This window comes from Streptomyces sp. NPDC101165 (assembly GCF_044768135.1).
Taxonomy (GTDB): Bacteria; Actinomycetota; Actinomycetes; order Streptomycetales; family Streptomycetaceae; genus Streptomyces.
Genome location: NZ_JBIWPG010000034.1, coordinates 1 through 55,524 on the forward strand (window position 1 = coordinate 1; position 55,524 = coordinate 55,524).

The 55,524-nt window shown below is 69.2% G+C and carries 54 protein-coding genes, 1 tRNA gene and 7 pseudogenes (1 of these 62 only partly in view); 28 read left to right on the top strand and 34 right to left on the bottom strand.

The window, feature by feature from the left end; translation table 11 throughout:
- Window positions 1-182: 182 nt before the first annotated feature.
- Window positions 183-509, top strand: coding sequence for a hypothetical protein (locus ACIRVH_RS43565; RefSeq protein WP_403965721.1), 327 nt, complete (start codon window positions 183-185; stop codon window positions 507-509).
- Here ACIRVH_RS43565 and ACIRVH_RS43570 read toward each other — a convergent pair.
- Window positions 504-941: a hypothetical protein gene (locus tag ACIRVH_RS43570; protein ID WP_403965722.1), complete on the bottom strand. Its 438-nt coding sequence runs from the start codon at window positions 939-941 to the stop codon at window positions 504-506. The two genes, ACIRVH_RS43565 and ACIRVH_RS43570, sit on opposite strands and share 6 nt — an antisense overlap.
- Window positions 942-1,228: 287 nt before the next feature.
- Between ACIRVH_RS43570 and ACIRVH_RS43575 the strand changes: the two genes are divergently transcribed.
- From ACIRVH_RS43575 to ACIRVH_RS43610, 8 genes are all read left to right on the top strand, one after another.
- Window positions 1,229-1,885, top strand: a complete 657-nt coding sequence (locus tag ACIRVH_RS43575) for a response regulator transcription factor (protein WP_403965724.1) — start codon at window positions 1,229-1,231, stop codon at window positions 1,883-1,885.
- Window positions 1,882-3,051 (top strand): ATP-binding protein, encoded by a 1,170-nt coding sequence (locus ACIRVH_RS43580; protein WP_403965726.1) that lies wholly within the window; start codon window positions 1,882-1,884, stop codon window positions 3,049-3,051. The genes ACIRVH_RS43575 and ACIRVH_RS43580 overlap by 4 nt, the downstream gene beginning before the upstream one ends.
- Before the next feature lie 81 nt (window positions 3,052-3,132).
- On the top strand, window positions 3,133-3,876 hold the full coding sequence (locus tag ACIRVH_RS43585; protein ID WP_403965728.1) for a DUF3152 domain-containing protein: 744 nt from the start codon (window positions 3,133-3,135) through the stop codon (window positions 3,874-3,876).
- Window positions 3,877-3,922: 46 nt separating this feature from the next.
- Complete coding sequence (locus tag ACIRVH_RS43590; protein WP_403965730.1) at window positions 3,923-4,630, top strand: VanZ family protein; 708 nt, start codon at window positions 3,923-3,925, stop codon at window positions 4,628-4,630.
- A gap of 378 nt (window positions 4,631-5,008) precedes the next feature.
- Complete coding sequence (locus tag ACIRVH_RS43595) at window positions 5,009-5,401, top strand: helix-turn-helix domain-containing protein (RefSeq protein WP_403965732.1); 393 nt, start codon at window positions 5,009-5,011, stop codon at window positions 5,399-5,401.
- A 96-nt stretch (window positions 5,402-5,497) separates the two neighbouring features.
- The gene (locus ACIRVH_RS43600) at window positions 5,498-5,623 is read left to right on the top strand and encodes a hypothetical protein (RefSeq protein WP_403965734.1); all 126 of its coding nucleotides are present in this window, start codon (window positions 5,498-5,500) and stop codon (window positions 5,621-5,623) included.
- 288 nt (window positions 5,624-5,911) lie between these two features.
- On the top strand, window positions 5,912-6,340 hold the full coding sequence (locus tag ACIRVH_RS43605) for a hypothetical protein (RefSeq protein ID WP_403965735.1): 429 nt from the start codon (window positions 5,912-5,914) through the stop codon (window positions 6,338-6,340).
- A gap of 669 nt (window positions 6,341-7,009) precedes the next feature.
- Window positions 7,010-9,955: an ATP-binding protein gene (locus tag ACIRVH_RS43610; RefSeq protein WP_403965737.1), complete on the top strand. Its 2,946-nt coding sequence runs from the start codon at window positions 7,010-7,012 to the stop codon at window positions 9,953-9,955.
- A gap of 18 nt (window positions 9,956-9,973) precedes the next feature.
- Here ACIRVH_RS43610 and ACIRVH_RS43615 read toward each other — a convergent pair.
- A pseudogene (locus tag ACIRVH_RS43615) lies at window positions 9,974-10,501 on the bottom strand (GDSL-type esterase/lipase family protein); the annotation flags it as partial.
- 539 nt (window positions 10,502-11,040) lie between these two features.
- Between ACIRVH_RS43615 and ACIRVH_RS43620 the strand changes: the two are divergent.
- Window positions 11,041-11,844 carry an SMP-30/gluconolactonase/LRE family protein gene (locus ACIRVH_RS43620; protein ID WP_403965739.1) on the top strand — a complete coding sequence of 268 codons (804 nt, stop codon included), beginning with the start codon at window positions 11,041-11,043 and terminating at the stop codon, window positions 11,842-11,844.
- A 108-nt stretch (window positions 11,845-11,952) separates the two neighbouring features.
- Complete coding sequence (locus tag ACIRVH_RS43625; RefSeq protein WP_403965924.1) at window positions 11,953-13,608, top strand: IS1182 family transposase; 1,656 nt, start codon at window positions 11,953-11,955, stop codon at window positions 13,606-13,608.
- Window positions 13,609-14,021: 413 nt separating this feature from the next.
- Here the strand turns inward: ACIRVH_RS43625 and ACIRVH_RS43630 are convergent, their stop codons facing one another.
- From ACIRVH_RS43630 to ACIRVH_RS43640, 3 genes are all read right to left on the bottom strand, one after another.
- Window positions 14,022-14,408, bottom strand: coding sequence for a VOC family protein (locus ACIRVH_RS43630; RefSeq protein WP_403965741.1), 387 nt, complete (start codon window positions 14,406-14,408; stop codon window positions 14,022-14,024).
- Window positions 14,409-14,548: 140 nt separating this feature from the next.
- Entirely contained in the window at window positions 14,549-14,899 is a 351-nt protein-coding gene (locus tag ACIRVH_RS43635; protein ID WP_403965743.1) for an antibiotic biosynthesis monooxygenase family protein, read from the bottom strand.
- A gap of 960 nt (window positions 14,900-15,859) precedes the next feature.
- A complete protein-coding gene (locus tag ACIRVH_RS43640; RefSeq protein ID WP_403965745.1) occupies window positions 15,860-16,318 on the bottom strand; it encodes a hypothetical protein in 459 nt (152 codons plus the stop codon).
- A 529-nt stretch (window positions 16,319-16,847) separates the two neighbouring features.
- Here ACIRVH_RS43640 and ACIRVH_RS43645 point away from each other — a divergent pair.
- Window positions 16,848-17,564, top strand: coding sequence for a hypothetical protein (locus ACIRVH_RS43645; RefSeq protein WP_403965747.1), 717 nt, complete (start codon window positions 16,848-16,850; stop codon window positions 17,562-17,564).
- A gap of 1,085 nt (window positions 17,565-18,649) precedes the next feature.
- Here the strand turns inward: ACIRVH_RS43645 and ACIRVH_RS43650 are convergent.
- Together ACIRVH_RS43650 and ACIRVH_RS43655 are read right to left on the bottom strand one after the other, a co-directional pair.
- Window positions 18,650-18,844 carry a hypothetical protein gene (locus ACIRVH_RS43650; protein WP_403965749.1) on the bottom strand — a complete coding sequence of 65 codons (195 nt, stop codon included), beginning with the start codon at window positions 18,842-18,844 and terminating at the stop codon, window positions 18,650-18,652.
- A 95-nt stretch (window positions 18,845-18,939) separates the two neighbouring features.
- Window positions 18,940-19,578, bottom strand: a complete 639-nt coding sequence (locus tag ACIRVH_RS43655) for a hypothetical protein (RefSeq protein ID WP_403965751.1) — start codon at window positions 19,576-19,578, stop codon at window positions 18,940-18,942.
- Window positions 19,579-19,979: 401 nt separating this feature from the next.
- Between ACIRVH_RS43655 and ACIRVH_RS43660 the strand changes: the two genes are divergently transcribed.
- From ACIRVH_RS43660 to ACIRVH_RS43670, 3 genes are all read left to right on the top strand, one after another.
- Entirely contained in the window at window positions 19,980-20,282 is a 303-nt protein-coding gene (locus ACIRVH_RS43660; RefSeq protein ID WP_403965752.1) for a hypothetical protein, read from the top strand.
- Window positions 20,283-20,526: 244 nt separating this feature from the next.
- Window positions 20,527-20,649, top strand: coding sequence for a hypothetical protein (locus ACIRVH_RS43665; protein ID WP_403965754.1), 123 nt, complete (start codon window positions 20,527-20,529; stop codon window positions 20,647-20,649).
- Window positions 20,650-20,663: 14 nt separating this feature from the next.
- Window positions 20,664-20,737, top strand: a tRNA-Met gene (locus ACIRVH_RS43670).
- A gap of 63 nt (window positions 20,738-20,800) precedes the next feature.
- On the opposite strand, the gene ACIRVH_RS43675 is transcribed toward ACIRVH_RS43670, so the two are convergent.
- From ACIRVH_RS43675 to ACIRVH_RS43685, 3 genes are all read right to left on the bottom strand, one after another.
- Window positions 20,801-21,067 (bottom strand): hypothetical protein, encoded by a 267-nt coding sequence (locus tag ACIRVH_RS43675; RefSeq protein WP_403965756.1) that lies wholly within the window; start codon window positions 21,065-21,067, stop codon window positions 20,801-20,803.
- Window positions 21,068-21,385: 318 nt separating this feature from the next.
- Window positions 21,386-22,048: a response regulator gene (locus ACIRVH_RS43680; protein WP_403965758.1), complete on the bottom strand. Its 663-nt coding sequence runs from the start codon at window positions 22,046-22,048 to the stop codon at window positions 21,386-21,388.
- Window positions 22,023-23,195 (bottom strand): sensor histidine kinase, encoded by a 1,173-nt coding sequence (locus tag ACIRVH_RS43685; protein ID WP_403965760.1) that lies wholly within the window; start codon window positions 23,193-23,195, stop codon window positions 22,023-22,025. Before ACIRVH_RS43685 ends, ACIRVH_RS43680 begins: the two co-directional genes overlap by 26 nt.
- 175 nt (window positions 23,196-23,370) lie before the next feature.
- Here ACIRVH_RS43685 and ACIRVH_RS43690 point away from each other — a divergent pair, with 175 nt between their 5' ends.
- Window positions 23,371-25,632, top strand: coding sequence for an MMPL family transporter (locus ACIRVH_RS43690; RefSeq protein ID WP_403965762.1), 2,262 nt, complete (start codon window positions 23,371-23,373; stop codon window positions 25,630-25,632).
- A gap of 67 nt (window positions 25,633-25,699) precedes the next feature.
- Here the strand turns inward: ACIRVH_RS43690 and ACIRVH_RS43695 are convergent.
- The 3 genes and pseudogenes from ACIRVH_RS43695 to ACIRVH_RS43705 all read right to left on the bottom strand — a co-directional run.
- Window positions 25,700-26,152, bottom strand: a pseudogene (locus ACIRVH_RS43695) (IS5 family transposase); the annotation flags it as partial.
- 543 nt (window positions 26,153-26,695) lie between these two features.
- On the bottom strand, window positions 26,696-27,160 hold the full coding sequence (locus ACIRVH_RS43700; protein ID WP_403965764.1) for a DinB family protein: 465 nt from the start codon (window positions 27,158-27,160) through the stop codon (window positions 26,696-26,698).
- A gap of 710 nt (window positions 27,161-27,870) precedes the next feature.
- Window positions 27,871-28,587, bottom strand: coding sequence for a hypothetical protein (locus ACIRVH_RS43705; RefSeq protein WP_403965767.1), 717 nt, complete (start codon window positions 28,585-28,587; stop codon window positions 27,871-27,873).
- A 270-nt stretch (window positions 28,588-28,857) separates the two neighbouring features.
- On the opposite strand from ACIRVH_RS43705, the gene ACIRVH_RS43710 reads away from it, so the two are divergent.
- Window positions 28,858-29,346, top strand: a complete 489-nt coding sequence (locus tag ACIRVH_RS43710) for a hypothetical protein (RefSeq protein WP_403965770.1) — start codon at window positions 28,858-28,860, stop codon at window positions 29,344-29,346.
- Between the two features lie 96 nt (window positions 29,347-29,442).
- A complete protein-coding gene (locus ACIRVH_RS43715; RefSeq protein ID WP_403965775.1) occupies window positions 29,443-30,210 on the top strand; it encodes a hypothetical protein in 768 nt (255 codons plus the stop codon).
- A gap of 64 nt (window positions 30,211-30,274) precedes the next feature.
- On the opposite strand, the pseudogene ACIRVH_RS43720 reads toward ACIRVH_RS43715, so the two are convergent.
- A pseudogene (locus ACIRVH_RS43720) lies at window positions 30,275-30,484 on the bottom strand (transposase family protein); the annotation flags it as partial.
- Window positions 30,485-31,000: 516 nt separating this feature from the next.
- On the opposite strand from ACIRVH_RS43720, the gene ACIRVH_RS43725 reads away from it, so the two are divergent.
- Window positions 31,001-31,636 (top strand): hypothetical protein, encoded by a 636-nt coding sequence (locus ACIRVH_RS43725; RefSeq protein ID WP_403965778.1) that lies wholly within the window; start codon window positions 31,001-31,003, stop codon window positions 31,634-31,636.
- A 396-nt stretch (window positions 31,637-32,032) separates the two neighbouring features.
- Here ACIRVH_RS43725 and ACIRVH_RS43730 read toward each other — a convergent pair whose 3' ends face one another.
- From ACIRVH_RS43730 to ACIRVH_RS43740, 3 genes and pseudogenes are all read right to left on the bottom strand, one after another.
- Window positions 32,033-32,887 carry a hypothetical protein gene (locus tag ACIRVH_RS43730; protein WP_403965781.1) on the bottom strand — a complete coding sequence of 285 codons (855 nt, stop codon included), beginning with the start codon at window positions 32,885-32,887 and terminating at the stop codon, window positions 32,033-32,035.
- Entirely contained in the window at window positions 32,874-33,227 is a 354-nt protein-coding gene (locus ACIRVH_RS43735) for a hypothetical protein (protein WP_403965783.1), read from the bottom strand. The genes ACIRVH_RS43730 and ACIRVH_RS43735 overlap by 14 nt, the downstream gene beginning before the upstream one ends.
- A 65-nt stretch (window positions 33,228-33,292) precedes the next feature.
- Window positions 33,293-33,928, bottom strand: a pseudogene (locus ACIRVH_RS43740) (NAD(P)H-dependent glycerol-3-phosphate dehydrogenase); the annotation flags it as partial.
- Between the two features lie 128 nt (window positions 33,929-34,056).
- On the opposite strand from ACIRVH_RS43740, the pseudogene ACIRVH_RS43745 reads away from it, so the two are divergent.
- A pseudogene (locus ACIRVH_RS43745) lies at window positions 34,057-34,317 on the top strand (IS630 family transposase); the annotation flags it as partial.
- 36 nt (window positions 34,318-34,353) lie between these two features.
- Here ACIRVH_RS43745 and ACIRVH_RS43750 read toward each other — a convergent pair.
- The 4 genes from ACIRVH_RS43750 to ACIRVH_RS43765 form a co-directional block, all read right to left on the bottom strand.
- On the bottom strand, window positions 34,354-34,851 hold the full coding sequence (locus ACIRVH_RS43750; RefSeq protein WP_403965785.1) for a GNAT family N-acetyltransferase: 498 nt from the start codon (window positions 34,849-34,851) through the stop codon (window positions 34,354-34,356).
- Between the two features lie 159 nt (window positions 34,852-35,010).
- Window positions 35,011-36,102, bottom strand: coding sequence for a hypothetical protein (locus tag ACIRVH_RS43755; protein ID WP_403965788.1), 1,092 nt, complete (start codon window positions 36,100-36,102; stop codon window positions 35,011-35,013).
- Between the two features lie 620 nt (window positions 36,103-36,722).
- Window positions 36,723-36,911, bottom strand: a complete 189-nt coding sequence (locus ACIRVH_RS43760; protein ID WP_403965791.1) for a hypothetical protein — start codon at window positions 36,909-36,911, stop codon at window positions 36,723-36,725.
- Between the two features lie 56 nt (window positions 36,912-36,967).
- Window positions 36,968-37,138, bottom strand: a complete 171-nt coding sequence (locus tag ACIRVH_RS43765; protein WP_403965794.1) for a hypothetical protein — start codon at window positions 37,136-37,138, stop codon at window positions 36,968-36,970.
- Between the two features lie 179 nt (window positions 37,139-37,317).
- Here ACIRVH_RS43765 and tcmP point away from each other — a divergent pair, with 179 nt between their 5' ends.
- On the top strand, window positions 37,318-38,184 hold the full coding sequence (tcmP, locus tag ACIRVH_RS43770; protein ID WP_403965797.1) for a three-Cys-motif partner protein TcmP: 867 nt from the start codon (window positions 37,318-37,320) through the stop codon (window positions 38,182-38,184).
- Window positions 38,185-38,203: 19 nt separating this feature from the next.
- Window positions 38,204-38,434, top strand: coding sequence for a hypothetical protein (locus ACIRVH_RS43775; RefSeq protein WP_403965800.1), 231 nt, complete (start codon window positions 38,204-38,206; stop codon window positions 38,432-38,434).
- Here the strand turns inward: ACIRVH_RS43775 and ACIRVH_RS43780 are convergent.
- The 7 genes and pseudogenes from ACIRVH_RS43780 to ACIRVH_RS43810 form a co-directional block, all read right to left on the bottom strand.
- Window positions 38,431-39,186, bottom strand: coding sequence for a DUF5131 family protein (locus ACIRVH_RS43780; protein ID WP_403965803.1), 756 nt, complete (start codon window positions 39,184-39,186; stop codon window positions 38,431-38,433). The two genes, ACIRVH_RS43775 and ACIRVH_RS43780, sit on opposite strands and share 4 nt — an antisense overlap.
- A 313-nt stretch (window positions 39,187-39,499) precedes the next feature.
- Window positions 39,500-39,718, bottom strand: a pseudogene (locus ACIRVH_RS43785) (lamin tail domain-containing protein); the annotation flags it as partial.
- Window positions 39,719-39,792: 74 nt separating this feature from the next.
- Window positions 39,793-40,500 carry a class I SAM-dependent methyltransferase gene (locus ACIRVH_RS43790; protein ID WP_403965807.1) on the bottom strand — a complete coding sequence of 236 codons (708 nt, stop codon included), beginning with the start codon at window positions 40,498-40,500 and terminating at the stop codon, window positions 39,793-39,795.
- 29 nt (window positions 40,501-40,529) lie between these two features.
- Window positions 40,530-41,102, bottom strand: a complete 573-nt coding sequence (locus ACIRVH_RS43795; protein WP_403965810.1) for a class I SAM-dependent methyltransferase — start codon at window positions 41,100-41,102, stop codon at window positions 40,530-40,532.
- The gene (locus tag ACIRVH_RS43800; RefSeq protein ID WP_403965813.1) at window positions 41,099-43,039 is read right to left on the bottom strand and encodes an ABC transporter ATP-binding protein; all 1,941 of its coding nucleotides are present in this window, start codon (window positions 43,037-43,039) and stop codon (window positions 41,099-41,101) included. The genes ACIRVH_RS43795 and ACIRVH_RS43800 overlap by 4 nt, the downstream gene beginning before the upstream one ends.
- Window positions 43,036-43,848 carry a phosphotransferase gene (locus tag ACIRVH_RS43805; protein WP_403965816.1) on the bottom strand — a complete coding sequence of 271 codons (813 nt, stop codon included), beginning with the start codon at window positions 43,846-43,848 and terminating at the stop codon, window positions 43,036-43,038. The genes ACIRVH_RS43800 and ACIRVH_RS43805 overlap by 4 nt, the downstream gene beginning before the upstream one ends.
- A gap of 1,018 nt (window positions 43,849-44,866) precedes the next feature.
- Window positions 44,867-45,622, bottom strand: a complete 756-nt coding sequence (locus tag ACIRVH_RS43810; RefSeq protein WP_403965819.1) for a hypothetical protein — start codon at window positions 45,620-45,622, stop codon at window positions 44,867-44,869.
- Window positions 45,623-45,851: 229 nt separating this feature from the next.
- On the opposite strand from ACIRVH_RS43810, the pseudogene ACIRVH_RS43815 reads away from it, so the two are divergent.
- Window positions 45,852-46,394: pseudogene (locus ACIRVH_RS43815) on the top strand (IS5 family transposase); the annotation flags it as partial.
- 90 nt (window positions 46,395-46,484) lie between these two features.
- On the opposite strand, the gene ACIRVH_RS43820 reads toward ACIRVH_RS43815, so the two are convergent.
- Window positions 46,485-47,420: a LysR family transcriptional regulator gene (locus tag ACIRVH_RS43820; RefSeq protein ID WP_403965822.1), complete on the bottom strand. Its 936-nt coding sequence runs from the start codon at window positions 47,418-47,420 to the stop codon at window positions 46,485-46,487.
- A gap of 71 nt (window positions 47,421-47,491) precedes the next feature.
- Between ACIRVH_RS43820 and ACIRVH_RS43825 the strand changes: the two genes are divergently transcribed.
- The 3 genes from ACIRVH_RS43825 to ACIRVH_RS43835 all read left to right on the top strand — a co-directional run bounded on the left by ACIRVH_RS43825 (window position 47,492) and on the right by ACIRVH_RS43835 (window position 49,903).
- Entirely contained in the window at window positions 47,492-48,418 is a 927-nt protein-coding gene (locus ACIRVH_RS43825) for a dihydrodipicolinate synthase family protein (RefSeq protein WP_403965825.1), read from the top strand.
- A gap of 164 nt (window positions 48,419-48,582) precedes the next feature.
- Window positions 48,583-49,224, top strand: coding sequence for a maleylpyruvate isomerase N-terminal domain-containing protein (locus tag ACIRVH_RS43830; RefSeq protein WP_403965828.1), 642 nt, complete (start codon window positions 48,583-48,585; stop codon window positions 49,222-49,224).
- A 247-nt stretch (window positions 49,225-49,471) separates the two neighbouring features.
- The gene (locus ACIRVH_RS43835; protein ID WP_403965831.1) at window positions 49,472-49,903 is read left to right on the top strand and encodes a hypothetical protein; all 432 of its coding nucleotides are present in this window, start codon (window positions 49,472-49,474) and stop codon (window positions 49,901-49,903) included.
- A 13-nt stretch (window positions 49,904-49,916) separates the two neighbouring features.
- Here the strand turns inward: ACIRVH_RS43835 and ACIRVH_RS43840 are convergent, their stop codons facing one another.
- Complete coding sequence (locus ACIRVH_RS43840) at window positions 49,917-50,792, bottom strand: IS5 family transposase (protein WP_403965834.1); 876 nt, start codon at window positions 50,790-50,792, stop codon at window positions 49,917-49,919.
- Between the two features lie 65 nt (window positions 50,793-50,857).
- On the opposite strand from ACIRVH_RS43840, the gene ACIRVH_RS43845 reads away from it, so the two are divergent.
- Window positions 50,858-51,100: a hypothetical protein gene (locus ACIRVH_RS43845; protein WP_403965837.1), complete on the top strand. Its 243-nt coding sequence runs from the start codon at window positions 50,858-50,860 to the stop codon at window positions 51,098-51,100.
- The gene (locus ACIRVH_RS43850; RefSeq protein WP_403965840.1) at window positions 51,100-51,477 is read left to right on the top strand and encodes a toxin Doc; all 378 of its coding nucleotides are present in this window, start codon (window positions 51,100-51,102) and stop codon (window positions 51,475-51,477) included. The genes ACIRVH_RS43845 and ACIRVH_RS43850 overlap by 1 nt, the downstream gene beginning before the upstream one ends.
- 83 nt (window positions 51,478-51,560) lie before the next feature.
- On the opposite strand, the gene ACIRVH_RS43855 is transcribed toward ACIRVH_RS43850, so the two are convergent.
- The 4 genes from ACIRVH_RS43855 to ACIRVH_RS43870 all read right to left on the bottom strand — a co-directional run.
- Window positions 51,561-52,478 (bottom strand): NADP-dependent oxidoreductase, encoded by a 918-nt coding sequence (locus ACIRVH_RS43855; RefSeq protein WP_403965843.1) that lies wholly within the window; start codon window positions 52,476-52,478, stop codon window positions 51,561-51,563.
- Window positions 52,479-53,040: 562 nt separating this feature from the next.
- Complete coding sequence (locus ACIRVH_RS43860) at window positions 53,041-53,274, bottom strand: hypothetical protein (RefSeq protein WP_403965846.1); 234 nt, start codon at window positions 53,272-53,274, stop codon at window positions 53,041-53,043.
- A gap of 75 nt (window positions 53,275-53,349) precedes the next feature.
- Entirely contained in the window at window positions 53,350-55,074 is a 1,725-nt protein-coding gene (locus ACIRVH_RS43865; RefSeq protein ID WP_403965849.1) for an acyl-CoA dehydrogenase family protein, read from the bottom strand.
- A gap of 98 nt (window positions 55,075-55,172) precedes the next feature.
- Window positions 55,173-55,524, bottom strand: partial view of a PadR family transcriptional regulator gene (locus ACIRVH_RS43870; protein ID WP_403965852.1) — the 3' portion only. It continues 206 nt past the right edge of the window; the window shows 352 of its 558 coding nt (coding positions 207-558); the start codon falls outside the window, past its right edge; it ends in the stop codon at window positions 55,173-55,175.

Genomic DNA, 55,524 nt, shown 5'->3' on the forward strand with positions numbered 1-55,524 from the left:
TCCACACCTACAACCACCACCGCTGCCACACCGCACTGGGCGGCCGGCCACCCATCAGCCGTGTGAACAACCCTGCGGGTCAATACACCTAGGGCGCCAGGGATGCGCGGACCAAGGACAACGCGGAGAAGGTCGAGCTGGCCGCCAACCAGAGCGACAAGGAGCTGCACCGCAAGTTCGGTGTGGCACCGGGCAGTGATCTGCCGCCCGGTGCCTACTTCCGCAACACGGTGATCGGCTTCAAGGTCATCAAAGCCTCGGACGACGAGGTCAGTTTGTGGCTGCTGTCTCGGGTGACGCGGAAGGCCGGCGAGACGGCCAAGGAGGAGGTCGCTTACACCCAGGACCTGGTAGGGGCCCATTGCGAGGACGGCGACTGGAAACTGTCGATGAGCGTGACTTCCCGCGCCATTCAGGAGGCCCAGGGGAAGGCGAAGCCGCAGATGGTGGCACCGGGCGACGAGGCGTTCAACAAGGCCGGATGGACTGCGATCCGGGAGGCGTCATGACACGTCTGGCGGTCCTGTCGCTTGCCGGCTCACCACGTCCAGCAGCACGCTCTTGCCGATCCCGGCCTCGCCCTGGAGCACCAGCGCTCCGCCGTCCCGCGCAATCAGGAACGCCGTGAGGGAAGTCAGCTCCCGCTCCCGTCCGATGACCACGCCGTGGGTTCCCATGCGCTCCTCGTCTCCCCTCGGCAGACCGGCCGACACAGTCTGGCGGCCGACGGCGAGGTCCCGCCATGCCAACGCATGAGGAGCACGCAAAACTCCCAGGACCTGCTGGCTGATGCCCTCGGTGACGCGTTGCATGACGTGGATGTCGATGCCCGGGCGGGCGCCGCGGTCGATGGCCTTGGCCTGTTGGCCGGCGTCCCCCGGCCCCGCGGACGCGCGGTCGGCCGGCGGCGAGGCGGCCGAGCAGGCGGATATCAGCCGCACTGTCGGAGGCCACCGTTCATGATCGGAGCTGATCCCTGAACGCGGGCCGCGGTACAGACGGCTCGGACGAGAATCCCCACGATGCCGGAGTTCGGTTGGGCGACCACCGCGAATTGGCGATGCGACCGATGGCCCGGGGGCAGCGCATCGGGTGAACGGTGCATCACTCGATGAGCCAGGAGCGTGAACGCGTGCTCCGCCGGACCCGTCTTCTCCAGCACGAGCGGTGTGCCCGCGAGCACCACGAACACAGCACCGCATCAGGACGAGCGAGAACGGGGAACGGCATGCGCCTTCTGGTTGTGGAGGACGAGAAAATGCTCGCCGACGCGATGGCGGAGGGACTGCGGCAGGAGGCGTTCGCCGTGGACATCGCGCACGACGGGGAAGCCGCCCTGGAGCGCCTCGCGGTCAACACCTACGACGTGATGGTGCTCGACCGCGACCTGCCGAGGCTGCACGGCGACGAGGTGTGCCGGCGCACGGTGGACTCGGGGGCCGACGTCCGCATCCTGATGCTGACCGTGTCGACGACGCTGGCCGAGAAGGTTGCCGGGCTGAGCATCGGCGCCGACGACTACCTCACCAAGCCGTTCGCCTTCGCCGAACTCGTCGCCCGCATCCGCGCGCTCGGCCGTCGGGCCCGGCCCGCGACACCACCGGTGCTGGAGCGCTCCGGCATCCGTCTCGACCCCCACCTGCGGGAAACGTACCGCGACGGCCGCTATGTGGCCCTGTCCCGGAAGGAATTCGCGGTGCTGGAGGAACTGCTGCGGGCAGAAGGGGCGCCGGTGTCGGCGGAGGCACTGCTGGAGCGCGTCTGGGACGAGAACATGGACCCCTTCACCACGATCGTCCGGGTCACCGTCCGCGGGCTGCGCCGCAAGCTCGGTGAGCCCCAGATCCTGGAGACCGTCACCGGCGTGGGATACCGCGTCCGATGAGCGCACGCACGCACCGTCCCGCGCCCGGCACGTCATCATGGCGCGGGAGCCTCAGGCTGCGCCTGACCGTGGTGTTCGGTCTGCTCTTCTTCGGCGCGGCCGCCGCCGTGCTGGCCGGTGCCGTCATCCTGGTGCGCAACAGCATCCAGTACAGCCTGGGCATCGTCTTTTCTCCCGACCATGCCACCGACAGTGACGAGGCGACCAAGAGCGTCATCGTCGACTCGATGCGCAGCAACCTGCTGACCAAGGGCGGTCTGACCGTTCTTGCGGTCGGCCTGCTCGCCACCACGGCCGGATGGCTGGTCGCCGGACGCCTGCTGCGCCCGCTCAACCAGATCACCGCCACCGCCGAACGCATCGCCGGGCGGACGCTGCACCGCCGCATCGCCCTCGACCTCCCTCCGGGCGAGGTCAAACGGCTGGCCGACGCCTTCGACCAGATGCTCGACCGGCTCGACAGCGCCTTCGCGGGCCAGGAGCGCTTCATCGCGAATGCCGCGCACGAACTGAAAACGCCGTTGGTGATCAACCGGACCCTCGTGGAGGTGGCACTGAACCGGCCCGACGCCCCGCCGGAGACCCGGCAGCTCGGTGCCAATCTTCTCGCCGTCAACGCCCGTCACGAGCGCCTCATCGACGCCCTGCTCACGCTCGCCCGCGCCGAGGACACCCTGACCGACCGCGTGCCTCTGGACCTGGCGGACCTGTGCGCCACGGCCGTCACGGCGGCCGAGCCCGAGGCGGAACGCGAAGAGATGTCGATCGAGCAGCGGCTGGAACCGGCGCCCGCCAGCGGCGACCCGATCCTCCTGGAACAGTTGATCCGGAATCTGGTGGACAACGCGGTGCGTCACAACAAGCCCGGCGGCCGACTCGAGATCGTCACCAGGTCCGGCCCGCAGGGCTCGCAGGTCGAGGTGCACAACACCGGCGCGGTGATCTCCGCGCACGAGATACCGGTGCTCTTCGAGCCCTTCCGCCGGCTCACCGACCGGGTCGGATCGGCACGCGGCAGCGGGCTCGGGCTGTCCATCGTGCGGGCCGTGGCACACGCACACCAGGGTGATGTGACGGCCGTACCGCGCCGGGGCGGCGGTCTGTCCGTGTGCGTCACCCTGCCGCCCGCACCCCATCGCAAGAACCGGCCGACGACGGCGATGTGAGCGACGACGACGGCGGATGTGAGCGGAGCGTGAGCGCGCACGCTCACCACCGGTTCACAACGAGGTCTGTGCAATGGCCTCATGAGGCACCATCGCAAACCCGACAAGCGCCCGTGGCCCGTCCTGGCTGTGTCCATCGCCCTGCTGGGAGCGCTCGTCGCCGGCCTGTGCGCGGCGGCCTGGCGCCAAGACAGCGGTGAGGCGGCAGCGGCATCGCCCGCCGGCCGGGATGCCGGTGCGCCACCCGGTGGACGGGGGGCCGTGCCGCGCCAGGGCACGGGCAGGTTCACGCCGGCGACCGGCGACTCCGCCGTGTCCGGCCACGGCCGGCCCCTGCGCTACGGAGTGGACGTCGAGGACGGCATCGGCCAGGATCCGCAGGCTTTCGCCGCCGAAGTCGACCGCATCCTGGCCGACCGGCGGAGCTGGACCGCCGGCGGTGCTGCGTTCCAACGCGTCGGCCGTGCGCCGTACGACTTCGTGGTGCACCTTGCCTCCCCCGGCACCACGGACCGGCTCTGCGCCCGGTTCGGACTGGACACCGGAGGCGAGGTCAACTGCCAAGGCGGCAGCGACGTCGTGGTCAACCTCAAGCGATGGTTGCTGCTGAGCCCCTTTTACCGTGGCCGGCCGGCCGTCTATCACGCGCTGATCATCAACCACGAAGTGGGCCACCGGCTCGGCCGGGGCCATCAGCGCTGCCCTGGGCCGGGCAGGCCCGCTCCCGTGATGATGCAGCAGATCAAGGGGCTCCACGGCTGCAGGCCCAACGCCTGGCCGTTCGACACCGCGGGCCGCCCCGTCGAAGGCCCCGCCGCCCCGTGAGCCGTACGGACCCGGACAGCCCTCCGTCCACCCTCAAGGACCCTTCATGATCGACGCAGTTCTCCAGGCCACGCCTCTGTTCTGGCCCGGAACGCTGGTTTCCGTCATCGCCGGACTGCTCTGCCGCCGCAGCCTCGGCCGACGGCTGGGCAGCACTCCTCTCACCGCCTTCTTCCTGGTGCTCTCGCTGGGCGGAATCATCACGCTCACCCTGCTTCCGGATCTCCGCGACCAGTACCTGGACAGCGTCCGTTACGCGGAGCCGGACTGGGCGACGAACTGGCACATTCCGCGCCCGGCCGAACTGGCCACCGCCAATCAGGAAAGCCTGAATGTCGCGCTGTTCGTCCCCCTGGGCGCTGTCATCACCCGGATCCGCCCCTGGACACGCGCCCTCGTGCTCGCCGCAGGCGCGGCCGTGCTCCCCTTCGGCATCGAGACCGTTCAACACGCCGCACCGTGGTTGCTGCGCGCCCCCGACGCCCAGGACATCGCGAGCAACCTCCTCGGCCTCGTCCTCGGGCTGACCGCGTTCTCCGTACTGTCCGTACTGTCCGTGCTGGTCAGGCTCCTCCTGCCGTCGGCCGGTGGCGGTCGCAAGAGCCGGACGGTGTCGGCTCCCCGGGCAAAGCGTCTGGTTCCCGCCCTCCCCGAGCACCACCGGCTACCAGTGCCGACACCGCCGACCGGAGCCGGATCAGCCCGGCCCGAGCTGCTGACACCACGGAGGGGGCCCTGGCCGGAAGACGTCTGAGTGGGCGTTCTACGGGGCACGCGGGTTCACCGGCGTCACATCAGGTTCTCAGCCCGTGTTGCGGCCAGCCCATGGCTGCCGAAGTCGCCCTTGGTGCGGCCTCTCGGCTTGGGGTCGGTGGTGATGAGAGTCGGTGTTGGTCGTCGGGTGGTTGGTTTATTGGTGCTGGTCAGTGGGGTGTTGAAGGGAGGGCTGGCACTGTCATAAGGCGAGAGCCTGATGGCTGGGATCGCTGTCGTGGGGCATTATCTGATGGTCGGTGATGCTGTCTCAGGTTCGTGAGTTCCGATGCGGTGGGGTGGGCCGGGTCGGTGTGTTGGTGGGGTGGATCAGGGTGTAGGAGCCGTCCGGGGGGCTGTGCTGCCGAGGGCGTTGGTGGTGCGTCGCCTGCTGGAGCGGCAGCAGGCGGGGGAGCTGTCGGCGCGGCATGTGCGTGCGGTCGCTGAGACGGTGGGTGTTTCGGAGCATACGGTCTGGCGCTGGCTGGAGCAGGCGAAGGCGAAGGCGACCGCGCGGGCGGAGGCGCCGGTCCGGCAGGGATACGCGGTGTCGGATGAGGTGTGGGAGCTGCTGGGTGAGGTGGGGGGCAATGTCTCGGAGCTGAGGCGTCGGCTGGTGGCTGTCGGCGGTGAGTGGCTTCCTCGATGTGCCTCAAGTGCGCGGCGCGGCTCGGATCAACGCGGTGTGGCGCCGGGTGGCCGTCCTCCATGGGCGCAGTCCGTTGCGGTGTCTGCCGTCGGCGAGGAGCAGGGACGCCCGCTGGACGGCTGAGGCCGCCGAGGCGGAGATCCGCCAACTCCTCGCCTATGGACGCGAGTTCCACGGGATCGCCCCTACAAGCTCGAACCCCTCGCTGAGGCCAGCGGCATGTCCGTATCCGGCGTCCGCACCGCCTACAAGGAGAGCGAGGTCGACGCCGTCGCCCACCTGGTCGGCCGGAAGCCCGATGGTCGCCGCACCCGGCCCCCGGCCGCCTGCGCCGCACGGGCATGACCGTCGACCTGCGGAAACGTGGCCCGCGTCGGGTGGACTTCCCGGGCTGGGGCGTGAGGTGCCCGGGTGGACTTCCGTACGTCGCCGTCGTCGTGTGGGTGGTTCCGCAGGTTCCCAGGTTGGGAACCTGCGGGATGGGCCCCGGACTCCTGCCTCGGACACCAGCTGTAAACCCGATCATCCGACCGTCAGCCTCGGTGGCCCGTCCGGGCGGCAAACTGCCCCGGACGGTAGAGTCACCGATGGCGCAGAATTGCGATCATGAAGTCATCATGAACCACTCATTACATGATCAGACACGCGATGCGTATGCTCTGCGCCGCCACTCTGGTGGCCGCTCCCCTCGCCCTGACCGCGACGCCTGCACAAGCCCTGACTTCATGTACGGTCAACGGCCTTCCTGTGTCCGGTACGACCGTCACTGGTACTGCTGGCCCCGACTACATCAGCTGCGGCGCCCTTGCCGTGGGCGATAGCGTCGACGGCTTGGGCGGGAGCGACTACATTGCCATCAACGGCATCGTTGCCGGCACCGTCGACGGCGGCGCCGACGGCGACTCCATCACGGCCAACGCCGGTACCACGGCGACCGGCAGGATCCTCGGCGGCGCCGACGGCGACTTCATCTTCGTCGGCCCGAACGTCGGCACCGTTGACGGCGGACTCGGGTCGGACTTCTGCCGAGTCGCTTCCGGTAACCCCCCAATCAACTGCTGACCAGCAACGGGTTCGTTGGGCCAGCCAACTGGGACGCTCAGAGGCCAGCTACTGAACTTGAACTCGTGATGTCGCGGGCCTGATGTGCCCGGGCACCGGCTTGTGCACCACGCTTGAGGTGTCGGGCTGGCGTTGGCCAGCGGGGGGCTCGTCCGAGGATCCGTTGAGCCTCGAAGAAGTAGGTCCCGGAGGTGACCTCCGGGACTCTGTGCCGCAACTCAACGCCCTAGTGAGCTGGGCAGGAAGCGAGCTTCGATCGAGTCCCGCCTCTTCATCGATGCCGATGGTCGTGGGGGCAATGGCCCTCATCCTCCTCGCCCTTTGGAGCACCTGACCTCAACGATCTGAACGCCAGAAGATTTCTTGCGTTGCAGCCATGTCGCGAGAACCGGAGCCATTGCCTGAGCCAGCGAGTCCCATGGGACCGACTGCAGGACGTGACAAAGGTCGTTGATCATCTATTCATCCGCTCACTCAGCCCCTCCCATCTCTGGGAGTGAGCAAGTTGGCGTTCATGGCAGAAGGCCACCGCCCGGGGCTGGCGGGAGGGGCACAATCACTGGCTGTGACAGCACAATGTCCCCACTACGACATGTCCGACGCACAGTCCACGCCCGCCCGCAGGTCAGGCACGCGGACGTTGTCGGTGCCGCGTGTCAGGATGGGGCCGTGTCACAGACCGCCTTCATCACACCACCGTTGATCGGCCGGGACGGGGAACTGGCCCGGCTCACGGGCGTACTGGAGCATGCCCGGAGCGGTGCGGCGCGGGCGGTGCTGATCGCCGGGGACGCGGGCGTCGGCAAGACCCGGCTGCTGGACGAGGTCGCCGGGCGGGCGGCGCGGGCCGGCACAACCGTGGTCACCGGGCACTGTGTGGACCTCGGTGACGTCGGTCTGCCGTATCTGCCGTTCACCGAGATCCTCGGTGTGCTCGCCGCCGACGAGCGGTACGCGGCCGTGCTGGCCGCGCACCCCGCGGCGGACCGGCTGCTGGGCGCGGGAGCGGACCCGGCACGGGACCCGGGCGGTCGACTCAGGCTGTTCGAGGACGTCGCCGGACTGCTTGCCGAGCTGGCCGCCGCCGCACCGCTGCTGCTCGTCCTGGAGGACCTGCACTGGGCCGACCAGTCCTCCCGCGACCTGCTGCGCTTCCTGCTAAGCCGAGGCGTGTTGCACCGGCCCGGGCCCGGCCGGCGGCTCGCGGTGCTCGCCTCCTACCGCGCCGACGATCTGCACCGGCGCCATCCCCTGCGCCCCCTGCTCGCCGAGCTGGTGCGACTTCCAGCCGTGGAGCGCCTGGAACTGCGGCCGCTGCCCGACGCGGAGGTCGCCCGGCTGGTGCGGGCGCTACCCGAGCGCCCGCTGCCCGAGGCCACCGTGCGCGGCATCGTCACGCGTGCCGAGGGCAACGCCTTCTACGCGGAGGAGCTGGTCGCGGCGGCCGGTGCGGACGCCGACGGCGTGCCCAGCGCGCTGGCCGACCTCCTGCTGATCCGGGTCGAGCAGGTGTCGGAGACGGCCCAGCAGGTGCTGCGGACGGCCGCGGTGGCCGGCCGCCGGGTCGGGCACGATCTGCTGCGGGAGGCCGCCGGGCTGCCCGAGGACGAGCTGGAGTCGGCGTTGCGCGAGGCCGTCGGACGGCAGCTGCTCGTCCCCGGGGACGGCGACACATACGCCTTCCGGCACGCCCTCACACGCGAGGCGGTCTACGCCGACCTGCTGCCCGGCGAGCGGTCCCGGCTGCACGGCGCCTACGCCCGCCTGCTCGCCGCGCGCGGACACATCGCGGAGACCGCCGCCGAGCGCGCCCACCATTACCGCGAGAGCCACGCCCTGCCCGAGGCGCTGACCGCCTCCCTGGAGGCGGCCGACCACGCCCAGCGGCTGGGCGCCCCGGCCGAGGAACTGCGGCACCTGGAGACCGCCCTGGACCTGTGGTCCTCGGTGCCGGCCGAGGCACGGCCCGGCGCCGACGGGGTCGACCCGGTCACGCTGACGCTGCGCGCCTCTGCCGCGGCCGCGCACGCCGGGAAATCCCACCGTGCGGTCTCCCTCACCCGGGCCGCGCTCGCCGAGGTCGGCCAGGACGCCGACTCCGCGCTCGCCGCCCGGATCCGCTACACCCTCGCCGGGAACCTGCTCACCGTGGACCAGCTGCAGGCCGCCTTCCGGTACAGCAGCGAGGCGCTGGCGCTGATCCCGGCCGAGCCGCCGTCGCGGACCTGGGTGTGGGCGGCGGCCACGCATGTCATGGCGGCCCGTCACCTCGGTGAGGACGAGACGGCCCTGACCATCGCCCGGCGCGCCCTGGGGGTCGCGGAGGAGCTGGGCATGGCCGACGCCCAGGCCGATCTGCTGATCTCCCTGGCCAACATCGAAGGAGGCGGCCGACGCTCGGCGCAGGGCCAGGAGAGGCTGCGGCGGGCCCAGGAGCTGGCACGCTGGGCCGGGCACGGCGGCCCCGTGGAGATGCGCGCGCTGTACAGCCAGGCCATGAGCCGCTTCGAGGCAGGCGATCTCGAGGCCTGTCTGCCGCTGCTGGCCGAGGCGCTGGAGCGAGCCCGCCGGGCCGGCCTGCTCTCCTCGCCCCATCCGCTGGCGATGCGGTATCTGCAGCTGCTGGCGATGTACACGCTCGGCCGCTGGGACGACTGCCTGCGGGCGGCGGTCGACGCCGAGGCGCTGCTGCCCGCCACGGGCGCCTTCGCGGCGGGGCCCGCGCTGTACGTGGCCGTGGCACGCGGGGATCTCGGAGCAGTCGAGCGGGCGCACGCCCTGTTGGACGGCCCGTTCAACTGGATGGGCACGCTGGTCGCCGACATCGTCCTCACCGACGCCGCAGCGCTGCGCGGCGACCCGGAGGCGGCCGTGGAGCGGATGCGGGCGGCGCTGACGGCGCTCGGCGACGACTCGGGGCGGCAGCCCGACGTGGTGGTCCGGCTCGCCGCCCTCTGCCTCGCGGCCGTCGCCGATCGCGCCGCCGAGCTGCGCCGTGGCGGGGACGAGCGGGAGCTGCGCCGCTGGACGGACACCGCGACCGAGCTGCTGGAGCAGGCGCGTGGCTCGGCCGGGCGGGACGAGGAGGGCCGTCCCCAGGGGCCGGAGGGGCAGGCGTGGCTGGCCCGCGCCGAGGCGGAGTGGGCCTCCGCCGTGTCGGGGCCGGATCCGGCGGCCTGGGAGAAGGCGGTCGCCGCGTTCGCGTACGGCGACAGCTACGAGCAGGCCCGGTGCCGGCTGCGCCATGCGCAGGCCCTGATGGCGGCCGGCCGTAGCCCGGAAGCGGTGGAGTGTGCGCGGGAGGCCCGGCGGACGGCGGCCGCGCTCGGTGCCGTACCCCTCCTGGAGCGCGTCGACCAGCTGATACGCGCGCTCCCTTCACCCGGCGAGAACCGCGCCGCAGCGCTCACCGCGCGGGAGCAGGACGTGCTGCGGCTGCTCGCGCGCGGGCGCAGCAACCGGCAGATCGGCGAGGAGCTGTTCATCACCGGGAAGACCGCCAGCGTGCACGTCTCCAACATTCTCGCCAAGCTGGGCGCCGCGAGCCGCACGGAGGCGGTGGCGATCGCCTACCGCCAGGGGCTGATCGCACCGGAGCCGACCGGTTCGGGGTGACCCGGCCGGCCCCGGCTGTCAGCGGGTGCAGTCGAGGCCGCCCGGGGCGACGGAGTCGGCCAGGGCCTGCATGCCCTTGTCGTTGGGGTGTAGATGGTCGCCGTTGTCGAAGAAGGGCAGGATCCGTTCGCGGACGTACGGGCTGCGCAGAATGCGGTCGAAGTCGGTGACTGCGTCGAACTCTTCGCTGGTGCGGATGAACCGGTTGACGTCCTCGCGTACGGCCTCGGCGGCCGGGTCCCATTCGGCCCAGCCCTCGAACGGGCCGACGGTCGCGCCCACCACGCACTTTCCGGCCGCGTGCGCCCGCCGGAGGATCTCCCGGTATCCGGCGATCAGGTCGGCCGCGGTGACGCCGGTGTGGGCCTTGAGGTCGTTCACCCCCTCGAAGAGGAAGACGGTGCGTATGCCGGGCAGGGCGAGGACGTCCCGGTCCAGCCGGTGGAGGGCGCTCTGCCCGGCACCGTCCGCGAGCACCTTGTTGCCGGAGATGCCCTCGTCGGCCACGCCCTGCACGGCCGTACCGGCCCCGCCCAGTCGTCGAGCAGGCGGCGGGCTTCAGCCGCGACCTCTGACTCGGGCATGCCGTACCGGGTGTGCTGGGGGTCCATCGGGATCTCCGATCACGCGATAAGGGGAGCACCCTCCTGGCCGTGGTGGCCGGGAGGGCGCGCGGGGGAGGGGACGTGGGACGGCGAAGGGCGCCGGCGGAGTTCGTGTCCGGTGGCGCCCTTCGCCGTCGCGCGTTGAGGGGCGCTGGGTGCTCTGGGCCAGGACTGGGCTTGAACGACTGCCCCGGGTCTGGAGGGACGCCGGTGTCTTCACCCTGGAAGGTCTGATCGCCGAGTCCGCCCGTCAGGGGAATACGGAGCGACGCGGCGGATGCGGGCTGTTGGCAGACAAGTGACTATTGACAGCAGGAGTGGACCTGTACAACGGACGGCATGCGCATACGTCGAGTACATCGAGTGGCAGTCATGGGAAGTCTGGTGGCCGCGCTGGTGGTTGGCGGGTCGAGGATAGCGACGGCGACATCCGGTGCACCGGATGCCGCCGCCCCGGCTCCGTGTCCAGGGCGTGCGAGCGTGGAGGTGTTCAGGGAGGGCGGCATACCGCTGGTGGACTGGCGGGAGAACCTGGAGTTCGACGGGCGCGGCACGCTCTGGGTCTCGCATGTGACCAAGCACAGGGTCGAGGGCTACGCCCCTGACGGGACCCTGAAGACCAGCTTCTCCGTACCCGGTCCGGGCGGCATCCGGCGCGGGCCGGACGGGATGATGTACGTCAACTTCGGTGTGAATCCGCTGACGCCGCGCGGCGGCATCATGCGGTTCGACCCGAGCGCCGCCCACCCGGAGCCCCAGAAGGTCGTGGAGGGGATATCGGGTATCAACGGCCTGGCCATCGACGTCCACGGCAACTTCTACGTCAGCCGCGAGCTGGCCACCGGCATCCTCAAGTTCCGGCCGGACGGCACCGAGGACGAGGAGTGGACGAAGAAGGCGAAAATTTTCGGCACCAACGGCCTTGAGATCGTCGGCGATCAGTTGTACGCGAGCGTCATCACCAACACCTCGTCCCCGGTCGTACGGATCCCTCTCGACGACCCGGCGAACCACACCACGATCACCAACCTCAGCCCGAACCCCTTGGACATCAAGCTCCTTGACGACCTCACCTACTTCGGCGGCAACCTGGTCGTAGCGAGCTTCCGCGACGGCCAGCTGATCCAGGTGGACCCGGCGACCGGCCGGTCCTGTGTCCTGGTGGACGGCCTGCGGACGCCCACCAGCGTCCGGATCGCCCGCGGGTTCGGCGGCAACGACCCACGGCACGACCTGTTCGTCGTCGAAGCGTCGGGCCGCATCCTCAAGGTAAGGGTCGGCTAGAGCCAATGCCGGACTCTGTTGGTGATGTTGGTAAGCCGCTGACGACTGGCTGTGTGCGGTGCTTGGCTGGGAGTGTGCGGGGTGGCGTCGTCGGTGGATGTGGTCGCGGTGTCGCTGCGGCCGGAGAGTCACCAGCGAATCCCGGCACGGACGGTGCGAACAGCGCGGGCGGCGTGTCCCAAGGGCACCCCGGCCATGCTCATCCGGGACCGGCTGGATGTCCTGTTCGAGGACGAGGAGTTTGCCGGCCTGTACCCGGATGACGGCAGGCCGGGATTGTCGCCGGGGCAGCTTGCGCTGGTGTCGGTGCTGCAGTTCGCGGAGAACCTGTCCGACCGGGCTGCGGCGGACGCGGTCCGCACCCGGATCGACCGGAAGTACGCCCTGGGACTTGAGCTGGAGGATCCGGGGTTCGATCACTCGGTCCTGTGCGAGTTCCGGGCCCGGCTGGCCGAACAGGACGGCGCTGCCGACCGGCTGCTGCAGGTGATGCTGGACCGGCTGAGGGAGGCCGGCCTGCTCAAGGCCGGGGGGCGGCAACGCACCGACGCCACCCACGTGCTGGCCGCGGTGCGGACCCTCAGCCGCCTGGAGCTGGTCGGAGAGACGCTGCGTGCAGCCCTGGAGGAGCTGGCCGAGGCCGCCCCCGCCTGGCTGGCGCCGCTGATCGAGCCGGAGTGGGCCAAGCGGTATGGACGCCGAGTGGAGATCGGCAAGCTGCCGGGCGGGAAGGCGGCCGTGACCGCACGGGCCGAGGAATTCGGCAGAGACGGCCAGAAGATCCTCACCACAGCCTGGGCCGCCGGCGCCCCACCCCACCTGCGGCTGCTGCCACAGGTGGAGATCCTCCGCCAGGTCTGGGTCCACCACTACTACTGGGACGTGGACGGATTACTGCGCTGGCGGGACGGTCACGCGCTGCCGCCCGCCTCGCTGCGGTTCGACTCCCCCTACGACACCGACGCACACTACTGCGTCAAACGGGACACCGCATGGAGCGGATATCGGACGCATTTCACGGAAACCTGCGACGAAGAGCGCCCCGAGCTGGTGGTCCATGTCGCCACCACCATCTCCACCGTCCAGGACATCCAGATGACCGACACCATCCACGACGAGCTCGCCGAGCGGCAGTTGCTGCCCGCTGAGCATGTCGTCGATTCCGGCTACATCTCCCCGGCACGCATCGAGCGGGCGCAGCGGGTGCACGGCATCACTCTGCTCGGCCCGGTCGTCGCCGACCACAGCAGCCAGGCCAAGGCCGCATCGGGCTTCGGCAAGGCGGCCTTCACCATCGACTGGGACAACGAGCAGGCGATCTGCCCACGTGGGGCAATGAGTGTGTCCTGGACCGAGCTGAGGATCAAAGCGAACACCTATCTGCAGGCCCGGTTCGCCGAGGCGGACTGCCGGTCCTGCCCGGACCGCACACGGTGCACGTCCTCCGCGACCCGGCCCCGCTCAGTAGCAGTGCTGCCCCGGCCGCTGCATGAGGTCCAGACGCAAAACCGGCTCGATCAGCAGACCGAGGAATGGCAGGGCCGTTACGCGATCCGCGCTGGCATCGAGGCCGCCCTCTCGCAGAACGTCCGGGTCCACGGGCTGCGACGTTCCCGCTACCGCGGCCTGGCCCGTACCCACGTCCAACACGTCCTCACCGCGATGGCCTGCAACGTCGCCCGCGTCGCCGACTGGATCGACACCGCACCCAGAACACGACGCCGGGCCACGCACTTCCGCACTCTGTGCTCAGCCACCGCATGACCTGCCCAACATCACCAACAGAGTCACGGCATTGGAACTAGAGCGTGTTTGAGCAAGGTCTTGTTGCCGGGTATTCAAGGGAGCGTGGGCCTTGGCGGGCGGCAGGTCGCCTACCGCCCGGCAGGGCGCCAGGATCGCCTTACTTGGGGCGTCTCTTACCGCGCGGCCTGCCGGTTCGTCTTCGCCGATGCCGATTTTGCCGGACGTCTGGTCGACTGAGCTGTTCAGACCCTCGGGACGACCGTCAGCGTCGTCTGTAAACCCGCAGACCAGAAGTGCTTCGCAGTGCTGCCCTGCAGATGGGTCGTGGAACGGACGGCTGATGCGGCTGACCGCGCATCGCCGCCTCGCCCGCGACTACGAACGTGATCCCGCCACCAGCGAAGCCATGATCCGCTGGGCCGCCATCGGCCTCACGCCCCGGCGCCGCCCGGGGTGAGGATTTCCATGAGATGTCCGTTGGGGTCGAGGAAGTAAGTGCCCCTGCGGCCTTTGGTGTGCTGGCTGTGATAAATCTGCCCAACCTCTTGGCATGCGGGATCGCCGTAGTGGGTGATTCCACCGTGCTGGATGCGGGCGAGGGCGGCGTCGAACTCCTGCTCGCTGACCATGAACGCGTAGTGGTGCGGCTCAAAGTCGTCCAGCTGGTCGTAGTCCAGGCTGACCTGGTTGGCCAGCGTGACCGGCGTGAAGTGCGCCACCGGCGGATCGACACTCAGGCCGAGGATTTCGGCCAGGAACTGCGCCGAGGCTTGTGGGTCACGGGCGGGGACAATGGTGTGATTCAGTTCCACGGCCATAGAGACTCCTCTTCGGGGATGGGGCTACGCGTGGTGGGGGTGCTCGGCGGCCCTGGCGACCCCGCATGGTGCATGGATGCGTGACTGCCCGGGGGCGGGCAGGGCGTCTCCGGCCGCCCTCCCCGGCTACAGCTGCCGTGTCATACGTCGATCTGCTCGAAGATGTGCGGGTACGACACGATGTCGTCGGGGAACTCGGCCGCCATGCGCTGGAACTCCGGGCTGGCGAACGCCGTGGCGAGAGCCTCGGTCGACTCCCAGACCGCGACGTTCATCAGAAGCTGACTGCCCGCCGTTCCCTTGTGCATCTGCAGGGAGACGAATCCCGGCTGAGCCTTCATGAACTCGGCCTGCCTCCGAAAGAGGGCCAGGAACGCTTCCGTCCTCTCCCTCGGAACGAAGAAGGTATTGGCCAGGACGATGGGCCCGGTCTTCTCCTTGAACTGCGCGAACATCGGCGTCATCGCATCCAGGCTCTGCAGCTTGGCCATCTTCGGTACTTCCTCTCGGTATCGGTTGCCCCCCCGGCACCGAGGCCGGACACCGCCGTACTGGATCCGGCGACGCTCACGACGCTCGTTTGTCCGTAGGGGTACCGCCTTCTGGGGACCGTTCCATCGTCCCGGCGTAAGCAGGTCGTGAAGTCAGCCACAGTTCCCTTTCCGATGGGCGACTTCGGTCGGACCGCGCGAGAGCCGTGTCAGACCTGGGGATGACATCGGCACCTGAGGGGCGCGGGCTGGCGGCCAACACGGGCTGAAGTGAGATTCCGTCAATCCGCAGGGGCGCAGCCGCAGATCGCCGGTCCGTACCCTAGACGGGCACCAGCCCCGGAAGCTGCGATGCTCATTGATCACGACCCGATACGCGCCCGGCACGGCTGGTCGTGTACTGCGCCCTGGCCCTGTGTCTCTTCCCCGAGAGTCACACGAAGAGGTGCTGCGGGTGCTGACCAGCGGCATCCCGGGCAGCAGGGCTCTCGCACGGGTGAACCGATCGACGGCGTACCGGGGCTGTTTGGAAGCGGTAAAGCCCTCGCCGTCGGTATGACCGACTACTTCGTGCCCGGCGAGAACCAGGTCAGCACACTCGCGCCACCCGGCCCGTGATCGTTCTCACCTCCAACGGCTGTACCGATGTTCCGACCGACGCCAATTGCATCTGATGCGAATAGGTGACACCCGCCCTGGAGGAGGGCTCTGGGCCGCACAGAAGCGGCGTCACCAGGGATGTTGACCTCGGAAGTACGGTAGCGGTCTCGTCGTTGAACGTCTGCGAGTCTCACTCCATCGAGCGATTGAACTGCGAAGACGCTCCCGGGTCGCATCTGATGCGAAATTCTCGCGTCAGATGCGATGGACGGAGAGTGATGGCGGTGGGTGGGGAAGGTCTCGTTCCACGGACGCCCCCGTCCTCCAACTCCGGGAGGCGGAGTGGTCGTCGTACTTAGCTCACGTCTGGCACTGCTTCGTCGCGGCTCCGCTCCAGTTGCTCCACGCCCCGCCGGCCGGCCTGACATGCACCCGGATTTCGGCGGTGGCGTTGACGGGGCCGCAAACGCGGTCGGTGTTGCCGATCTCGAACGGGCCGATCGTGGACCTGCGCTGGACGATCGTGCGGCCGTTGCCGAGCTTGACCCAGTGGCCGCCTTCGCGGATCCGGAAATACGCTTCGTAGTCGACGTAGGAGGCGTGGGCGCGGGAGTTGGTGATGACGGCGTGGGCGGTGATGTTCCGCATGAAGACGTGGCCGTCCTTCCACCGTTCGGCGGAGATACAGCCCTGTACGCCGATGTTCTGGGTCGAGACGGCGCCTCCGCAGGCAATGGCGGTGGCGTGGGCGTCTGCCGGCAGTGCCAGCGCGGTCAGCAGGGCTGCTCCTGCTGTGGCGGCGAGTTGTTTCAGTTTCATGGGTTCCTCTCGGTTGGGGTGTGCCGAAGACCAGACTGCCAGTCAGACCATGCGCCGGCACTACTCGTCAGTGCTCGGCAGTTGCTCTGTCTGCTGTGGCGACGCTGGGGCGTCCGCAGGCGCGGGCGGCGGCGAGGCCCTCCTCCGGGACCAGTCAGTTGGGAGCCAAGACCCGACTCGTCCACCCGCTTCCTTGGTTGGGATCGGGATGCCGCGCGGCTGAGGCACACCATCCAGACCGTGCACAACGGTTCAGAGGGTGTGCTCGTGGGACCACGGCCAGGTGGCGTGTAGCGCTCCGCAAACCCGGAGCCGCAGCGGTCCAAGGTCGCCATCTGACCTTTCGTGCGGCCAGCGGGCCGGTATGCTGCCAGGTAGGCGGCCACGACCGCCGACCGCTGAAGGGGTTTTCCGCTCACGCCGGAGTCCTCGTTGGTAGGCCAAGCCGTCCTTCGACGCATCGTGCACCTGAATCAGCCTGCCTTCAGAGCGGCGTGGGCGTGGGGCGCGCTGCTGTACGGAGTCAGACATGGGCGGCCAACAGGTGCCGCCGTCGCGCTCCAACCGCACCATGCTGCTGCCGCTCCCGCAGGACGCCCTGGCCGGCCTGTTCGAACTGGCCGGGCAGCTCCTGAGGCTCCGGAGGGTTCTGGTCCTGGACCATGCGGGGGAGCTGATGGATGTCATGGGTCTCGAGGGGGTGCCGATCCCCGGCGCGCCGATCGAGGACGTCCAAGAGGCGTACTGGCGGGTGTGCGACGCGCTGCCCGAGGGGACGGAGGAGTTCGCGGAAGGGATGGTGGAGGAGTACCCGCCCACGCCGAACGTGCTGCTGCTGGTCGGGCCCGATGGTGGGAGCGTGGTGCATCTGACGACCATTGAGGTGGCCGACGCGGACCTCGCGCTGCTCGCCGCGTTCGTCGACGCACTCGACCGAGCGGCCGGCCCGCGTCCCGGCCCGGAGTTCGAGGTGCTCACGGAGGCGCTGGGCGAAATTGGGCGGGTGCCCTACTACCCGTGGATGCCCGAGGGGGACGAGACGACCGTCGCCGACTGGGTGCGGCAGTCCCTGTCTCCGGTCCTGCACTCTCCCTTCGAGGGCCCGAGCGGCGCTGCCGACCACGAGACGTTGTCCAACGTGCTGCGGTACGCCGCGGGCTGGGAGAGCGTCAAGGTGGACGAGGACGAGGAGGAGGCGGCCGAGCGCGTGGCGTGGAGCATGGTGCGCGCGGCGCTGGGGATCTGACGGGTCGCCGGGCCGGGGCAGCCGTGAGGTCTTTCCACTGAAGGCTGCTCAGCACCGCTGAGCTGCGGCTACGTCGGGCTGGTGGCGCGGGCAGTGGCCTCATTCTTCACGGAACGGGGCCGCCGGCCATCGGTTCGTTGTTCCTCAGCCGCCTGTCTGCGGTCGCAGCGCTGTGCCGCAGTCCCGGAGCGCCATGTCGGCGTAGGCCGGAATGTGCTCAACAGGGTACGGATGAATGAACGTGCTCGTCCCGGTGTTCTCCGGGGCCGCGCACTGTGATCGTTGCGGAGGAGAGCACCCCTCGCGTCGGTTCTGTCAGTGGCTGTCGTAGGGTCCCGCCAAGAATCCCCGTCCTTCGGAGTACTCGTGCCGCAGCTTGCTCGACTCGTGACCACGATCGCCGCCCCGCTGGCCTTTTCGAGAGTCGACGACGCCCCGCAGCTGGAGTGGCGGCCCGCAACGCGGCTGCTCGTACAGCGAGGGGACACGGAGCTGATCGTGCAGGAGCTCAAGACGCCGGCTGCGGCCTCGGCGGTCCGCTTTCCGGCGCCTGGCCGCGCCGGTTCGGCCGGTGCGCGGTGTCGCCCGCCGGAGAGCTGGCTGTCTTCGCGGGACTGCACGCCCTGCAGGCAGTCGATCAGGCGGGGAGCGTGCGGTGGGAGCTGCGGCATCGGTGCTGGGCGGGCTGCGCGGGGCACGCGGACTTCAGCGAGTACGGCGAGGACCGTGACCATCGATACGCGAGCAGTGGCTCGGTCGCTTCTCCGTAGACGGGGCACTGGTGTGGGCTCACGTACACGGTCCGCTGGCGCAGGAGCAGCCTGGCCGCGGAGCGGAGGAGTGGCTGGTCATCAGCGCCGTGGACGGCACGGTGCTCGCACGGACCCGGACGGACACGGCGGCAGCGGGTTCTGTCCACGTGCCGCACCCGGAGCCCAGCCAGATGGGCCTGAGCATCGGCGAAGGACAGGAAGGCTCCCCGCTGCGATGGGGGCGCTGGAACGGCAGCGCCCTTGCTGTCGAGCGTTTCGACGACGAGGATCGAGTCCTGCTGGCGGTGAGCCCCACCGGCCGGCCGGATCGACCTACGGCGCCGACGGCTCGCTCAAGTCCAGCCCGGCGCCTACCGCCAGCAGCTCCACGCCTCGCTCACCCAGGCAGGGCGCACCGCCACCGGTCGGATCCGCGGCCAGCACCTGACGGTCCTGCTGGACGCCGCCCGCGAGGACCTCGGCGCCCCCGGCAGCGCAGCCGCCCAACAGCTGTACGACGTCATCCATGAGATCCGCACGGTCCTCGTGGGCTAGGTGTGGAGTCACGCTAGCCCGGCAGGCTGGACCCGCTCCCACGCAACACCCCGCTGCGCAGTGGCGGTTCAGTCGTCTTCTGGGTCGTACGACTCGGGCAACCAGTCGTCTGACGACGGTTCGTCGGGCGTATCAAGCTGGGCGTACAGGCGCGCCCGCGTCGTCACATCCCGCAGGTTGACCAGGCCGAACGCGGCCTCGGTAAAGCCGGCATCGAACCCGAGGAAGAGCTCCTTGCCGGGCAGCTCGTCGATGGACCAATTCTTCCTCTTTTTCTTCGGGTCGAGCGTGCCCTTCCGCGCAACGAGGTCGGTGAAGGACGCCTCGTCCAGGTGCTCGATGGTGTTGCGCAGCGCCCTCAGGCGATCGTCCGACTGCTCGCTGCCGCCGGTGATCTGCTGGTGGGCCTGCGACCAGCGCTCCATCTGGTAGGCCGACATGACGAGCCGGTAGCCACGGACCCAGACGTCCTCGATCACCCGTGCCAGGTCATCCTCAGTGGGTGACCATTCTTCGCCGTGGTCGATCGCCCGGTCTGTCCATACGGCCTTGCTCGCGGCTTGGTAGTAGCTGTGGGCGTCGCGCTGGACGGATCGCGCCCACAGCGCCAGCATCCGCACCACGACCCGGTGGCGCGCATCCAGGGCGTCGGCCGGTGGTTCGAGCGCGGAGGGCACCTCAGCGTCGGGCGACATGGGCAGCAGCACGCCGTGTCCGTCCGGCGGAATACGGACGGGTCGGCGCGCGTCCGGCCTCCAACCCCTCGGCGGTGTCCAGTCGTCGGACGGTGGCGGCCACCCATTCGGTGGCGGCCAGTCGGGGGGAGCTATGTAGGTCATCCGTACATCATCGATTCATCTCCGCCCGAGGAGACCGTGGTTGCAAAGCGTTGCTGCGGCCGGAATCGCGACCGTGTGGCTTTGTACGCGGGTTGCGATGTCGTTTGTCGATGAGTGCGGGAGTCACCTCGTCGTCGGCCAGGTCGATGTTCACGACTTCGGGCTCTGGCACCCCGCCGCCTCCCCGTTCCGACCACCCTGGCGGCGCTCGCCGATGACGGCTGCTCCAGCACACGTAACTGCAACCAAAGCGTCGCGTTGAACTGATCATGAAGAAGATGAACATCACGAAGGTTCTGGCCGGCGCGGCTTTCACGATTGCCGCCACGATGGCCGTCGCCGCACCCGCATCGGCCACGGGCTTCGGAACCGGCAACGGCGACACCGTCATCGCAGGCGAACCAAGCGGCATCCTCAACACCTATGGCGCTCCGTTCGTCAACGCCGACCTCCGCTGCGCGGTACCGCTGCCTGAGGGCGAGGGCATCGGGGGGCACGGGCTCGGCGGGCCCAAGGCCGCGTGCAACATCGCGCCCGTCGACCAGTTCCAGGCACCGCAGAAGCTGCTCTGACAGCAGTACCGTCCTCCCCGCCATCGCCCCCTCACATCGACCAGGCCGTACTCGGCGACCGCAGCGCTGAGGAAGAACGGCAACGGAGGCAACTCAGGGGAAATTCGCCGATGGATGGGCTTACAACCGTCCACCGGGCCGTGGGTGACTCCCGAACTCATTGACATTGATCAAGCGACGAGGCTACGCAGCGACTCCCGAGGCCGCCGACAGACGACTCCCGTTCTCGCGTACGAAGCCAACCGTGGCACCAACCTCACGCGACGGCACCGCCCTGGCCACCGTGCCCGGGCAGCTGTCCGGCTGGCGCGCCCCGCTTCCCCGGCCCACTCGGGTGGTGGCCGCCCAGCTCACGCGTATGCCGTAAGCTGGGGGTACCGACGCGGGGTGGAGCAGCTCGGTAGCTCGCTGGGCTCATAACCCAGAGGTCGCAGGTTCAAATCCTGTCCCCGCTACTAACAACACCGGTCCCCTCGACACCAACGTCAAGGGGGCCGGAAGCATGTGGGGCGCTGAGCCTACGAGGCGGGCAAGGCTGCCGCGGCTGGCCGGGTGGCGATTCGCATCCGGCCGCCGTCGTACTCCGCCACCTCACCGGGCAGGATCAGCAGCCCCAACTCCCCGTCCTGCCACGCCCCGCCGATCCGGCGGACCTGGACAGCCGGACCCCGCGCACCAGCCATGAACACCGTCGGATCAACCTCCCACCCGTGCTCGCCGAGCCACTGCTCCAAGGCCGCGGAGTCCTCGCAGCTCGCATCGCGCGGCCACTCGAACGTACTCATCACGACTTCCCCCCTGTCCGTGAACGGATCGCCCGGTCGATCCTGCCATCAGGTACTGACAGCCCCGTCTAGGGCGCGTATCGAGTCGTGATCATCGGGTGGTCCTGGTGAGGTCTTTGATCCAGATCATCGAGGCGTGCAGGTGGAGACTGGCGAGGTAGCTGTCGGGAGTCTTGTCGTATCGGGTGTCTCACCGTCCCAGTTCCGGCCTCCTGGTACGTCACGCTCTGGGGCGGGTGAGGCACGTGGAGCCGACGTGAGCCGACCGGTGCACTGATATCCGGGCGGGGACTCATGGGACATGGCCCGGCACCCGGCTCAGGTTCCGGGGAGGATACGGCGCGTTTCGTAGGCCCACATCGCGATCTCGACCCGGTTGCGGACGCCGAGTTTGGCCATCAGGCTGGCCAGATGCGTCTTCACCGTGCTGAGGCTGATGTGCAGTGCATCGGCGATCTCGGTGTTGGTCAGCCCGCGAGCGACGGCGAGGAGCACCTGCTCCTCGCGGGCGGTGACGGGGGAGACCGGCTGGGCCACGGGCCGGCCGGCGGGCAGGTCCGCGAATGCCTGGAGCAGACGGACGGTGACGCTGGGCGCGATGAGCGCCTCACCGCCGGACGCCGACCGTACGGCCTGGGCCAGAAGGTCCGGTCCCGTGTCCTTGAGGAGGAATCCGCGGGCGCCGGCACGCAGCGCGCCATAGACGTACTCGTCGAGGTCGAACGTGGTGATGACGACCACGGCCAGCGGGTCGGCGACGCCCGGGCCGGCGACCAGCCGGGTGGCCTCGAGCCCGTCGAGTACGGGCATGCGGATGTCGAACAGGCAGACATCGGGGCGTAGTTCGCGGGCCAGACGTACCGCTTCCAGCCCGTCGGCGGCCTCGCCGACCACCTCGATGCCGGGCTGGGCGTTCAGCATGATCCGCAACCCGGTGCGGATGATCGTCTGGTCGTCAGCGACGAGGACGCGAATGGACACCGCTCTCGCTCCTCGCTCTCGGCAGTTCGGCGTCGACATGCCAGCCCCGGTCGGTACCCGGGCCGGCTCGTAGTGTGCCGCCGAGCAGGATCGCGCGCTCGCGCAGTCCGGTAAGTCCGTATCCGTCGCGACCCCGGCCGGTGCGCCGGCCGTCGTCGCGCACGCTCACCCGTACCGTGTGCGGTTCCGCGGCGACCCGGACGACGAGCTCGGTCGCGTCGACCGCATGGCGCAGCGCGTTGGTCACCGACTCCTGCACGATCCGGTAGACGGCCGCGTCCACGGCCGGGGGCAGCGCGTCCAGTTCGCCGTCGAGCCCCAGGTCGACCCTGAGACGACCACCCGGCGCGCGCACCAGGCGCTCCAGATCCGCGACACCGGCAGGCGGCGCCAGCTCGGCGCCGACCCCGCGGTCGCGCAGCGCGGCGACCATGGCCCGCATTTCCTCCAGCGTGCGCGCCCCTTCCTCCTCGACCCCCTCCAGCGCCTCGACGGCGGCGGACGGATCGGTGCCCGCGAGCACCCGGCCCGCCTGGGCGATGATCACCATGGCCGACACGTGGTGGGCCACCGTGTCGTGCAGTTCCCGGGCGAGCTGCTCGCGCTCGCGGGAGCGCACCTGCTCCAACTGCCGATCGCGAGCGGTCACCCAGAGCCGCACGGCAGCCCCGACCACGCCGGGCAGCAGCAGGAAGACGAAGCCCACGACCTTCTCGACGACCGGGGTCTCGTCCATGACGACACACAGCGCGCCGGCCGCGCTGATCACCGCGCCGCCCAGCACGATCTCGCGTCCCGATCCCCACCGGGGCAGCGCGTACACCAGCACGAGCACGACCATGCCGGTGTACAGGCCGACGGGCTCGCGCGGTGCGGCGACGAGCGAGGCCACCGCAAGCAGGACCACCGAGCCGAACGCCAGCGTCACCACCGCCAGCGGGCGGGTCCGGCGCCACAGGGGCAGCAGGCATTGCCATACGGCGAACACCACCGCCACCGGCCGCCACACGACGTTCTCGCGCAGGGTGGCCTCCAGCGCCACACCGGCCAGGCCCGCGGCGAGCAGCACCCAGTCCCGCCGCACGCGGGCGGGCACGTCGGGCGGCCGGGGTTCGGTCCACAGGGTTCGCAGGTCGTCTGGGAGCACGGTTCTCAGCCTAGGGACCTCGGCGTGCCGCGCATCGGCCGAAAGGACGGGTCGTCACTCCGTCCCGGGGCCGACGGATCCGCGGCCCGCGGGCCGATGCCGCGGAGCGCCGTGGCGACGAGCCTCGGCATCGGCGGCCGTACAAGGACGGCCGCCGATGTGGTTGGAGGACCCGATGCTCTCGAAAGCCCTGTTGCGCCTGGGCACAAGCGCCGCCCGCCATCCCTGGCGGGTGATCGCGGCATGGCTGCTCGCCGCCACGCTCGCCGTCCTCGCCGCCCTCGCCTTCGGCGGGCGGACCGCGGACTCGATGACCGCTCCGGGACTGGACTCCCAACGGGCCGCGGAACTGATCGAGCGGGCCGGCACGGGTCAGGAGGGGATGACCGCCCAAGTGGTCGTCACCCCCCTCGACGACGGTGCGACGTTCTTCGACGACGACGGCGCGCGCACCGCTCTCACGCGGCTGCGGGCCGAGGTGCAGCGGCTGCCGCACGTGCTCGGCACGAGCGACCCGGCGCGGGCACTCGACGCGGGCCGGGACACCGCCGTGCGCGGCGGACTTGTCTCGGCCGACGGACGGATCGCGGTCGTCCGGGTGCAGTACCTCGACCAGAGCCGCCTGTCGGCCGAGGACCTGCACGCCCTTGTCGATCTCGGCGACCGGCTGCGCGCCGAGCTGCCCCTGCGGATCGAGATGGGCGGGAGCCTCTTCTACGCCTTCTCCGACCCCGACGGCGGCGCAAGCGAGTTGATCGGGATCGTTGCCGCCGCCGCGATCCTGTTCCTGGCGTTCGGTTCGCTCGTCGCCGCCGCGCTCCCGATCGGCATGGCGGTCTTCGGGCTGACCGTCGGCGTTGCCACGATGACGGTACTGGCGGGGGTGACGGACGTCCCCACCTTCGCACCGGTCCTGGGCAGCATGGTCGGGCTCGGAGTGGGCATCGACTACGCGCTGTTCGTGCTCGCCAGACACCGGGAGTACCTCGCGCGCGGGCTCGATCCGCACGAGGCAGCCGGACGGGCGGTGGCCACGGCGGGGCGGCCCGTGGTCTTCGCCGGCGGCACCGTCGTCGTATCGATCCTCGGCATGGCGGTCGCGAACGTGCCGTTCATGACGGTGGGCGGCCTGGCAGTCTCGATCGTCGTCCTGACCATGGTGCTCGCGTCGGTGACGCTACTGCCGGCCTTCCTCGGCGCGGCCGGCCCGCGGCTGGGCCAGGCCGGCCGGATCGGCCGGGCACTTCGGTCCGGGCGGTCGGGCCGCCTCGGCCGACGGCGGGACACGGCGGCGGGTGCCGTCCCCGCCGTCGGGTGGCGGCGCTGGCTCGGGCACGTCGGCCGGCACCCGGTGCTGTACGCGGTCGGCGCCGTGGCGCTGCTGCTGACGGCGACGCTGCCCGTGCTCGGCCTGCGCGTCGGCCTGCCCGACGACGGCTCACTGCCGCAGAGCCGTACCGAGCGCCGGGCCTACGAACTCGTCGCCGAGGGATTCGGCCCGGGCACCAACGGTCCCCTCGTCATCGCCGCGGACCCCGCGGGTGATCCGGGAGTGGTGGACCGTCTCGTCGCGGGGGTCGCGGCGGATCCGGGGATCGCGTCCGTCGCACCGGCGCGCATCGATCGGGCCACCGGCGTCGCGACCCTCGTGGTGTTCCCGACCACCAGCCCTCAGGACGAGGCCACGGCCGACACCATCGTCCGGCTGCGCGCCGAGGTGCTGCCCGCGGCGATCGGGCACGGCCCGGCCAGGGCGCACGTCGGCGGGGCCGCCGCGAGCCTGTCCGATGTGGGCCGACGCACCAGCGAACGTCTGCCGGTGTTGGTCGCCGCCGTGCTGGCGATGTCGTTCCTGCTGCTGATGCTGGTCTTCCGCTCGGTCGTCGTACCGCTCAAGGCGGTACTGCTGAATCTGCTGAGCATCGGCGCGGCCTACGGCATCATGGTCGCGGTCTTCCAGTGGGGCTGGGGAGGCGCACTCATCGGGCTGGAAGCGACGGTTCCGATCGTGTCGTTCATCCCGATGTTCCTCTTCGCCATCCTGTTCGGCCTGTCGATGGACTACGAGGTGTTCCTCCTCTCCCGCGTACGCGAGGAGTACCTGCGCACCGGCGACAACGGCACGGCGATCGTTGAGGGCGTCTCGCGCACCGCCCGGATCATCACCTCGGCCGCCCTCATCATGGTGGCGGTCTTCCTGTCCTTCGCCGTCGCCGAGGACCCCTCCACCAAGATGTTCGGGCTCGGCCTGGCCACCGCGATCTTCATAGACGCCACGGTCGTACGCATGGTGCTGGTACCGGCGACCATGACACTCCTCGGCCGGACCAACTGGTGGCTGCCGAAGTGGCTAGACCGGATGCTTCCCCGCGGCCCGGTCGGCACCGACGCGGAATCCACGGGAGAGGCCCCGCGTCCACGGCTGGTTGACCGTTGACTCAACTCCTGCCCGCCCTTGGCGTCCGGCACCTCAGCGCGTCACCTAGGGGCATTTCGAGTCGTGATCATCGGGTGGTCCTGGTGAGGTCCTTGATCCAGATCATCGAGGCGCGCAGGTGGAGACCGGCGAGGTAGCTGTCGGGAGTCTTGTCGTATCGGGTGGCGATGCCTCGCCATGCTTTGAGCTTGTTGATCAGGCGTTCGACGGTGTTCCGCTCCTTGTAGAGATCGGCGTCGTGGCTGACGGGTCGGCCACCGCTGGAGCCCTTCTTCTTCCGGTTGGCGGCCTGGTCCTTCTTCTCCGGGATGACCGCCTTGATACGGCGTTTACGCAGGTGGGCGCGGTTTCCGCGGGACGAGTACGCCTTGTCCCCGGCGACCGCGTCCGGCCGGATGCGGGGTCGGCCGACGGGCCCGCGTACCCGTACCTTCTTCAGGACGGGGATGAACTGCGGGCTATCCGCCGCCTGGCCTGTGGTCAGGATGAACGCCAGCGGGCGGCACTTGCGGTCGGCGGCTTGTACGGGGGCGGCGAGGGTGGGGCGGTAGTGGACGAGGAGGAAAGCGCCGGCTGTCACGAGGCCTGTGACGGTGACGAGGACGAGGGCCAGGACGAGTGCGGACAGGGACATTGGGGGTTCCTCGGTGTCGGGCGCGGTCGGCGCGTGGTGGGCGGGGCTGTCCAGTTCCGCCCGTTCCCTGAACGGGGTGCTGCACAGCACGCCGCACCCTGGAGGAGACCGGGGTTAGTGGCGCAATCTGTGAGAGCCCGTGCGCGGCCGGGTCTTACACGACTTCGGGAAAAGGTTGGGAGCGCTCCGGGCTTGGGTTGCTCGTGAGGGGCGTAGCCGTTGGGGTCGGGCGTGACGGTCTCCGTGCCGCTGCTCTGCCGTCGGCCGACACCGTGGCGCGCGGCTCGGGTTGTGCTGCGCTGCTTCCCGCGGTGGTCCCCTCTTTCCGCCCGGGAGATGCATCGCGGGCCGTGGTGTGCTGCGCCTCACCGTTCCGGGCCCGCACCGGTCCGTCCCGGGGCCCGTCAGAGGGCCGGCCCCCGCGGTCCACTACTGTTCGGTGATTTTGTCGATGCGCTCGCGGAGGAGGTCAGCGTGGCCGTTGTGCCGCGCGTACTCCTCGATCATGTGGGTGAGGATGTAGCGGAGAGAGAAGACGTCGTCTCGGTACCGTCCGGTGACGTCGGGGGACTGGGCGGCATCCACGATGTCGCGGGATCGGGCGCACTCCTCCTGCCAGATCGCGAACGCTTCGGACGGGTCTGCGGTGTCGACGTCGAAAGCGCCGCCGTCGCTTCGGGGCCAGTGCACATCGCTGTGCTCGCCGTTCAACACGTTCCGGAACCAGGTCCGCTCGACGTCAGCCATGTGCCGGACGAGGCCGAGCAGCGACAAGCCCGAGGGCTGCACGGCCTTTTCCCTGAGCTGCTCGGCTGTGAGCCCCGCACATGCCATGGCCAGCGTGTCACGCTGGCGCTGCAGGAAGCCGGTCAGCGTGGCGTGCTCATCGGCCACCCGCGGAGGTTCGGTCCTCTCCCGGTTGTCCATCGGACCATCATGACAGCGAGGGGCGCACGGCAGTCGGATCTCTAGGACTGACCTGCGCCGCCGACGACCGTCTGCCGCTCGGCGGTTCGGCTCGAGCCGCCTTCGGAGTGCGGGGACCGCCTTGGCATGCGTCCGGTGGCGGCCCCCCCGCCCCCGTCGAGCCCCCGTCAGGGGGCGTGCCCCTACCGGCCGACGGCCGGTCCCGCGTGTGGGGGGAGTCGGTGTCGTACGGCACCTGTGGGCGCCAGGGCGCGGCGGGGCGTTGTGGGGGGTTGTTTTTTGGCCGGGTGGGCGGGGCGCAGCGGACCCGGGCCACGCACGCGCACCAGGCGTCCGCTCCGCGCCCGTCCGGGGCGGGCGCTGGGCGTTCTCGCGTACGGCGGTGCCGGGTAGGCGGTCGCGGTGCGCTCCGCGTCGCTTCGTGCTGCCCGGTCCTTGCCCTCGGCGGTCCGCGCCCACGGGGCCTTCGGTCGCCCCGGGTCGTGCCGCACCCCGCTGCCGGGCGCCTTGCTCTCGGGGCTCCGCGTCCACGGGGCCGCCGACCACCCCCGCGCCCTGCGTCCTCGTGCTGCGCCTGGTTGTCCCGGGTCCCGTCAGGGGCCCGGCCCCGCGCTCCGTGAGAAGCCCCCGGCAGGGGGCTTCCCCAGCATGCTACCCAGGGCTCGGGCCGGCGTTTTCTAGTGGCCGCGGTTCAGCAGGAGGTGTCCTGCCGGGCGGCATGGGCGGCCGATATCGGTGCATCGCTGCTCGAAGTCCGGTGGAATCCAGCCGCGTCCCAGTAGTCGGGGGTGGGCGGGGAAGGCGGTGACAGCGGCCAGGACGAACAGCAGGGACGCCCAGGGGGTGTGGAGCTGGACTGTCGTCTGCTGTCCGTTGTGGATGTTGCGGAAGGTGGTTTGGAAGACCTCGGGTGCGACGAGGTCGATCGTGTCCAGGCCGTCCCAGGCGAGGTCGAGCGGGCACTGTGGGTGTCCGAAGTAGACCTTCCGTGTGGTGACGGTGATTTCGCCGGATCCGTCCGTCACCCAGCGTGGTTGCGCGTTGTTCGCGGCGGCACGGCGGCGAGCGGAGTTACCCAGGGCCGAGGTGGCCATGCTGCCGAGTACGAATGCGGGACTGCCGAAGGCAACGACGCTTTGGTGCATGTAGCTGCCGTTGCCGAGGGCCCGCCAGGTCGAACGCTGTGCGGGGCCGACGGCGAGTGCGCGGTCTCCGGGCTCGAGTCGGGCGACGGTGGCGACCAGCGGACGCTGCTTCAGCCGTTCGTCGGCCAGGTCGGCGATGATGTCGCACGAGACCCATAGGTACTCGTCGAGCCAGGACCACCCCGGCCAGCGCTCAATGCCAGAAGCAGGGACATAGGGGTTGTCCACCGTCTCTTCGTACCCCTCCATGCTGACGCTCCATCAACTGCACCCGTCCTGCGGCCACTTTACTGAGAGGCCTGTGGTGCTCACGAGGGCGGCGAGACCTTGTATGGCCGGGTCTCGCCGCCCCGGCCAACCGATGGATTGCGCTGACCTGCGGAAATGCGGCCTCCGGGGCGTGGGCGTCCCGTCAAGGAGTGCGGAGATTCCCGGTGACGCGGTACGCCGGTGTCATCGGTATGGGTGGTCACGGCCGGTTCCCAGATTGGGAACCGGCTGGTGGCGAAGACTTCGAGCGTGGTGAGGAAGACCTCGAAGGCGGCCGTGAGGCCCCATCCGAAGCGCCCGCCGATCCGTCTGGGGGAGATCAAGACAGGTCGGCTCGTGAACCGGTTGCGGGAGTTGCACGAGTTGGGCGGGGACCCGGCGTTCGAGCGGTTCCCGGCATCGGAGGAGCTGTTCCTCGTGCTGGACCACGCGCAGACATGGGCTGGCAAGTTGAAGCAGCCGAAGGACAGCCTGGTCAGCGTGGTGGGCGAGGCTGCGGTGTTGCGCGCGAAGTTCCACAGCTGCTTGGCCCTGTCCTCGTCGGCGCCGGCGCCCCGGGCGAAGGCGATCACGGTGCGCCGGGTGGGCAGCCGGCCGTCCAGGGCCCGGCGCAGCGTGCACGCGGACGTCACAGGCTCGGGGAAGTGGCTGATGTCCGGTTTCACCGTCCCGGCTGCCGTTTCGTCCGAACGTGCGTGCGGTGCTGTCTTGGTGAGGGTGGTGGAGCCGGCTGGGTGATGTGCGGGCGTGGTCGGGCATGTTGGTGCGGCGGGTGGGGGACGGCCCGGCTATGGGTGGGGGTCTCATGTTCGGACGCTGCTCTGGAGACAGTCCATGGAGGCTGCCCTGAACCTCGGGGAGACCATCGCTGCGGGCATGGTGGTGGCGGGTTTCGCGGCGCTGTTGGGGCTGGTGGTCACGGTTGTTTTCACTTCCCGGCGAGAGCAGGCGCAGCGGCGGCTCGAGCGTGATCTGGCGGCGGCTGCTGAGCTGTACCGGTGCTACGGCGAGTTGTTCGCCGTATGGAAGGCATGGAACAACCAGGCGCGCAGAGAGGATGTCGAAGCCAATCTGCGTCCGGCCAGGCCCCACCCGCCAGACGAGCAGCGATGGTCGGAACTTCTGTCCGCGGCGTCGCGGGCTGAAGGCGGGTTCGAGGCACTGCTGATCCGGATCACTCAGGAGCGCGACCTTAACGGCCGTGACCGTGAGTTGGCCACTCTGTGGTGCCTGCGGCAAGCGGCAAAGCAGCTGCGGTATGCCATCCGGCAAGGGGAGCAACTGGTCTGGTGGAGGTCGGACAACCACTATGACAGCGCCGGTCAGGCCGGATACCGCGGCTACCAGGCGTTCAAGACCCTGACCTCGGCGGTCGCCGGCATGCTGCTGGAGCCGAGCAGGAAGCCGCGTGGCAAGGGGGATGAACGACTGGCCGCGCTGCGGGAGGTCACAGGCGACGGCAAGACGTTCACGACGCTGTACAAGGAGCAACTGGATCGTGAGAACAAGAGCCGCTCTCAGCGCCCCAACCTCTTGAACCAATTGGACGACTGGGAGTGGGTCGTCATCACTGAGACTCTCTACCCGGCTGGTTCCGCGTGATCAGACACGGACGTCACTTTCCCAGCGGCAGCCCGCACTGCCCGGCCGGGCAGTCACCGCCGGACCGGTGGACTGGGCGAGCGTCCACCCACGGCCCGGCGCCTTGGTAGGCCCGGTCGGCGAGCATGGGAACACCTTCGCGCTCGCAGATCCGGATGATCCCTTGGGTGCGCGCTGCGGTGAGGTCATGGGTTCGGCCTGGCAGGGCCGGGGAGATCCACAGCACCCGGCCAGTGGGGGCGGTGATGACCGGCACGTTCACCCCACGCCCCCGACCCGTGCCCGGCTCCGGCGATCGCCCGGCTCTCCTGCTCCCGGCGGCCCCCCCTGCCCAGACCATCGACCTCCGTCGGCAGACCGTCACGCAAGATCGAGGCTAGGACAAGGCTAGGACGAATCTAGGACGACCCAAGGACGCGTGTTCGTAGCCTCCGTGTTGTTCAGCCCGTTCTGGCGCGATGAAAAAACAGCAATAAAACGTTCGGTCAAGAAGCTGCGGCGGCCACGACGGTGGCCGTGGTTCTTCCTGGCTATCGCGCCTGTGAGCAGCGGAGGATCAGCAAGCCCGGATGGATGGTCCGCCGCATGGCTGCAGCTTCAACGCTCCGAGCGTCGGTCACCCGGCCAGCCGGGGCTTCCTGGTCCTGCTGCTCCGCCCAAGGCCGGCCCACGCGAGGAGGACGGTTCAATCGGCACCACTGGGCTACCGGCCACGCTTGTTGGCGCTCCAGAAGAACCGCGCAGTCAATGCCGTTGCGCACGCACCAACAACACGAGACGAGGGGAAACCGTGTCTGCACTGCCTACAGCACGCACGTTCCGCCGCACCATCGCCATGACCACCGCCGTGCTCGCTCTCGCCGGCGGAACCGCATTCGGCGCCGCCACCACGGCGACCGCCGCTAACGCCGCCCCCGCAACCATCAGCGTCACCAGCGGCGCGGCTCACCCCGCGCAGCACCACATTCCGCGCACGAGCACGGCGACACCGAGCGTGACCACCGCGTGCAACCCGCGGGTCTGGATCGGGGACCAGGCACCGTACGGCTGGCAGGGTTGGATCACCGCCGGATGGGTCCAGCAGTACTGGAACCAGTGCACCGATCACGTGGGCGTCTACTGGTGGTGGAACCAGGACTTCATCAACCGGGTCGGCGGTACGGCGACCATCAAGGTCAGCTCCCCCTACGGGCCCCTCCTGGCATCTGCCACCCTCAACACGAGCTACACCCAGTGGTACTACGAGCCGCCTCAGTGGACCCATGGCACGCCGAGCCCCGACGCCTGGCGTGCAGGCGCGGAGGTCAACTCCAGCGGCTGCACCGAGTGGGCCACGCTGCACTGGTACGGCGGCCAGGACTGGGATGGCGACCGCGGCGGCTGCAACGACCCGTACGCCCCGTACCCGAATGGAACCCAGCCGTGATCCGGCCGTCGTCGGGCTACCGCCAAAAGGGTGATGGCGCCTCGTGTGCGGGCGGGGCGGTGACTGCTCATGCGGCCGGGGCGGGCTGGGCGCCGAAGGTGGTGACGGCCTGGTCGTGGAGCGGAGAACGTCTCCAGGCCGGCGTCGTACTCGGCGGTGGCGATCAGTACGGCCTCGGCGGTCCGGTCGTCCGGCAAGAGCAGTTGTCCTCATGGCTCTGGACGAGGTTGAGGGGGATGACGATGTCCGGCGTGAGGGCGCGGTAGGCGTACCGGCAATCTGGTATGACCATCGTGCTGGGAAGCCGCGTGGGGGTCGATTTCTTGCCAGGTAGTGCTGCGCGAGCTCCGGCGCCGCGCCCTTCGGTCAGATCGGGCGGTGGCATCACCGCTCCTTTCAGGTGATGAAGGCTAGGTAGGTGCCGACTGTGAGTCCGGAGAAGGTGAGGAGCTGGCGGGGCTTTAGGTAGGTGAAGGCCGAGTGCATCCCGATTCCGATGACCACGGCATAGGGCATCGTCTGCGGGGTGAGCAGCGCAGGGGGCAGTGCGATCTCTGTGGCGATTACCGTGGCCGCGGTAAGGCGCCAGAGTCGGATGTCCCGGTCGGTGAGGTTGCCCATGTAGCGGCGGACGAGGCCGGGGACGGCGTACTGGCGCCGGTAGGGCAGTTGGTCCCTGACCTGTGTGTAGACGTGTACCCACTGGGCGAGGTAGAGGCCGGTGCGGAACTGTGGGGAGCGGATCTTCTGCCATGCACTGTTCCAGTAGATGTCAGTGGTGATCAGGACAAGGACGCACTGGGCCCACGTGTTGGCCGTGCTGGAGCCGTGGTCGATCGTGAGACCGTGACCCATGTCGCCAGCGGCCATGAGGCAAGCGCCGGTCAGCAGGGTGTAGCGGACGGCGTTGGGGCTTTTGAGGTAGAGGAGTTCCATGGCGGCTCCGGCCAGGACCAGCGAGAGTGACACGCGGGGTGCCAGGCCGGCGGTCAGGGCGACGGCGGCGAGTGCGCGGACGATCAGCGCAGGCCGGTAAACGAAGGCGAGGAGTTCGGCTCGCCTGCGGCCGAAGCGCTGCGCCGCGATGTGGGAACTGAGCGATGCCACGGCGAAACGGTCCCATCCGCCCTGGCCGATGGCGAGGATGAAGCGGAGGGCGCAGATCGTGCCGAAGACGATGCGGAACAGCTGGAGCCGTCCGGGGTCAGTGGGGTACTGGAAGCCGGAGGCGAGGGTCTCAAAGAACCACATGACTGTCCCTCACCTCGATGGACTGCTCGCCCCACGCGGACAGGAGTCGACCGTGTCCGTCGACCTTGTCGTACCGGCCGCTGCGGGTGAGGTAGTTGAGGATCTCCTGGAGCTGTGGCGGGCCGCGGATGAAGGAGCCCGGGGAGAGGTAGTCGTAGACATTCACCGGCTCGGTGCGGCCGTCCTTGGTGCCGGTGAGCGTGACGATGATGAAGTTTGCCCGGCAGAACATTTTCCAGCGCAGCCAGCGGCCGGGCAGGAGGGTGAAGCCGGTGATCATCCAGGTCACCCGGGCGAGGGCGACGGCGATCTGGACAGCAGGCAGCACAGACACGTGCACGGGGGGCCTCCGTGAGGGGAGGGTGAAGGTGGTGGGTGGCCCCGCGAACCAAGGGGCCCAGGGGGTCAGTGCTCGGGCTTGGGGGGCCGCTGCATCAGCGCCGCCGCGGCTTCGTTGAGGGTGACCTTCTCGTGCAACAGGGCGGAGATCACGGAAGTGATCGGCATCTCAACGTCGTGAGTGTGGGCCAGGGCGAGAATCGCCTCCGCGCTCTTGACACCCTCGGTTGTCTGCCAGGTGGCGGCCGTCGCCGCCTCGAGGCTCAGGCCCCGGCCGAGGTGGGTGCCGAAGGTGCGGTTCCTAGACAGTGGCGATGAGCAGGTGGCCACCAGGTCGCCCAGGCCGGCCAGACCAGCGAGGGTGGCCGGATGGGCGCCCATGGCGACCGCCAGCCGAGTGGTCTCCGCCAGCCCGCGAGTGACGAGCATGGCGGTCGCGTTGCCGCCCAGGCCCATCCCCGAGGCGATGCCGACCGCGAGGGCGATGACGTTCTTGACCGCGCCGCCCAACTCACAGCCGACTACGTCGGTGCTGGTGTAGGGACGGAAGCACGGGGTGTGGCACGCCTGCTGGAAGCGGCGGGCGGCGTCCTCGTCCAGGCACGCGATGGTGGCCGCGGCTGGCTGACCTTCCATGATCTCCCGCGCCAGGTTCGGGCCCGAAAGCACCGCGACCCGGTCCGCACTCGCGCCGGCCACTTCGGCGCATGCTCGCGCAGGCCCGGAACGGAGACGACCAGTAGGGGAAACCCAGCAAGATCAATCTCACCGCGATTTCCTGCCGTTTGCCGCGCACCGTGGTGCGGTCCAGGGTGCGCACCATGAGGCGCGAGCTGTGTTTCACCCCGACCTATGCGTCCTGGGCCAACCCGATCGAGGCGCACTTCGGCCCGCTGCGGCAATTCACCCTGGCGAATTCGAACCACCGCAGCCATCCCGCGCAGACCCGGGCCCTGCACCGCTACCTGCGCTGGCGCAACGCCAACGCCCGTCACCCCGACGTCCTCGCCGCACAACGCAAGGAACGCGCCCGCATCCGCAGCGAGAAGGGCATCCGCTGGGGTGGACGCCCCCTCGCCGCCGCAGCCTGAGCACGTTGGGGATCCCGTCTTGCCCGGATGTGGAGATCAGACAGCGGTCAGGCTCTTCGCCATGACCCGCTCCCTGCCCACGCCATCGGGCAGAAGATCGCCGGGCTCACCCGTGTCCGTGAAGCCGTGCCGTTCATAGAGCGCGGTCGCCTTGCGGTTATCCGGCATGACGGACAACCGCAGCGTCGTGGCACCGCGCTCCGCCGCCCACCGCTCGACCGCCTGGATCAGGTAGTCACCCACGCCCTTGCCCCGAGCCGTGGGGTTGACCCACATCGAGATCAACTCCACGTTCTCTGCTCCCTCGCCCGGCACTCCGCTGGCCATACCCACCGGGAGGCCGTCTAGGAGCGCGACGTAATCATGCGCGCCAGGAATCGACAGACGGGCACGCCAGCGTTCCTCTCGGTCGCCGGAGCCCTGCCACTGGGCCAGCGTCGATCCGAATGCGTAGGGCGCCTCAGCAAGCGCGGCCAGTCGCAACTCCCGCCAAAGGGGCCAGTCGTCTGATTCCAAGGTGCGTAGTTCAAGCATGATCCAGACCCTGCCCGCCCGCCAAGGTGGTCAGCAAGTTGATTACAGCCATACAAACGAGGTCGTTCCGCCCTGCGGCCAGCCGAGACTGGGGAGCAGCGGGACTCGCGCATCCGCAGGCCACGAGACCTCGGTGAACCTATCCGGTCACGGCACTAGTCATGCTGCGGGGCCGTTCTCCGGGGGTGGTGCCGCGAGAGGATCCGAAACCGGGCGCTGGGCGAAGGGGAGAGGATCCCCCCAGTCGATGTCAGAGCCCTGGCGGATGTGCACCTGGGTTATGGCCAAACCGTCCATGCGGTCGGACCACCGTCGCAACGCGAGATCGTGCGCCTCTTGCCGGGTTGCAGCCCTGTCATAGGTGTGCCGCGGGTGCGAGACTTCGGGGTCCGTGACCACCCACGTGTAGCGGATCACCCACATGATCATGGACTCGGCGATCTCCAGTTCCTCCGCCGAGGTCCACGCTCCCGCGAGCTCGTTCCAGTACAGCGTTGCCCCCCGAACACATTCGTCAGTCGGGTCGAGTTCGATGATCGCCAACCTGGCCGCGTCGGAAAGCTCTCCGGGAAGAACCAGAGTCGTCGGGTGGGCGGAACCCGGGACATCTACCTGCAGATCCCCCGCCCCGCTCTCACCCCGACGCCGTAAGCGGATGCGTCCCAGCACACTGGCCATGGACTCGCCGAGCCGTTCGCCGAGCTTCTTCGCGAACTCTTCGAGGAACGGGCTGAGCACCTTGAGCGCCACGAACCCTGCGATGATCTGGGCGGCCATGGGCAGATGGGGGAGCGGAGACGGCGGTCTGAGCGCGTCGCGCCTGTGCAGCACGGCCTCGGAACGGGTTCGGGCGACGTCCCAGGTGTCCTTATCCACATGCTGGAGAGCGCGCTGGGCATGGTCGTAAGCGCGATGGGCGTTGGTGAGCAGCTGAAACCGATCATGGAAGCCAGGGGGCACCACGTCCGAGGGCCAGACCAAAGGAGCTACCCCACCAGCCTGTTCCAACTCGTTGCCGCGGGTCAGCAGCGCCTCGGCCTGGGCCAGGCAGATCTCGGGACGGTCATGTTCGCCCCGAGCCAGCTCGCGAGCCTGCCGGTCGATCTCCGCCGCCTCATCTTGACGGTCGTCCTCAAAAAGGGCCTGGCCAAGGACGGTTAAGGCCAAAGCTTCTGCCTTGCGGTCGTTCTGCTCGCGGGCCTCGATAACCCTCGACCAGGCGGTGTCGATGACGAATACGCGGTCGTTCATAACGCCCACTGTGTCGTGAGAGAGCGAGAGCATCCAGACAGCTGCGGTCCTGCGAGGGTCAGAGCTTTGCCCGCAGCTGGACTGGGACTTGGCCGACCAAGCCCTCCATTAGACCGCGCTTCTGGTGTCCGCGCTGCTGATCACTCGGCTGTGAGGCGGCTGCGAGGGACAGAGGGGATGCCCAGGTCCACAGGGGGAGCTGCTGCGAGCGGTGGACCTGGGACCGCTTGGAGCGCAGGAACGTCAGAGTCAGCTCGATGCCTTCGACCTCGCCCTTCCAGCCCTGGGCAAGCGCCTGCTCGCGGCGGGCGACCAGGTCGTCCTCCAACTCGTCCAGCCGGGGCAGCATCTTCGGGTTGACCGAGAGAATGGGACATCTGATGCAGGCGTGCTCATGCGCGCACGGCGTTCCGTACGGACGTCCGCAGGAGCCCAGCTCGACCTTCCGCTTGTCGAAGTGCTCCTGGAACTCCGCCCACTCCTCGGAAGTGGGGTCCCCGTACTCCTCCTCCGGCCGCAGCTGGCGGCGCTGATCCAGGAACTGCTGGTAGTGCCGCGGCCCTCCAGCAGCAACACCGCAGCCCAGTAGTTACTCAGCGCTACACGCCACCTGGCGGAAGCTACACGAGAACCGGGCCGTTATGGGCGGTCACCTTGTGCCGGAGGCCGCTGAGCAGCAGCTTCGAGTGCAGCAACTCGACAGTCCTCAGCGTGGGGTCCTCACCCCAGGCTTCGTCGGCTTCGTCCTGTGCCTCGCCCATGAGCTCGCCCAAGGACCGCTCAGGGGGGTCGTAAGAGAACGTCTGCATGCCCTGCTAACGATTCAGTTGTCCACTCGACGCCGGCTGTGCCTGTTCACCAGCTCTCAGAACGCCGTGGCACGGACCGAAGCGAAGCCCATCGTGCGGCCCGTCTCGTGGAGAATCTGCGCGGCCATGCGGTTCACCCCAGCCGGTATGTGGCCTCGTTCCGCGACGAGCCCGTCGCAGATCGGCGCATCGCTGGCCGACGGCCAGGCGCCGTCCTGCTCGTGCACTGGTGTGCCCCCTCCCTGCGGTGGCAACAGAAAGCGAGTGTACGGGCGCACGGCATGCGCAGTTTTCCAGCAGCAAGGATCCGACCGTCTCGATGAAGATGGCCGAGTCGGTGTCGTAGACAGCAAGTCTTTTAGCGGTGACGCTGGGTGTCCATGGTGCGGGGTAAGGGGGAGGGCCCATGAGGCGAGTGGAGGAACTGCGGGAGCAGACCGTCTGGAAGAGCGATCCGCACACGCAGGTCAAGCACCTGGTGTACCGGCATTACCTGCAGTGCTGGATGGGCAAGATCCTCCAGACGTTCCCCGAGGCCACGATCGTGGATGCCTTCGCGGGCCCGGGCATCTACACCGACGGGCCGCCCGGCTCCCCGATCGTGGTCGCCAGGACGTTCCTTGAGCACACGGCGCACCGACGCTTCAACAAGCTCAACCTGATCTGTCTCGAAGAACGGCCCGACCGGGTGGAGGAGGTGAAGAGGCAGTTCGCCAAACTGCCCCCGTCGCCACAGCTGAACATCAGCGTGCAACCGCCGGGCACCTTTGCCGAGCAGCAGACCCGGCTGTCCGCACTCGCCCACCGCGGGCGCGCCGACACCCCCGTTCTCTGGCTGATCGACCCTTTCCGCCTGAAGAGCGCACCGTTCGCGCTGATCAGGCAGTGCCTCGCCGGGCCCCGCGACGAAGTGCTCTTCACGCTTTTCACGAACGAACTGCACCGCTTCTGCGAGCGCGAGCACTTCGACAAGACGATGATCCCCTACTTCGGCGGGGAACACTGGCAGGCCGCGACAGCCGAACGGCGTGGCCCTGGCGCCCGCAAAGAAGCGTTCGCTGCTGCCTACCAGCAAGGACTCAAGGACCAGGGGCTGTTCACCGGCAGCTTCGGCGTCAAGATCAGCAACCAGAGCGCCCGCTACCACCTGATTTTGGCCACCCCACAACGAAGCTGGCCTGAAGTGCTGGGCACCCGTCACCTGGAAGCTGGACAGCTACAGCGGCCGGGGTGCCTCTGTCGACACGGCAGACGCCCCGTCGCTGTTCGATGAGGCCGCAGTCGTGGACCGCTTGGACGTAGCACTGCGCGCTCACGCCGGCACCGAGCAACGTTGGGAGACGCTGTCCAGCCAGGCGGCCCGGCTGAACCACATGGACAAGCACCTGCGGCAAGTGCTGGACAATCTAGCCGCCCAGGGCCTGGCGTTCCGCGTTGACCCGGTCCGCGCGCGCACCGCTTGGCCGGAGGGGTGCACCGTGCGCTTCTATGCCCCCGAGGACGTCGCCGACGAGGCCTCCTAGCCTGCGGAAATCAGAGGGCGGCCCGGCATGTCGTCCCAGGTACGGCCGTCCAGCTCGCGGCCGCCTGACTTCGGTGTGCGGCCGCCCCACTGCTTGAAAAAGAAGGCCACTTGAGCCTCCTGGCAGATGTCTCTGATCTGCGTGACCCAAGCTTCGTTCAGCGGCCGATGTCCGGGGCCCGACTCGCCACCGGCGATGACCCAGTCAATCGCCGTCAGCTCCAGCCCATCCAATGGCCCCAGCAGCGGCTCACACGATAGAAACTTCACCGCCGCCGGCACCTGCCGCAGGTCGTCGACGCGGGGCAGTTCCTTCACGCTTTCCACCGATACGCCCATCCACAGGTTCGGCGGCCATTCCAGCCGGTCGGCGACCTGCCGCAGACGTCGGGCGCGCTTGGTGAGTACCTGGTAGGTGTGCTGTGGCGTTTCGGCGATCACGTCGAAGACGCGGCGTACATAGTCGAGCGGCACCCGTGCGTGGAACAGGTCGCTCATGGAGTTCACGAACACTGTCCGCGGGCTCTTCCACCCGTACGGCACGCGCAGCGCGTCTGGGGGCAGCGTCAGTCCGAACCCGGGCCCGGAGGTCCGGGAATCACCGTCGGCTTGGTACTTGGGCGACCCCATCGCCTTCAGCCGCTTCGCCAGCGTCAGGGCGTAGCAGTTGTCACACCCCTTAGAGACGCGGTCGCAACCCGTGGTCGGATTCCACGTCGCCTCGGTCCACTCAATCGCACTGCGGTCACTCACCGGCCGGCCCTCCATCCCCTCGAACCGAGCCTCATCCCCGACGGTGCAGCCGCGGCCCGCTGAATGCCCAACGAACCGTCACACCACTGGACACCGGCATCCAACCATCCAGCCTCCGCACCGTACTCGCTGCCCCAAACTGCGAACAAGTGTTCCACTTGGGTCGGGTGTGCTTCCCCCGGCGGCGGTCGCCGTGGCGGGGTGTCGTTGATGCACGACGGCCCCGTGGGGGTGGCCCGCCCGGGCGCGTGCCACACCCACGGGTTGCCGGTGGGCGCCTCATCGCCGTTCACCGGCGATGAGGCGGGGTTGCTCAGCGGCGGGCGCGGTGGTCGCCGCCCCAGGAGAATTCGTCGACGAAGCGGTCGCGGTCGTTGCGCAGGGTCGCGGTGTCGTAGTCGTTGTTCCAGACGTAGTGGCGGCGGTCCTGGAACACGTCGGTGCGGCTGTCGCGGCCGGTGCCGGTGTGGACGCGGACGGTGGAGCGGCCCTCCAGGCGGTAGTGGTCGAAGGTGTAGGTGTGGCCGTCCTTGGCGGCGATGCAACCCGATCAACAGGCAGTGCGGGCCCCAACAGATCACGCCGAGCCCAGCACCGGGAACCGGTTCATACGGGACTCCTGCTGACACCGATGTGGCGGTGTGCACGGAAGAGACGAACGGAGACGTGGTTGCCGTCATCGGGCGCGCTGAGGACGTCGATTTCGTCGACCAGGAGGCCGTTGTCGACGAGGAGGTCTTCCCACAGCGTCTCCGAGCGCACCCACATATCGACGGACAGCGGGTCACCGCTGGCGAGTGGCAAGACTTCCGGTCGTGCGGCGACGGTAGGCGAGGGCCCGCGGCCGTCGGAGTTTGTGTGAAGGACGGAGAAGATCAGGAGCCCGCCGGGCCTCAGTGCGGTACGCAGTGCCGGGAGCAGGCGGTGCGGGTCGATGTAGCCGAAGCCGTGGATCGAGTAGATCACGTCGTACGGTTTTGCGTGCTCCAGGTGCTCGACGGCGTCGGCCTGGATCAGGTTGAGGCCCGGCAGGCTGCCGTACCGGGCGAGGGCGCGTTTGTGCTGGGTGGGGGAGACCTCGACGGCGTCGACCACCGCGGCGTGCTCCCGCACCAGGTGGGCGGCGTACTTGCCGATCCCGGAGCAGAGGTCGAGAACCCGCTTGCCGGACAAGTTGCCCAGGACCTCGGCGCCCGGGCCGTTCGGCCAGAAGCCCCAGGAGATCCGGGCGGCATCTGGGACCTCGGTGGCACGGTCGATGTGATGCCGTCCGTACGCGGTCCATGCCGCAAGGTTGGTGTCTTTGCTATTCAAAGGCGTCTTCTCCGGTCAGGGGTGCGGTGTCACCGGCGTAGGGCGAAGCAGGCCAGCCGGTCGAGGTCGACGGCGGTCACGCTGGACCAGCGCGACGTGAGGAGTTCGACGTCGGGCGCGGTGATGCCCCGGCTCTTGAGGGGATCTTCGTCGTCTCGCCGGTCGGCGAGCTCGGTGACCACCCAGAACGTGCCGCCGGGAACGAGGAGTTGGCGGACCCGGTCTAGGAAGGCGTCCTTGTCGGTGATGAACCGGAAGACGAGCCGACAGGTGATGACCGCGTATGCCGGGTCGGGCAGGTCGTCCAGACGGTCGGCGGCGACGTCCATGACCTGGAAGTGGGGACGGTCGGCCGCCGGGGCGGCGCCAGTGGCGAGGGCGATGGCGCTGGGTGCACAGCCGATGCCGGCGGCCCGGTAGCCGAGCTGGTGGTGCAGATGGCGGGTGAGGGAACCATCGCCGCACCCCACATCGAGCGCTGGCCGTCCACGGCCGGGACCGAGATGGTCGGCCATGAGCTGGGCCTCGGTGTCGGTGATTTGTCGGTAGCGGCGGCCGGAGGCCCACAGGGGCTCCCAATAGTCGACCGGGGAGGCGATCATGCGCTGTTCCCTTCGGTGCGGTAGGCGGCCCGGTCCTGCTGGAGGCGCCACAGCTCCTGCATCAGCCCGGGCTGGTTGACCAGTTCGTGGAAGGTGCCCTCCTGGACCACGCGGCCCTTGGCCATGACGACGATTCGGTCCGCGACGGACGTGTTTGCCAGGTTGTGTGTGACCAGGACGACGCCCCGGTCACCGGCCATGTCGCGCAGGCCGGTGAAGATCCGGTGCTCGGCCCGGGCGTCGAGGTCGGAGGTGGGCTCGTCCATGACGAGCAGTCCCGCGTCCCGGTGCGCTGGCCGGGCCACCGCGATCCGCTGCCACTGCCCCGGCGACAGCGCCACGCCTCCCCACCACTCCCGTGCCAGCAGGGTGCCCAGCCCCGACCGGAGGGTGTTGATCACGTCGTCGGCCCCGCTGGCCCGGGCCGCGCGGTTGACGGCCGCGTCGCCGTCGGCGCGCGGTTGGCCCAGGGTGATGTTCTCCCTCGCGGTCATGGGCCAGCGCGCGAAGTCCTGCGGGACCACGGAGGTCTGCTGCCACATCGCGTGCGGGTCGAGGTCGGCGACGCTGACGCCGTCCCAGGTGACAACGCCACGTGTGGGCAGGTTCAGCCCGGACAGCAGTTTCATGAGGGTCGACTTGCCCGAGCCGTTCTCCCCGACGACGGCCACGATCTCGCCCTGGCGGACCTCGAAGTCGACGTCGTGGAGCGTGTCCTCGTCCGCCCCGGGATATCGGAAGGAGACGTTGCGCAGGGCGATGTGGCGCGGGCGCAGGGGCGTGAGAGTGCCGCGGTCGAGGCGCTGGCCGGCGGCCTCCGTGACGAACCGCTCCCAGTCGTCAAGGTAGAGGCCGGTGCGCAGCAGATCGCGGCCGTAGCCGACGAGTCCCTGCAGTCCGGTGGTCGCGGACCGCAGGGCGAACACGGCGGTGCCGGCAGCTGCCGCCGAGATCCGGCCGGTCGCCAGCAGCCCGAACACCGCGCCCCACAGCGCCGCGGAGGCCAGGTCCGCGGCGGCGGCGCCGACGACGGCGATCTTGGCCCGGTTCCAGGCGGCGGTGTCGCTGGTGGCCTCAACTCGCAATGCACTGGCCCTGTACTTGGCCAGCAGGTAGGGGGCGAGGGTGTCGGTGCGGACCTGGTCGGACTGGTCTTTGGCGATCAGATGCCAGCGCAGCATGGTCATCACCCGCCGGTCCTTGTGGGTGGCGACCACCGCCAGGTACGTGACGCGCTCGCCGCGGATGCCGGCGATCGCCTGCGGCACGGCGGCCAGGAGCAGCAGAGGCAACAGCAGCGGGTAGAGGCTGGCGATGACCACGGCCGCGGCGATGAAGGTGGTGAGGGAGGAGACGCAGTTCTGGGACTGGCCGATCATGTCCCGGCTGACGTCGACGCCCCGCTCGGCGGCGTCGTAACGGTCGTTGAACCCCGGGTGGTCGTAGGCGGCCTGCTCCGCGTTGGTGGCCGCTTCCAGCATCTTGTACTCCGCCTGCCGGCAGATCCGCGGCGAGAGCCGGCTGGACAGGGCCTGGATGGCGATGCCGAGCAGGGCCCGCAGACCGGCCGTTGCGGCCAGGACGGCCACGGCCGGGATCGCCGAGTCCAGCCTGCTCGGATCATCGGCCGTCTCGATGAGCACGGAGAGCGCCGCGGTGGTGGCGAACAGACCGAGGGCACCCGAGATACCGGAGACGATCTGGCAGGCCAGCAGGGCGACGACGGTCCTGCGTTCGACCTCCCAGGCCAGGGAGAAGGTTCTGCGGATCAACGAGGGAAGGCGACGGGCCATGGTGCGCCCGGTGAGCAGGTCGGCCAGCTCCAGACTGTCCCCACCGGGGTGGTCGAACACCAGCTGTTCCTCGACGGCGGGCGCCACCGACACGTCGTCGGCCTCGCCGCCCTCATCATGAAGTTGGTCGGCGGTCTGAGTCACAGTTTGTCTCCTTCCTGCTGGTGAGGGGCACCCGGCTCGGCGAGGGCCGGGACATTGGCCGGTGTAGTGGGTTTGCCGTCGGGCGTGGGTGCCGTTACCGGGAGGGCACGCAGTGAGCGCACCAGGGAGAGGGCCAGCACCGCGAGGGGAAACGAAGTCCTAGACACAGGCCCCGAAGCGGCCCGCTCGAAATCGACCCAGCTGGTGCGCCCGGACCAGATCAGGTTCCGCTCCCAGGCGTCACCGTGCAGGAACCTCAATGGCAGCGGCCCGAGCAGGAGGAGATCACCGGCGAGGCGCCGTACAAAGCGCCGCGCCGCCGCGCTCACCCGGTCGCTGGCGGCCGCCAGGTGCTTCTCCACGCCGTGCGCGGCACGCCGTAGAGCTTCCTCGGCCCCTACGCGGTGCTCGCCCCGCATGTCACCTGCCGCGTGCAGCCGGTCGAGCAGAACGCCCCCCTGCCGGTAGGCCTCGTATCTCTCGGCCCTCGACACATCCAAACCGGCGAGCGGACGTCCGGGGACCGCTGTCAGCAGCGGTCCGAGGTGCCGGGCGCTCGACTCGATCAGCTGAGGCGCGGCCTCCGGGCCGAGCGCCGGGACCGCATGCCGGTAGGCGAGCGACTCCCGCTGGTAGGCCACCACTCCCGACGCGACCTTCACGAACACGCCGGGACGGCCGCCGAGCCGTAGCTCCCACACGCGGGAGCCAGGCCGTGGATGCGAGACGTCCCGTACTGCCGTGATCGGACCAACCTGGCGCTGCGCCCAGGCTCGAAGATCGGAGGGAAGAAGTTTGGCGTCGGTCATGCACCCCACCTCGATGACGGGCGTGGTGCAGATGCGAACAGGGCGCGGCGAACGTCAACAGGACGCCGCAGGGCGGTCGGCTCACCGACGGGGGCGGGCACCTGGAGTTGTTCGAACGTGGGGCGACGGGCGGCAAGCACGGGCATGGGATTCACGAGTCCTCCTCAGTGAGGGTGAGTGGGCAGAGCAACCGGACAACGTGCCTGCTCATGGTGTCGACACGGGACACCGGGGGCGACCCTTCGACAGCGAGTTCGAGTGCATGCCGACCGGCCAAGGGGTGTCGGCAGTGCGGCCCGCCCCGCGGCAGTTCGATTCACTCGGCAGGGTTGGGAGGCAGCGCCGTCACCCGCACGGGCGATTGCATGGCGTACGGCGGCAACTGCATCGTTCATCCTCCGGCGAGGTCGTGGTCCGGGCGCGGGGAGCACTCTGTCGGGAGGCACTGACACTGGTCGGGCAGGAGGACGGGAACCGGACAACTTCCACCGCGCACACCGGACTCCGGTGGTCATGCGGGCCGGGGATCTCCGAGTGATGCATCGTCACGCCGTTCAGGCGAGTACGGCCATGACAGGCCTTCGGGCCCGCACGGACGTTGTCGAAAAACCGATGGATGGGCATGGTCGCCGAGTCCGAGGGACGCCCCGGCATGGAATGCTGCACTCCCGGTCAGACGGTGCATCGAGGGCCACGCGGAAGGGCCGGTCCTGGAGCACTCGAGCCTTGGTCTGGGTGACCGGCGCACGGACCTGTGAGACCCCAAGCGAAACCCTGCCATCCACCGCACAACCAGATGTTCAGGTTGCCTTGACGGCACTGACCAGCCGTAGATAGCGACACGATCCACGGCGACGTCCCCACACCGGACCGAGCGCTCAACTCCCGCCCTGGACACGGCAACCAGGAGCGATCCACCTCATTGTGCTAGCCGTTGTAAGGGCGACTTCCGGAAGTCAGTCGAGCTGCTTGCGATCCGGGCCTGCGGCTGCCTTCCGAGTAGGTACTAGAAAAGCTGTCACGCCTCCTGAGAGCCGCAGGGTGCAGAGGAGACCATCGGTGGCGTCAGTTCCGGCCGAAGGGCGACTACGTCGCGCAGGAAGGTGCGCTTGGAGTAGAAGGTGCGCCCGGACGCCCAACCGCGAGCGGAAATGTAGCTGCCTAGCCAGTTATCGATGCGCTCCATCTCGCTGAGAGCCTCGTCTTGATCGTGGCCCAGGACGCTGCGCGAGCGGAGGTACTCCAGTTCGCACTGAGAGAGCACCACTTCGGGTGCTGCCAGGAGCGAGCAGCGGTCGAGGAAGATCCCATAGACGTGGCCGGTGCGCATCGACTCACACTGGATGTCGTATCGGACCCGCTGGAAGGGCGGCATGGCCCGGACCTGGAGGCCTAGCTCTTCGTTCAGATATGCCTCGAAGCGGTCGGGGGCAACCTCGAGACCGGTGGTGAGCTCTTCGCGGCGGGCGAAGGTGTCCTCGGTGAACCACTTCCGCTTGAGCACGTGCCCGGCCGTGACCGTGGGGATGAACGAGGCGTAGCCGATTTCGGGCTCGGGGCCGATGACGTCGAAGAGGTGGTTCTCGGTGTGGTGGATCTGGAACTCTTCCCGGTACTCCGGTCGGCAGCCCTCCAGCTCGCCGTCGCGCAGGGCTTTGAGTAGTTCCATAGACGTGGCCCAGATGTCCGGCGCCGGATCGAGTGTGTACTTGAACTCCAGCTCGGTGCCGGAGAAGTGCTTGCGAAAGTATCGAAGGTGGTTGTTGAGCGCCATGCTCGACTTGAGGCGAGCGGACAACATCGGTTCGAGCCAACGCAGTTCATCGGCCGGCCCGTGGCCGACCGGTTCGCGGGTGGTACGGACGAAGCAGGCATCCTCGGGATGGAAGCGGATCTGCGCGTATGTGTGATAGCCGCCGCCGGGGTCTTCAGCCAGGTAGCACAGCGGTACCAGGCTTGGCGCGGCGTCAGCGCCGACGAGGCTGCGCAGGGCGGGGCTGGCGATGGCGTCGGGGAACAGCCTGCCACCGTCAATTCGGGCCGACCCGAACCGCGCGCCGTCTAGGCCGTGTATCGAAAGTGGATCTTGGGCTGTGAATGATCACGGTTCGTGGGTCGCGGAGATCTCACGGGACGAGCAGTGGGCGGCGCTGGAGCCGTTGTTGCCGAAAGGTGCCAGGGCGGGGCGGCCACCCGTCTGGCCTCGGCGGCGGTTGATCGACGGCATACGGTTCCGGGTCCGGACCGGAGTTCCGTGGCGGGACGTCCCCGTCGAGTACGGACCGTGGAGCCGGGTCTACGACCTGTTCCGCCGATGCCAGCGGAACGGCACCTGGCAGCGGATCCTCACCCGGCTCCTGGCCCTGGCCGATGCGAAGGGTGCGATCACGTTGGATCTGAGCGTCGACTCCACGGTGTGCCGCGCCCATCAGCATGCGGCCGGGGCTCGCAAGCGGGGCGACCTGCAGAAGGAACCACCGAGTGGAGTCTTCACCGAGCCCCGTGATCACGGGCTGGGAAGATCGCGCGGCGGGTTCACCACCAAGCTGCACCTGGAAGTTGAGCAGGGCCAGAAGCTCATGTCGATCGTGGTCACCAGCCGCGTCGGCCGCTACCTCACTATGCTGGAGCGGACGTTACCCAGGCCCCGTCGCCCAACCACAACCTGTGGCGCCCACCGCTGTTCGCGCTGCCGCCACGAATGCCGCGATCGCCGGATGGGTACCGCTGCCCGCGCGGAAGGCGACCTTCGAACGCCGGAAGAGGGGCAGCCGGGTCAGGGCCACTTCCTCCGGAGCGTGTGCGATGACCATCTCCGGTACGAATCCGGCGCCTTGCCCGATGGCGGCCAGGGCCAGGACCGTACGGAAGTCGTTGACCTGATGGCGGATGCGCGGCTGGAATCCGGCCGCCTGACAGGCGCGTACGGCCATCGCGTGACCGGTCGTGCCGTCCCGGGCCGTGATCCATGGGGACGCGGCCCACGGTCCGAGCAACTCCGCCAGCGTGTCGCCGCCGGCGACAGGACCGGTGGGGGGAGCGCCGCCGGTGGCCAGGTACATCGGCTCCTCCAGCAGGGGCACCTGGTCGACCGTGGTGTCCGGTGAGGCGGGCACGAAGTCGTAGTCGTGGACAAGAGCCACGTCGAGTTCGCCGGCACGCAGGCCGTCGGAGACCCGCGCCGAGTCGATCTCCTGCACCATCGGTTCCAACTCGGGATGCCGTAGGGCCAGTTCGGCCAGCGCGGCGGGCACGATCGCGGGACCGCCAGAGGGAAACGTCCCGATCAGCAACGGCCCGCCGAGACCCTCGCGCGCCCCGGCCAGCTCGGAGACCGCCAGCTCGAGGCGTTCGAGGACGGCGTCGGCGTGGGTGACGAGGATCCGGCCCGCGGGCGTGAGCACCACCCGTCTGCCGCTTCGTTCCAGCAGGGGTACGCCCGCCTCACGCTCAAGCACGCTCAGCTGCTGGGAGACGGCCGAGGCGGTAAAGGACTGCGATTCGGCAACGGCCGCGATGGTGCCGCGTCGGTCCAGTTCGCGCAGCAATTGGAGACGTCGAACATCAAGCATAAGTTAATCTTATGCATGACCGAAGAAACGTGAGCTGGATCTACTGGGTTTGCGTCGGTCAGGCTGGGCGCATGAAGATGGAAGCCAACCTCAACGGCCTGTTCGTCCCCTTGGTCACCCCGTTCACCGACGACCTGCGCCTCGCCCCGGACGCGCTCGCCTGCCTTGCCGCTGAAGCGCTGTCGACCGGCGGCGCTCGCGGACTCGTCGCCCTGGGCACCACCGCAGAGGCGGCAACGCTGACCCCCGAGGAGAAACAGGCCGTGGTCCGCATCTGCTCGGCCGCCTGCCGGGCACACGGGGCTCCGCTGATCGTCGGCGTCGGCACCAACGACACCGCCGCCGCCATCACGATGCTGCGAGAACTCGCTCAGAGCGGTGACGTCGCCGCGGCGCTGGTTCCCGCGCCGCCCTACACCCGGCCCGGCGAGGCGGGAACGCTGGCGCACTTCACGGCACTCGCCGAACACGGGGGCCTGCCGCTTGTCGTCTACGACATCCCGTACCGCACCGCTCAGCCCCTCAGCACCAGCACGCTGAACACACTCGCGCACCTGCCCGAGGTCGTCGGCGTCAAGTACGCGACCGGCGCGATCGACGCTGCCGCGATGGAACTGCTCGGCTCGTCGGCACCGGGCTTCGCGGTGCTCGGCGGCGATGACGCCGTCATCTCACCGCTGCTCGCGGCGGGCGCCCGCGGCGGCATCCTGGCATCGGCCAATGTCTGCACCGCCGACTTCGCCGAGCTGATCTCGCTGTGGCAGCGCGACGCCGCCGACCCGGCCCGAAGGCTGGGGGCCGAGCTAGCCCGGCTGTCCGCCGCGCTCTTCGCCGAGCCGAATCCGACTGTGATCAAAGGGGTGTTGCACGCCCAGGGCCGCATCCCCAGCCCGGCCGTCAGGCTGCCGCTGCTGGCCGCCTCCGCCGATTCGGTACGGCGAGCGGCAGCCCTGGCCACCGCCGGGACGCACCGAGCCCACCAAGGGACCGCAGCCTGACACGGGCCCGCGAACCCGGAGGAACCCGGTGGACTTCGTGCCGGCCGATGGCCGCCCGCCCGCTCCCGTACCTCCAGGCGGCCAGGCGGCCAGGCGGCCAGGCGGGTCCGTCCACAACGTGGACCTATCCGCGGCTGTGATCATGAGGTTGCGACGATGGCTGAATGACTGATGAGATCCGGAAAACATACCTGCTGGCGGCCGAGAAGGCTGTGCACTTGCTGGCCACAGCAGAGGTAGCCCGATGCTGGGAGACCGAGTCCGTGCTCCCCGGGATGTCAGTGGGCGGGCTGGCCGGCCACCTTGCGCGCAGCGTCCTCCAGGTCGAATGGTTCCTCGACCGTGACGTGTACGACGCAGAACCGGTGTCACCGGTCCGGTACTACGCGCGGCTCGCGGACACGTCGTTGCCGGACTCCGCGCTGAACGTCGGGGTGCGTGCCCGCAGCGAGGAAACCGCTGCGGCCGGCCCCGCCGTGGTGGCCGAGCAGGCCCGGGCGGCGTGGGCGCGGCTTTCGCGGCGGCTGGGCACGGAGCCCGCCGACCGGCGGGTAGCCGTCCTCCACCGGCCGGGCGAGGAGATGCTGCTCGACGGCTACCTGCAGACCCGCTGCGTGGAGCTGGCGGTGCACCTCGACGACCTCGCGCTCAGCGTCGACGTGCCCTGCCGGGTACCCGATGACGCGCTCACCGTCGCGGTGGACGTGCTCGTCGCCGCCGCCCGGGACCGGCACGGCGACCAAGCCGTGCTGCACGCGCTCGCCAGGCGTGAGCGTGACGTCGACCAGGCCCTGCGGGTGTTGTAGATCTACCGCGCACTGACCACGGGGACGGGCGAAGCTTCCCTAACCGTCTTGGTCTGCCCCCTGGTCGAGACGCGAGTGCACCCGTGCGACTGGCGGGACCCCGTGCCACAACGTGCCAGTAGGGGCGATGAACAGCGGGCACCAAGGGTCCGCCAGAGGGAGGGCGACAGATGCTCCTCAGCGGGTGCTCCCGCAGGTCAGGGGCTGGGCGTGTATCGGAAGCGGATCACGCACATAGGGTGTCGGCATGTCGCTGAGCCACGTAGCCCTCTCGTCCGGTCGTTCGATCGAGCTCACCGAGCTGCGGATGTCTACGACCTATGGGGGAATGCTGGAGGGCTATCCGTGCCAGCGCATCAACGACATGAAGGTCGGCGGCCTCCTGCGACAGGCCGAGCATGCGTTCTCCTTCGCGCCGGTTCATCTCGTTCCGCCCTCCCGCGAGTACCCGAACCAGACCGCCGACTCCTTCGGACCCGTTGAGGTGCTGCCTTCCGTGGCTTGCATCGGTGTTTTCGGCTCTACAGCGGTCGATCCTGAACTCGACGCAGTGCTGCACCGCTCCGCTCTCATCGTGGCCTGGTTCCAGGCCACCCCGGAGGTCCCGTCGGGCGAGAATGCTGATCTTGCCCTTCGCAGCATTCGCTGGGACGAGCTGGCCCAGGACTACGAGCTCTAGGGACACGTGCTGATCACAGCCACTCGTTGATGGCCGCTACGAGAACAGTGGCCTCATAGTGGACCGCGAGCTTGTCGTAGCGGGTGGCCACGGCCCGATGACGCTTGAGTCGGTTGATCCCGCACTCGACCGCGTGGCGCTCGCGGTAGTCGACCGCGTCAAAACGTGGCGGCCGGCCGCCACGCGAGACGAGCTTCTGGCGGTTGCGCGCTTGGTCGGCCTTGTCCGGGATGGTGCAGCGGATCCCCCGGCGGCGCAGGTAGGCGCGGTTCTTCCGGGAGGCGTACGCCTTGTCCGCCCGCACTCGATCGGGACGGACGCGTGGCCGGCCCGCCCCGATGCCGGGCACGCGGACCTTCTCCAGCACGGGTTCGAACTGCGGCAAGTCGTCGCGCTGTCCCGCCGTGATCACGATCGACATGGGCTTCTGGCCCTGCTCGACGGCCAGGTGCAGCTTGGTGGTGAACCCGCCGCGCGAACGTCCAAGCGCGTGATCACCAGGCTCGGCGAAGACCCCGCCTGGTGGTTCCTTCTGCAGGTCACCCTGCTTACGGGCCCCGGCCGCATGCTGATGAGCGCGGCACACCGTGGAGTCAACGCTCAGGTCCCACGTGATCGCACCCTTCGCGTCGGCCAGAGACTGGAGCCGCGTGAAGATCCTGTGCCAGATGCCGTCCCGCTGCCACCGGCGGAACAGGTCATAGATCCGGCCCCACGGTCCGTACTCGACGGGCACGTCCCGCCACGGAACTCCGGTCCGGACCCGGAACCGTATGCCGTCGATCAGCCGCCGCCGAGGCCAGACGTGCGGCCGCCCCGTCTTCGTCCCCTTCGGCAACAACGGCTCCAGCACCGCCCACTGTTCATCCGTGAGATCTCCCCGCCCCATGAACCGTGATCACCAAAGCTCAAGATCCACTTTCGAAACACGGCCTATCTAGGTGGCATCGGAAGATGCCATCACTGAACGTGTCCTTCTCCGATGAGGAAATGGAAGGCGTCCGCGCCGCCGCCGCTGCGGAGGGCAGCGGCCTCAAGCAGTACCTGCACGATCTCGGTGTTCGTGAGATGCGTGGCAAGCGGTTCATCGCCGGCGCCACCGCTTGGGCTGACAGGCTGCGCGCCGAGTTCGACGAGGCGTTCCCCGATGAGGTCCCGCCCTCCGAGCGTGGCGACGGCGGGGTTGCGGCTGCCTGATGGTTCTGTACATCGATGTCTCCTGGCTGCTCGACGTCCAGGAGGCCGCCCTCGGGCATGAAGACGTGTTCGTGAGTGACGACTCCGCGCTGGTGGCGGCTGTGGCGCGGCACAAGACCCGGCTGCCGACGCTCGAGGCGTCTGATCCGGATGCTGCCTGGCGTGCGGCCGCGCTTCTGCACACGATTGCGCGCCTCGAGCCAGTTCCACACCTTAATAGCCTTTTTGCCGCTTTTGTTATGACTCAGTACATGAATCAGTCCGGCGAAGGTATCGACCCGCCTTGCGGTGCTCTGTCTGATCTCGTCCGCAAGGTTCGGGACACCCGTCTGCCGATCTACACCATCGCCGAGACCCTGCGGTCCTGGAAGGTCTGAAGCCGGGGGTGTCCCGGGGCTTCAGGGAGCCGCCCTGCGACGTTCGGAGACGAGCAGGACAATGAGCTCCGGCTGCCCGGCGCTCACGCAACCTGGATGACCGTCTTGCCCACCGTGCCCTTCTTCGCGCGGAACGCCTCCGGCGCGCGGTCCAGGGGGTGTACAGCACCGACCAGCGGGCGGAACCGCCCCTCCCGGTACCTGCGAACGCCCTCCACGAGGTGACCACGGTCGGGTTCGACGATGAAGTACAGGGCCCGGCCGTCCTCGGGCCGCACGTTCGGGGGCTGGGCGATGCTCACCAGCGTGCCGCCGGGCGTGACCACGGCGGCCGAGCGGTCCAGTACTTCTCCGCCCAGGCCGGCGAAGACGAGGTCGACATGGCCCACCGCCTCCTCCCACCCCGGCTGTTCGAGGTCGACGAACTCCTCCGCGCCGAGTTCCAGGACCCGGTCCCGGCTGCCTGCGCGCCCCGACCCGATCACCCGCGCCCCGGCCTCGCGGGCCATCTGCGTCGCGGCCATCCCCACACCGCCGCCCGCACCGTGCACCAGCACGCTCTGGCCCGCCTCCAGGCGCCCGTGGACGAAGAGGCCCTGCCATGCGGTGAGTCCCGGCATCGGCAGCGCGGCCGCCTCCACGTGGTCGATTCCGGCGGGCAGCGGGGCCAGATTCCGGGCCTCCACCGCCACGTACTCCGCGAGCGAGCCGTCCCGGTTCCAGTCGGTCAGCCCGATGACCCGCTGCCCGACCGAAAGCCCAGTGGTCCCGACCGCTACTTCGGCGACCTCGCCCGAGACCTCGTGCCCCGGGATGACGGGCGCCCGGCCCCTGCCGCTCCGGTCGACCCAGGAGGCCGGCCAGGCCAGCTCGTCAGGCGTGAAGGAGGCCGCGCGCACCCGCACGACGACGTCACCCTCGCCCGCGTACGGGTACGGCGCATCTTCCACGACCAGACCGTCCACAGCCGCATCCCGATCGTGAGTCCGTACGGCCTTCATGGCCGCTCCTTCCGGCCGGGGAAGCCCCTCCACTCCAGAATGACGGCGGGACACGCACCGGGCGATTCGGCGAGTTCATGTTCGGCATGGACGGGATCTGTCGGCGGATTCTCGGGCGGGTGGGGGCAGGGCGGTGCACACGTCAGGACGGCTCGGCGGACCACGGCGAGGACCGTGGGCTCATCGCGGACCTGCATGCCGCTGTGGGCGAGCGTGGCGAGGTGGCAGAGGTCAGCTCCGCCACGGCACCCGCGCGGGCGGAGACGGCGATCAGGGCGTGCTGGGACAGGCCTTAGCCGAGCGCAGTCACGGCGGGGGACAGCGTCTCGCGTACATGACGACTCGGTGCAGGCGGCGACGGTGCCGTGGATCGCGGTCAGGACGCGGGTGACGTCGAGCTGCCGGTACCTGCGCACAGCTGATGCCCGACTCCCCGCCGCGCCGAGCTCTCAAGAGCCGTGGCTGAGCGACTGCGAGCCAACACCGGAGCGGCCGGGCCGTCACTCCTTGCGGTTGCGCACCGCGAGCACGGCGCCCGCGAGCGCGGCGATCCCGCCACCGATCATGGGCACAACCTGCATCGACGCCTTGTGGTCCCGGCGTAGAACCCCAGCCAGACGAAGGCCACGCCGAACCCCACCACGATCGCGTGCGCCAGCAGCCGGAACCCATAGCCCGCCCACTGGTCGAGGCGCTCCCAGCGCAGTTGGCGCTCGACGAGGTCCCGTCGCCACGCAAGGTGGCCCGGGTCGATCTCCTGCCACTTGCGCGCCTCGTCGGCCGCGGGGCTCCACACTCACCGGCGGACACCTCGCGGAGTACGGCGGCGGGCGCCGCGCTCCGCGAGGCGGTCCGAGGCCGCGTCGGGGCCTCAGGGCATCATCTCGTACGCCCCCGACAGAGCTTCGACGCGCTGCCAGACGCGCTCCGAACGCGCCTCGTCGACCGCCGGACGCCGGACGGCACCGAGTGCCCAAAGCTGCTGCTCCTCGGTTGCGGAGTCCTTGCCGTGCAGCTCGACGGCGTGCGCGGAGAAGTCCCGTACGAGGACGGCGAACAGTTCGTCGAGGACGTCCGCCTCGACGCCGGCCAGGGCTGCCTGCTCCAGGACCAGCTGCCCGTGGACGACAAGCGCGAAGAGCTGCCCGACGGCGAGGAGCAGGTCGAGGTCCCGGCTCTGCTTCTCGTCGGGAGCGGCCGTGCGGACGAACTCGCAGAGCGCGTCGGCCTGTTCGCGGAACCTGGCGACGTTGGCGAGGTGGGCGTACGCGTCGAAGGCCGGCCGCCAGTCGTGGAAGCGCACCGAGCCGAGGCCGCGGGCGGGCCCTTGCTGGAAGAGGAAGTCGTCGTCGGCCGCGTCGAGGCGGGTCGGGACGGGCTCGTACGCGACCGGGTCGAGCAGGTGGTTGCGCATGAACTTGAGGATCAGAGCCAGGTTGACGTGGACGGTGCCCTCCAGCTTCGGCAGGCCGCGGATCTCGACGGCGGCCTGCGCGAAGTAGTTGTCCTTCTCGAAGCCCTTGGCGGCGATCACGTCCCACATCAGGTCGATGACCTTCTCGCCCTCGGTGGTCACCTTCATCTTCGTCATCGGGTTGAAGAGGAGGTAGCGGCGGTCGTCGGGGCCCGCGGTGCGGAAGTAGTCGACGGCACGGTCGCTGAACAGCTTCATGCCGACGAGCCGGACGTACGCGTCGGCCAACTCGCGCCGCACGTGCGGGAAGGCGGTGACGGGGCGGCCGTAGAGAATGCGGTTCTGGGCGTGGGTGACGGCCTCGTACATCGCGTGCTCGCAGATGCCGATCGAGGCGGTGCACAGGTTGAACTTGCCTACGTTGACGGTGTTGAGGGCAGCGTCGAAGGCGGCGCGGCCGATGTGCAGCACGTCTTCCGGGGCGACGGGATAGTCCTCGAGGCGGAACTCACTGACGAACTTCGAGGAGTCGACGACGTTCTTCACCAGGCGGTAGTTCGCGTGACGGCTGTCGGCGGCGAAGAAGACGTAGCCGTCGGGGCCCTCGACGTCGGTGCGGCGGCCGAAGACGGAGACCAGCCCGGCCGCGTTGCCGTTGCCGATGTAGTACTTGGAGCCGGTCGCCCGGAAGCCGCCCGTGCCGTCGGGCTCCAGGAGCATGTCGGTGGAGTAGATGTCGGCGCCGTGGGCCTTCTCGGACAGGCCGAAGGCGAACACCTCGCCCTGGGCGAGCAGTTCGGCCGCTCGGGCACGGGCGTCGGGGTTGTCGCTCTGCCAGACCGGGCCGAGGCCGAGGATGGTGACCTGCCAGGCGTACCAGTAGTCGAGGCCGTAGAAGCCGAGGATCTCGTTGAGGGCGGCGATGCGCGCGGTGTCCCACCGCTTGTCGCCCTCGCCCTCCCCGGCCTCGGAGGCGGGCGTGAGGAAGGTCGCGAAGAGCCCCTCCTTGGCTGCGAAGGCGAGGAAGTCGCCGAGCCAGGCGCGGCTGCGGTAGTCCTCGATCAGCCTGCGCTTGCCCCGCTCCTCGAACCAGTCGACGGTGGCGCGCAGCAGCCTGCGGGTCTCCGGGTCGAAGTGCGCGGGGTCGTACGTCCGCGGGTTGAAGAGCAGCGCGTCGGCCATGGGTGCCGCCTTTCGGCTGGGAGGGGGGAGGGTGGGTCCGGGCACGGGTCCCGGGGGCCTGCTCGGCCGGTCGGTGATCGGTGATCAGCGATGGGTGATCAGTGACCGGTGCCGAAGCCGGCGAGTGTGGCGAGGACGTCGTCGAGCCAGGCGATCATCATGCGTTCGTAAGCGATGCCGCCGCGTAGGACGACGTGCTGGAGTTCCCGCTCGGCGTCGGGCGGACCGTCCGCCGGGGGTTCCCCGAAGTCGCGGGCCTCGCCCGCGAGGTAGTGGGCGAGGCGGTCGGTGTGCGCCTGCCGGTGCCGCTCGACCTCGCCGATCAGGGCGGCCGGATCGGCGAAGGCCGCGCCTCGGACCTTCACCGCGAGGTCGTGCCGCACACTCTCGGGTTCGGTCGGTTCGTGGAGCCACGCGGAGAGTGCTTCCCGTCCGGGGCCGGCGACGGAG

Coding starts and splice junctions, on each gene's coding strand:
- ACIRVH_RS43830 (WP_403965828.1), top strand. CDS start 48,583: ATGACTGATGAGATCCGGAAAACATACCTGCTGGCGGCCGAGAAGGCT.
- ACIRVH_RS43705 (WP_403965767.1), bottom strand. CDS start 28,587: ATGGAGGGGTACGAAGAGACGGTGGACAACCCCTATGTCCCTGCTTCT.
- ACIRVH_RS43805 (WP_403965816.1), bottom strand. CDS start 43,848: ATGACCGACGCCAAACTTCTTCCCTCCGATCTTCGAGCCTGGGCGCAG.
- ACIRVH_RS43675 (WP_403965756.1), bottom strand. CDS start 21,067: ATGAGTACGTTCGAGTGGCCGCGCGATGCGAGCTGCGAGGACTCCGCG.
- ACIRVH_RS43835 (WP_403965831.1), top strand. CDS start 49,472: ATGTCGCTGAGCCACGTAGCCCTCTCGTCCGGTCGTTCGATCGAGCTC.
- ACIRVH_RS43750 (WP_403965785.1), bottom strand. CDS start 34,851: ATGCTTGAACTACGCACCTTGGAATCAGACGACTGGCCCCTTTGGCGG.
- ACIRVH_RS43660 (WP_403965752.1), top strand. CDS start 19,980: ATGAAGAAGATGAACATCACGAAGGTTCTGGCCGGCGCGGCTTTCACG.
- ACIRVH_RS43650 (WP_403965749.1), bottom strand. CDS start 18,844: ATGGATGACGTCGTACAGCTGTTGGGCGGCTGCGCTGCCGGGGGCGCC.
- ACIRVH_RS43755 (WP_403965788.1), bottom strand. CDS start 36,102: ATGAACGACCGCGTATTCGTCATCGACACCGCCTGGTCGAGGGTTATC.
- ACIRVH_RS43840 (WP_403965834.1), bottom strand. CDS start 50,792: ATGGGGCGGGGAGATCTCACGGATGAACAGTGGGCGGTGCTGGAGCCG.
- ACIRVH_RS43585 (WP_403965728.1), top strand. CDS start 3,133: ATGAGGCACCATCGCAAACCCGACAAGCGCCCGTGGCCCGTCCTGGCT.
- ACIRVH_RS43645 (WP_403965747.1), top strand. CDS start 16,848: ATGGGCGGCCAACAGGTGCCGCCGTCGCGCTCCAACCGCACCATGCTG.
- ACIRVH_RS43865 (WP_403965849.1), bottom strand. CDS start 55,074: ATGGCCGACGCGCTGCTCTTCAACCCGCGGACGTACGACCCCGCGCAC.
- ACIRVH_RS43605 (WP_403965735.1), top strand. CDS start 5,912: ATGATCAGACACGCGATGCGTATGCTCTGCGCCGCCACTCTGGTGGCC.
- ACIRVH_RS43635 (WP_403965743.1), bottom strand. CDS start 14,899: ATGGCCAAGCTGCAGAGCCTGGATGCGATGACGCCGATGTTCGCGCAG.
- ACIRVH_RS43575 (WP_403965724.1), top strand. CDS start 1,229: ATGCGCCTTCTGGTTGTGGAGGACGAGAAAATGCTCGCCGACGCGATG.
- ACIRVH_RS43810 (WP_403965819.1), bottom strand. CDS start 45,622: ATGGCGCTCAACAACCACCTTCGATACTTTCGCAAGCACTTCTCCGGC.
- ACIRVH_RS43845 (WP_403965837.1), top strand. CDS start 50,858: ATGCCATCACTGAACGTGTCCTTCTCCGATGAGGAAATGGAAGGCGTC.
- ACIRVH_RS43590 (WP_403965730.1), top strand. CDS start 3,923: ATGATCGACGCAGTTCTCCAGGCCACGCCTCTGTTCTGGCCCGGAACG.
- ACIRVH_RS43795 (WP_403965810.1), bottom strand. CDS start 41,102: ATGATCGCCTCCCCGGTCGACTATTGGGAGCCCCTGTGGGCCTCCGGC.
- ACIRVH_RS43715 (WP_403965775.1), top strand. CDS start 29,443: ATGGAGGCTGCCCTGAACCTCGGGGAGACCATCGCTGCGGGCATGGTG.
- ACIRVH_RS43690 (WP_403965762.1), top strand. CDS start 23,371: ATGCTCTCGAAAGCCCTGTTGCGCCTGGGCACAAGCGCCGCCCGCCAT.
- ACIRVH_RS43580 (WP_403965726.1), top strand. CDS start 1,882: ATGAGCGCACGCACGCACCGTCCCGCGCCCGGCACGTCATCATGGCGC.
- ACIRVH_RS43640 (WP_403965745.1), bottom strand. CDS start 16,318: ATGAAACTGAAACAACTCGCCGCCACAGCAGGAGCAGCCCTGCTGACC.
- ACIRVH_RS43850 (WP_403965840.1), top strand. CDS start 51,100: ATGGTTCTGTACATCGATGTCTCCTGGCTGCTCGACGTCCAGGAGGCC.
- ACIRVH_RS43825 (WP_403965825.1), top strand. CDS start 47,492: ATGAAGATGGAAGCCAACCTCAACGGCCTGTTCGTCCCCTTGGTCACC.
- ACIRVH_RS43630 (WP_403965741.1), bottom strand. CDS start 14,408: ATGGCCGTGGAACTGAATCACACCATTGTCCCCGCCCGTGACCCACAA.
- ACIRVH_RS43760 (WP_403965791.1), bottom strand. CDS start 36,911: ATGCAGACGTTCTCTTACGACCCCCCTGAGCGGTCCTTGGGCGAGCTC.
- ACIRVH_RS43730 (WP_403965781.1), bottom strand. CDS start 32,887: ATGTGGTTCTTTGAGACCCTCGCCTCCGGCTTCCAGTACCCCACTGAC.
- ACIRVH_RS43855 (WP_403965843.1), bottom strand. CDS start 52,478: ATGAAGGCCGTACGGACTCACGATCGGGATGCGGCTGTGGACGGTCTG.
- ACIRVH_RS43820 (WP_403965822.1), bottom strand. CDS start 47,420: ATGCTTGATGTTCGACGTCTCCAATTGCTGCGCGAACTGGACCGACGC.
- ACIRVH_RS43600 (WP_403965734.1), top strand. CDS start 5,498: ATGTCCGTATCCGGCGTCCGCACCGCCTACAAGGAGAGCGAGGTCGAC.
- tcmP (WP_403965797.1), top strand. CDS start 37,318: ATGAGGCGAGTGGAGGAACTGCGGGAGCAGACCGTCTGGAAGAGCGAT.